46 protein-coding genes and 1 tRNA gene (1 of these 47 only partly in view) are annotated in these 50496 nt (G+C 55.3%); 32 read left to right on the plus strand and 15 right to left on the minus strand.

All coding sequences use genetic code 11. From position 1 onward, the window contains the following. A protein-coding gene (locus ABF979_RS02925) for a hypothetical protein (protein WP_415557638.1) crosses the window boundary here: on the plus strand, positions 1-5 show its 3' end. The gene continues 1282 nt to the left of window position 1, outside the view; only the last 5 of its 1287 coding nucleotides appear in the window; the start codon falls outside the window, past its left edge; the stop codon is at positions 3-5. 319 nt (positions 6-324) lie between these two features. Beyond that, a complete protein-coding gene (locus ABF979_RS02930; RefSeq protein ID WP_064275267.1) occupies positions 325-666 on the plus strand; it encodes a hypothetical protein in 342 nt (113 codons plus the stop codon). 17 nt (positions 667-683) lie between these two features. Here the strand turns inward: ABF979_RS02930 and ABF979_RS02935 are convergent, their stop codons facing one another. Then, positions 684-3056, minus strand: a complete 2373-nt coding sequence (locus ABF979_RS02935) for a mechanosensitive ion channel family protein (RefSeq protein WP_415557639.1) — start codon at positions 3054-3056, stop codon at positions 684-686. Between the two features lie 194 nt (positions 3057-3250). Further along, on the minus strand, positions 3251-3667 hold the full coding sequence (locus ABF979_RS02940) for a winged helix-turn-helix transcriptional regulator (protein ID WP_211508135.1): 417 nt from the start codon (positions 3665-3667) through the stop codon (positions 3251-3253). A gap of 107 nt (positions 3668-3774) precedes the next feature. Between ABF979_RS02940 and ABF979_RS02945 the strand changes: the two genes are divergently transcribed. Both ABF979_RS02945 and ABF979_RS02950 read left to right on the plus strand, forming a co-directional pair. Continuing rightward, complete coding sequence (locus ABF979_RS02945; RefSeq protein WP_415557640.1) at positions 3775-4839, plus strand: SDR family oxidoreductase; 1065 nt, start codon at positions 3775-3777, stop codon at positions 4837-4839. A 123-nt stretch (positions 4840-4962) separates the two neighbouring features. After that, complete coding sequence (locus ABF979_RS02950) at positions 4963-7086, plus strand: protein-disulfide reductase DsbD family protein (protein WP_415557698.1); 2124 nt, start codon at positions 4963-4965, stop codon at positions 7084-7086. Positions 7087-7156: 70 nt separating this feature from the next. Here the strand turns inward: ABF979_RS02950 and ABF979_RS02955 are convergent, their stop codons facing one another. Together ABF979_RS02955 and ABF979_RS02960 are read right to left on the minus strand one after the other, a co-directional pair. Continuing rightward, positions 7157-7642, minus strand: a complete 486-nt coding sequence (locus ABF979_RS02955; protein ID WP_202206981.1) for a cupin domain-containing protein — start codon at positions 7640-7642, stop codon at positions 7157-7159. A gap of 83 nt (positions 7643-7725) precedes the next feature. Beyond that, positions 7726-8634 carry a LysR family transcriptional regulator gene (locus ABF979_RS02960; protein WP_215749824.1) on the minus strand — a complete coding sequence of 303 codons (909 nt, stop codon included), beginning with the start codon at positions 8632-8634 and terminating at the stop codon, positions 7726-7728. 171 nt (positions 8635-8805) lie between these two features. On the opposite strand from ABF979_RS02960, the gene ABF979_RS02965 reads away from it, so the two are divergent. From ABF979_RS02965 to ABF979_RS02985, 5 genes are read left to right on the plus strand one after another with little or no spacing between them, the layout of a single operon-like run. Further along, a complete protein-coding gene (locus ABF979_RS02965) occupies positions 8806-10257 on the plus strand; it encodes a SidA/IucD/PvdA family monooxygenase (protein ID WP_215749826.1) in 1452 nt (483 codons plus the stop codon). A gap of 15 nt (positions 10258-10272) precedes the next feature. Continuing rightward, positions 10273-11172: an allantoinase PuuE gene (gene puuE / locus ABF979_RS02970; protein ID WP_415557641.1), complete on the plus strand. Its 900-nt coding sequence runs from the start codon at positions 10273-10275 to the stop codon at positions 11170-11172. Further along, positions 11169-11693 carry a 2-oxo-4-hydroxy-4-carboxy-5-ureidoimidazoline decarboxylase gene (uraD, locus tag ABF979_RS02975; RefSeq protein WP_415557642.1) on the plus strand — a complete coding sequence of 175 codons (525 nt, stop codon included), beginning with the start codon at positions 11169-11171 and terminating at the stop codon, positions 11691-11693. The genes puuE and uraD overlap by 4 nt, the downstream gene beginning before the upstream one ends. Then, positions 11690-12022 (plus strand): hydroxyisourate hydrolase, encoded by a 333-nt coding sequence (uraH, locus tag ABF979_RS02980; RefSeq protein WP_062503751.1) that lies wholly within the window; start codon positions 11690-11692, stop codon positions 12020-12022. Before uraD ends, uraH begins: the two co-directional genes overlap by 4 nt. Positions 12023-12028: 6 nt before the next feature. Next, on the plus strand, positions 12029-13474 hold the full coding sequence (locus ABF979_RS02985; RefSeq protein ID WP_415557643.1) for a nucleobase:cation symporter-2 family protein: 1446 nt from the start codon (positions 12029-12031) through the stop codon (positions 13472-13474). An 18-nt stretch (positions 13475-13492) separates the two neighbouring features. Here ABF979_RS02985 and guaD read toward each other — a convergent pair whose 3' ends face one another. Then, on the minus strand, positions 13493-14803 hold the full coding sequence (guaD, locus tag ABF979_RS02990; RefSeq protein ID WP_415557644.1) for a guanine deaminase: 1311 nt from the start codon (positions 14801-14803) through the stop codon (positions 13493-13495). A gap of 268 nt (positions 14804-15071) precedes the next feature. Between guaD and ABF979_RS02995 the strand changes: the two genes are divergently transcribed. Both ABF979_RS02995 and ABF979_RS03000 read left to right on the plus strand, forming a co-directional pair. After that, the gene (locus ABF979_RS02995; RefSeq protein WP_415557645.1) at positions 15072-16436 is read left to right on the plus strand and encodes an autotransporter strand-loop-strand O-heptosyltransferase; all 1365 of its coding nucleotides are present in this window, start codon (positions 15072-15074) and stop codon (positions 16434-16436) included. A gap of 111 nt (positions 16437-16547) precedes the next feature. Next, the gene (locus ABF979_RS03000; RefSeq protein WP_415557646.1) at positions 16548-17489 is read left to right on the plus strand and encodes a rhodanese-related sulfurtransferase; all 942 of its coding nucleotides are present in this window, start codon (positions 16548-16550) and stop codon (positions 17487-17489) included. A gap of 343 nt (positions 17490-17832) precedes the next feature. On the opposite strand, the gene uvrA is transcribed toward ABF979_RS03000, so the two are convergent. Then, positions 17833-20865 (minus strand): excinuclease ABC subunit UvrA, encoded by a 3033-nt coding sequence (uvrA, locus tag ABF979_RS03005; protein ID WP_415557647.1) that lies wholly within the window; start codon positions 20863-20865, stop codon positions 17833-17835. A gap of 129 nt (positions 20866-20994) precedes the next feature. Between uvrA and ssb the strand changes: the two genes are divergently transcribed. Continuing rightward, a complete protein-coding gene (ssb, locus tag ABF979_RS03010; RefSeq protein WP_202206991.1) occupies positions 20995-21576 on the plus strand; it encodes a single-stranded DNA-binding protein in 582 nt (193 codons plus the stop codon). Between the two features lie 65 nt (positions 21577-21641). Here ssb and ABF979_RS03015 read toward each other — a convergent pair whose 3' ends face one another. Together ABF979_RS03015 and ABF979_RS03020 are read right to left on the minus strand one after the other, a co-directional pair. Beyond that, complete coding sequence (locus ABF979_RS03015; protein WP_415557648.1) at positions 21642-22109, minus strand: GNAT family N-acetyltransferase; 468 nt, start codon at positions 22107-22109, stop codon at positions 21642-21644. Next, positions 22106-22903: a helix-turn-helix transcriptional regulator gene (locus ABF979_RS03020; protein WP_415557650.1), complete on the minus strand. Its 798-nt coding sequence runs from the start codon at positions 22901-22903 to the stop codon at positions 22106-22108. Before ABF979_RS03020 ends, ABF979_RS03015 begins: the two co-directional genes overlap by 4 nt. Positions 22904-22986: 83 nt before the next feature. Between ABF979_RS03020 and ABF979_RS03025 the strand changes: the two genes are divergently transcribed. The 4 genes from ABF979_RS03025 to ABF979_RS03040 all read left to right on the plus strand — a co-directional run bounded on the left by ABF979_RS03025 (position 22987) and on the right by ABF979_RS03040 (position 27693). Then, positions 22987-23751 carry a class I SAM-dependent methyltransferase gene (locus ABF979_RS03025; protein ID WP_415557652.1) on the plus strand — a complete coding sequence of 255 codons (765 nt, stop codon included), beginning with the start codon at positions 22987-22989 and terminating at the stop codon, positions 23749-23751. A 73-nt stretch (positions 23752-23824) separates the two neighbouring features. Then, on the plus strand, positions 23825-26665 hold the full coding sequence (gene gyrA, locus ABF979_RS03030; protein WP_415557654.1) for a DNA gyrase subunit A: 2841 nt from the start codon (positions 23825-23827) through the stop codon (positions 26663-26665). Next, on the plus strand, positions 26658-27176 hold the full coding sequence (coaD, locus tag ABF979_RS03035) for a pantetheine-phosphate adenylyltransferase (protein WP_046900542.1): 519 nt from the start codon (positions 26658-26660) through the stop codon (positions 27174-27176). The genes gyrA and coaD overlap by 8 nt, the downstream gene beginning before the upstream one ends. Positions 27177-27207: 31 nt before the next feature. Further along, entirely contained in the window at positions 27208-27693 is a 486-nt protein-coding gene (locus ABF979_RS03040; RefSeq protein ID WP_086634607.1) for a peptidylprolyl isomerase, read from the plus strand. 36 nt (positions 27694-27729) lie between these two features. Here the strand turns inward: ABF979_RS03040 and ABF979_RS03045 are convergent, their stop codons facing one another. Next, positions 27730-28110: a DUF6525 family protein gene (locus ABF979_RS03045; RefSeq protein WP_415557656.1), complete on the minus strand. Its 381-nt coding sequence runs from the start codon at positions 28108-28110 to the stop codon at positions 27730-27732. Between the two features lie 133 nt (positions 28111-28243). Here ABF979_RS03045 and ABF979_RS03050 point away from each other — a divergent pair. Next, positions 28244-28319: transfer RNA gene (locus ABF979_RS03050), tRNA-Lys, on the plus strand. 120 nt (positions 28320-28439) lie between these two features. On the opposite strand, the gene ABF979_RS03055 is transcribed toward ABF979_RS03050, so the two are convergent. Beyond that, the gene (locus ABF979_RS03055; protein WP_237389883.1) at positions 28440-29123 is read right to left on the minus strand and encodes a GntR family transcriptional regulator; all 684 of its coding nucleotides are present in this window, start codon (positions 29121-29123) and stop codon (positions 28440-28442) included. Positions 29124-29335: 212 nt separating this feature from the next. Here ABF979_RS03055 and ABF979_RS03060 point away from each other — a divergent pair, with 212 nt between their 5' ends. The 5 genes from ABF979_RS03060 to ABF979_RS03080 all read left to right on the plus strand — a co-directional run bounded on the left by ABF979_RS03060 (position 29336) and on the right by ABF979_RS03080 (position 35843). Then, a complete protein-coding gene (locus ABF979_RS03060) occupies positions 29336-31672 on the plus strand; it encodes a TonB-dependent receptor (RefSeq protein ID WP_415557658.1) in 2337 nt (778 codons plus the stop codon). Between the two features lie 83 nt (positions 31673-31755). Beyond that, entirely contained in the window at positions 31756-33069 is a 1314-nt protein-coding gene (locus tag ABF979_RS03065) for a cation:dicarboxylate symporter family transporter (protein ID WP_415557660.1), read from the plus strand. After that, positions 33066-34109, plus strand: coding sequence for an Ldh family oxidoreductase (locus tag ABF979_RS03070; RefSeq protein WP_415557662.1), 1044 nt, complete (start codon positions 33066-33068; stop codon positions 34107-34109). The genes ABF979_RS03065 and ABF979_RS03070 overlap by 4 nt, the downstream gene beginning before the upstream one ends. Before the next feature lie 198 nt (positions 34110-34307). Beyond that, positions 34308-35621, plus strand: a complete 1314-nt coding sequence (locus ABF979_RS03075; protein ID WP_099211503.1) for an ATP-dependent DNA helicase — start codon at positions 34308-34310, stop codon at positions 35619-35621. Between the two features lie 63 nt (positions 35622-35684). Further along, positions 35685-35843 (plus strand): hypothetical protein, encoded by a 159-nt coding sequence (locus ABF979_RS03080; protein WP_167386119.1) that lies wholly within the window; start codon positions 35685-35687, stop codon positions 35841-35843. 22 nt (positions 35844-35865) lie between these two features. On the opposite strand, the gene ABF979_RS03085 is transcribed toward ABF979_RS03080, so the two are convergent. Continuing rightward, complete coding sequence (locus tag ABF979_RS03085; RefSeq protein ID WP_415557664.1) at positions 35866-38511, minus strand: 2-oxoglutarate dehydrogenase E1 component; 2646 nt, start codon at positions 38509-38511, stop codon at positions 35866-35868. Positions 38512-38595: 84 nt separating this feature from the next. Further along, positions 38596-39570, minus strand: a complete 975-nt coding sequence (locus tag ABF979_RS03090; RefSeq protein ID WP_415557666.1) for an alpha/beta hydrolase — start codon at positions 39568-39570, stop codon at positions 38596-38598. Positions 39571-39774: 204 nt separating this feature from the next. On the opposite strand from ABF979_RS03090, the gene ABF979_RS03095 reads away from it, so the two are divergent. The 5 genes from ABF979_RS03095 to ABF979_RS03115 all read left to right on the plus strand — a co-directional run bounded on the left by ABF979_RS03095 (position 39775) and on the right by ABF979_RS03115 (position 43961). Further along, positions 39775-40092 carry a hypothetical protein gene (locus ABF979_RS03095; protein WP_415557668.1) on the plus strand — a complete coding sequence of 106 codons (318 nt, stop codon included), beginning with the start codon at positions 39775-39777 and terminating at the stop codon, positions 40090-40092. An 80-nt stretch (positions 40093-40172) separates the two neighbouring features. Then, positions 40173-40811: a 2OG-Fe(II) oxygenase gene (locus ABF979_RS03100; RefSeq protein ID WP_415557670.1), complete on the plus strand. Its 639-nt coding sequence runs from the start codon at positions 40173-40175 to the stop codon at positions 40809-40811. Between the two features lie 25 nt (positions 40812-40836). After that, positions 40837-41880 carry an aspartate-semialdehyde dehydrogenase gene (locus tag ABF979_RS03105; RefSeq protein WP_064275290.1) on the plus strand — a complete coding sequence of 348 codons (1044 nt, stop codon included), beginning with the start codon at positions 40837-40839 and terminating at the stop codon, positions 41878-41880. A gap of 79 nt (positions 41881-41959) precedes the next feature. Further along, positions 41960-42847 carry an N-acetylmuramic acid 6-phosphate etherase gene (locus ABF979_RS03110; RefSeq protein WP_415557672.1) on the plus strand — a complete coding sequence of 296 codons (888 nt, stop codon included), beginning with the start codon at positions 41960-41962 and terminating at the stop codon, positions 42845-42847. A gap of 13 nt (positions 42848-42860) precedes the next feature. Continuing rightward, positions 42861-43961, plus strand: coding sequence for an anhydro-N-acetylmuramic acid kinase (locus ABF979_RS03115; protein WP_415557674.1), 1101 nt, complete (start codon positions 42861-42863; stop codon positions 43959-43961). Between the two features lie 24 nt (positions 43962-43985). Here the strand turns inward: ABF979_RS03115 and ABF979_RS03120 are convergent, their stop codons facing one another. Further along, positions 43986-44408 carry a host attachment protein gene (locus tag ABF979_RS03120; RefSeq protein ID WP_415557676.1) on the minus strand — a complete coding sequence of 141 codons (423 nt, stop codon included), beginning with the start codon at positions 44406-44408 and terminating at the stop codon, positions 43986-43988. 466 nt (positions 44409-44874) lie between these two features. Here ABF979_RS03120 and hemH point away from each other — a divergent pair, with 466 nt between their 5' ends. After that, positions 44875-45906 (plus strand): ferrochelatase, encoded by a 1032-nt coding sequence (gene hemH / locus ABF979_RS03125; RefSeq protein ID WP_415557678.1) that lies wholly within the window; start codon positions 44875-44877, stop codon positions 45904-45906. 59 nt (positions 45907-45965) lie between these two features. Here hemH and ABF979_RS03130 read toward each other — a convergent pair whose 3' ends face one another. Further along, complete coding sequence (locus ABF979_RS03130; protein WP_415557680.1) at positions 45966-46337, minus strand: hypothetical protein; 372 nt, start codon at positions 46335-46337, stop codon at positions 45966-45968. 246 nt (positions 46338-46583) lie between these two features. Here ABF979_RS03130 and ABF979_RS03135 point away from each other — a divergent pair, with 246 nt between their 5' ends. The 4 genes from ABF979_RS03135 (at position 46584) to ABF979_RS03150 (ending at position 49873) form a co-directional block, all read left to right on the plus strand. Next, positions 46584-46886 (plus strand): hypothetical protein, encoded by a 303-nt coding sequence (locus ABF979_RS03135; RefSeq protein ID WP_415557682.1) that lies wholly within the window; start codon positions 46584-46586, stop codon positions 46884-46886. Positions 46887-46973: 87 nt separating this feature from the next. Beyond that, positions 46974-48311 carry a glycoside hydrolase family 68 protein gene (locus tag ABF979_RS03140; RefSeq protein WP_415557684.1) on the plus strand — a complete coding sequence of 446 codons (1338 nt, stop codon included), beginning with the start codon at positions 46974-46976 and terminating at the stop codon, positions 48309-48311. A 201-nt stretch (positions 48312-48512) separates the two neighbouring features. Further along, on the plus strand, positions 48513-49265 hold the full coding sequence (locus tag ABF979_RS03145) for a hypothetical protein (RefSeq protein WP_415557686.1): 753 nt from the start codon (positions 48513-48515) through the stop codon (positions 49263-49265). After that, positions 49262-49873, plus strand: a complete 612-nt coding sequence (locus ABF979_RS03150) for a hypothetical protein (RefSeq protein WP_415557688.1) — start codon at positions 49262-49264, stop codon at positions 49871-49873. Before ABF979_RS03145 ends, ABF979_RS03150 begins: the two co-directional genes overlap by 4 nt. Positions 49874-49875: 2 nt before the next feature. On the opposite strand, the gene ABF979_RS03155 is transcribed toward ABF979_RS03150, so the two are convergent. After that, the gene (locus ABF979_RS03155; RefSeq protein ID WP_415557689.1) at positions 49876-50334 is read right to left on the minus strand and encodes an NUDIX hydrolase; all 459 of its coding nucleotides are present in this window, start codon (positions 50332-50334) and stop codon (positions 49876-49878) included. Positions 50335-50496 lie beyond the last annotated feature (162 nt).

Genomic DNA, 50496 nt, shown 5'->3' on the forward strand with positions numbered 1-50496 from the left:
GCTGATCTGAGATGAGTGATGATGGAGACGTCCGTTGATGTCTCTATTCTTGAAAGCCCGGCAGAAATGCCGGGCTTTTTTATTACGGGTATCGGCGTCCTTTGAGAGAGCCGCTGTCTTCTTTGATCCCGTGTATGAGTCAGCCTGGGCAGGCGATCTAGGAGCAATTACGATCCTGTCTAAGGATGGCTCGGAAGGGCACTGAGGGTCATTTTGTAGGTCGCTATGACGTGAGGCTCATTATGTGCGCACGAATACTTGCAAGCATTTTGCTCCCAGATTCGATAATGTGCAGAAACACATGAGAGAAAAGGTGGCTCGAAGATGTTGATTGCTTCGATGTTGTGCTTCACTTTGACGGTTATTGCAGGCGTCTGGCTCGGCCTTTGCGTTCTTCGCAGCAAGCGTCCATTGAAGGCTCTGTTGCCAGTCCATGTCGGGTTTGCCCTGCTAGGCGCGGTTTTCATGATTGTCGCACTGGCGAATGGTGACAGCCGACTTATGCTGAATGTCGCTTTAGCCGTGGCCGTTGCTGCCTTTGGTCTTCTCATGGGTTGGGCAAGGCGGCGGGGCTATGTGATTGCCCCGCTCTACATGTGCCATATTCTGCTGGCAGTGATGTTTTACCTGTCTCTGGTCAGCTTCACGCTTTTCCCGAACTTTTAAAACGCCTTCTGTAGGAGTCAGGCTTTCTCAGGTGCGGGCTGAACGGGCTGCGGTCCTGTGTCGTTGGCGACCTTGAACTGCATGGTGTTGCCTGGCGGTGTGGTGGTGTAAGCCGTCGGCGTATAGAATTTGACGCCTTCTTCCGCGAAGCGGTTGGTCACGATACGGTTGAATTCGCGTTTGACCTTCCACTTCATCATTGGTGTGGTTCGGATGCTACCAATCAGGGTAGCGCCTCCGCTGTCGCTCTGATCCACGCCCAGATCTGTGTAGTCGGACAGGATCATCGGCCCGAAAACCGGATCAGCACGCATTTCCTTGACGGCTTTTTCCATGATGGCAGAGACGCGTGGCAGGTCTTCCGACAGATCAAGCTGCTGCTTGATGACGATCTGGTTGTAGCCGCGCGCCGTGTTGGCAATGGAGGAGACGGACGAGAACGGGATGATGTGCAGATCGCCCGTAATGTCGCGCACCTTTACAGTCCGGATTGACAGGTTTTCCACGGTGCCCGAGACGCCGCCTGTCGTCACCCAGTCACCGACCTGGATTGCGTCTTCAACGAGCATGAAGAAGCCCGTGATGAAGTCCTTCACCAGACTTTGGGAACCGAAAGCGATAGCTGCGCCAAGGATGCCTGCACCGGTCAGAAGTGGCGTTACGTTGATGCCGATCTGCGAGAGTGTCGTTACGGCAACGATGATAATGATGATGGCCAGAAGAACGGTGCGGATAATTGGCATGACCGTGCGCAGGCGGGTTGCTCGGGAACGCTGGCCTGAGGTCTCGAAAGACGAGAGCTGCCGGTTCAGCATGATGTTGACCATTTCCCAGATTGCAGCAGCCACAGTCGCTGCAATCAGCATGGTCAGTGCGGTATCCATCAGACGACGGCCCAGGGCATTCTTGATGAAGAAGCCGAAGGTTGGCAGGCCCCATGCTTCTGTGATGGCAACCAGCGTGAGGAACAGAATGGCCCCCGTCAGCACCATGCGTGCGACAGGGTAGTATCGGTCAGCGCGTTTCTGAAGTTCCGGAAACCGCTCCACAAGCTGTGGATTGACGCGGAAAAACCGGTCCTGAAGCCCATAGGCCAGAACCGCACCCAGACGGGAAGCTACGAGCACACCGATCGTGACGCCTGTCGTTTTGAGAATCCAGGCGTAGCCGCCCTGCAGATGGGCTGCCCAGACAATCCAGAGGGAAATATCCAGGAACATGGCAGGCACCCACCACAGGCGCGTGATGGCGGCAATAACCGTCCACATTCCTGTTTTCTTGCCAACCGTGCTGGGCTGAAGCGCATTGCTGACAATGTGACGGATGCGCCAGATGAAGGCGGCGATCAGCACGTGTTCAACAAGAACGACGGCTCTGATCATGGCATCCGTCCCACGGGGGGCCAGATTGAATTGTGCGCCAAGTTCAGAGAGGCAGATGACAATGGCGGGAGCCGCAACCAGTACGTTCCACCACCGTGTCACCATGAATGCCGTCGGCGTGCTCGCTGGCAGGAGCCGGATGGTCGGTGATCGTGGAGTGAGGCCCGTCTCGACCAAGAGGTAGAGTGTGCGTGCCCCGGCATAAGAGTATGCGAGCGTCAGAATAACGTTCACCGTTCGCTCAGTCAGGGGCAGAACCAGTACCGCCAGACCTGCTAGAAGCAGGAATGCCAGAACAGGCAGGGCTTTGAGCAAAAAGTGACCCAGGGCGTAAGGAATACGGGACAGGAAACGGAGCGTCTCGACCTGACGTCTCTGGTCTTCTGCACGGGTCTGGCTGGAGTTGCTGCTGGCTTCGGCATCTGCTGGAAGAGGTGCCGGATCTGTTTCAGGAAGCGCCTGAATGTTCCGGACTTCCCGCGCCTGCGCCTTGAGCGTCAGGTTCTGGAGCGGTTTGCGAAGCATCAGCGCGATGGTCCGTTCAAGCCCCAGACCACACGCGATAACCAGCGCGGCAATTCCAAATGCATGCAGGATTGGCGCGCGTGTTTCTGCCGATAGCATCTGTGACCTGAACCAGTGGCCGACCAGCCCCAGATCACTGAAGAGGTTCAGGAAGTTGTGAACATATCCCAAAGACTGCGTACGAACGCTCTTCAGACCGTTATCAATCTCTGGCGACACGTCCGGCATGGTCGCGGCCTTGGAGTCAGGGCTTGCCGCAGGCGTGTCTGTCTGTTTGACACCACGCGCCATGAGGGAGAGCGTGTGTGTGAAGCTGTCACGCTGTTTGGGGTCATTCAGAACATTCAGAAGTTGCTGAGCTTCCTGAGCCGACAGGGGAGCCGCCGTGGGGCTGACTGTCGCTGCTGCGGCTTTTGCAGGTGTTGTTTCCGCCCAGCTGAAGGGTGTTGCCAGCAGGGCCGTCAGGAAAACCAGAAAGGCCATGAAAGAATGGCGTTTCTTTTGACGGGGTGTTCGTGACTGGACTGGCCGTGAAGGGGAACACATCGGTCTGAAATGTCCTTGATATGCCTTGAAGCTGGAGCATGTCCGCGCAAGGTGAGGTCTGTTCTGGCCGGGAGGGCCGTTTTCAAGCAGGAGTGCCACAGGATGAGGTTCTCTGTCCAAAAAGTGATGCGTTATTCTGCGGCTTCCAGTGAAGGGACTGAGGCCGCTGCCCCGCTTTCATTTGCCTCCAGCGCTTCCAGTGCATCTGCATGGTCGATCCCCCACAAATAGAGCTGTTCAATGGGCTCGACGAAGACCTTCCCGAGAGATGTCAGGCTGTATTCCACATTGGGTGGCATGATCTGGTGTATCTCACGACAGACGAGTCCCTTTTCTTCGAGCTCTCTTAGTGTCTGGGTCATCATTTTTTTTGAAAGACCAGGAATGCTCCGCTGAAGGCGACCGGGGCGTGAACTGCCTCCTAGAAGGTGGAGCGTATGGAGGATCATGGTCGTCCATTTCCCGCTGAAAAGTCTTAGAACCCGGCGTGGCGCGCAGTCTTCGTCAAAGGGAGCCCGGCGATAGTGGGCCGGGAGGGAAGTTGTCATTTCTTGGGAACCTTTTGGTATCCAGGGCACAATATGGTGCCGTCTGGAACTGTTCACGCCAAGGGCTCAAATGAAGGGCGAACCAATTTTCGGGAAAGGAGACCCTGATGTCCCGTATTGCTCTTGTTGTCGGATCGACTGGAATTGTTGGCCAGACGCTCGCGACGCGTCTCGTTGCCGAAGGCTGGACTGCTCATGGTCTGGCACGCCGGCCCCGGCATGACATGGCCGGTGTTCTGCCGATTGCGGCAGACCTGTTGGATCTAAACAACCTTAAACTGGCCCTGAAGGATCTGACGCCCACACACGTCTTTTTCTGTTCCTGGCTTCGTCAGCCCACGGAAGAAGAAAACTGTCGCGTTAATTCCGCGATGGTCCGCAATGTGTTTGAGGCACTTCCCGCGCCAGAGAGGCTTGAGCACGCTGCGCTTACAACGGGTATGAAGCATTATCTTGGGCCATTTGAATCTTATGCTTCAGGTGAGCCACCCCAGACGCCATTCCGGGAGGACATGCCGCGTCTGCCTTTGGCTAATTTCTATTACGATCAGGAAGATGTGCTGTTTGCCGCCGCGGAAAAATATGGCTTTTCCTGGAGCGTACATCGTCCCCACACCATCATCGGATATGCAGTTGGGAACGCGATGAATATGGGGAGCACTTTGGCTGTTTACGCGACGATCTGCCGTGAAACGGGACGTCCCTTCGTTTTCCCTGGCTCGCCTGTACAGTGGGATAGCCTTACCGACCTGACTGATGCCCGTCAGTTGGCCAGGCAGCTTCTCTGGGCGTCAACATCTGAAAGCGGATGGAATGAAGCCTTCAACGTGGTGAACGGGGATGTGTTTCGCTGGAAATGGCTGTGGCCCCGCCTTGCTGCATGGTTCGGTTTGGAAGCAGCGCCTTATCCCGGCCACGCGACAGATCTTGAGGAAACCCTGTCGCAAGATGGAGACTTGTGGGCGCAGATTGCTGAGAAATATGGTCTGACCGAAAGTCGGATCGATCACCTTGCGTCTGCCTGGCATACGGACGCGGATCTGGGGCGTCCTGTCGAATGTGTGACGGACATGTCCAAGAGCCGTCTGGCAGGGTTTGACGGGTGGCAATATACGCCAGACTCGTTCTTCGATTTGTTTGAGCGCCTGAGGGCGGAGAAACTGATTCCCTGAGACAAAAACCATAAAACAGGATTTATTTAGTCCTGTTTGTGGAAAAGCACTGTTTTCTCAGACATAGAGTGTTATGCAGGCTGTCCTGTTTTGTCCTGAGGGAATGAGACTACCTTGCGTCGTGTGTTAAGTCTGTTGGCCCTGCTTGCAGCGGGGATATGTGGTCTTGGTGTCAATGGGGCGTCTATTGCAGCGGAAAGCCCTGCTGTCGTCTCAGCCAATGATACGACAACTCTGGTTACTGACCGTGATTCCATCGGTCCGGACCAGTCATTGCGTGTTGGGTTGAGGCTGCAACTTAAACCGGGCTGGCACACATACTGGATTAACCCCGGAGATGCCGGGGACACTCCGACGCTGGATGTAACGGCGCAGGGCGGGGCAACTGGCAAGACTTCGGACATCCACTGGCCGATGCCAGTTCGCCTGAGCGAAGGCGGTCTCATGTCCTACGCCTATGTCGGAGATGTGCTGCTTCCAGCCAGTCTGACCTTAAAAGGGACTGGCGGGACCACACTTCATGCACATGCAGAATGGCTTGTTTGTGCCGAAGTCTGCATTCCTGAAAGCGGTGATTTTTCGCTGACACTGCCTGCGTCTTCCGGTCCCGCTCCTGAAGGCGCTCAGGCTGGCCTGTTTCAGGCCGCAGACGCGAAAATGCCGATTCTGTCTCCCTTCAAGGCGCATGTTTCTGCAGAGGGTATCCTGACGCTTGAAGGCAGAGGACTGTCCTCTACAGCAGTTTCGGAAGCCTGGTTTCTGCCGGAAGAAGGCGGCCTGATTGATCAGGTTGCTCCGCAGCCGCTGAACGTTGGCAAAGACGAGCTTTCTCTTCATCTGAAGTTTCTGAAAACTGCTCATCGGGATGCGCCGCTTAAGGGGCTGGTCGTGTTGAAAGATGAGGCTGGTCAGGAAAGCCCTATCCAAATTTCTGCTGAACAGACGGTGGGTCCAACCAAGGTAGAAGATGCCGCAGCGGCGCCCGCACCAGCTTCCGCAGACGCCGTACCAACGGGTGCTGGTTGGCTCCGTGTGATGCTGTTCGCTTTTGTCGGCGGTCTGATCCTCAATCTTATGCCTTGTGTTTTTCCAGTTCTGGCCATGAAAGCCTTGTCATTGGCGAAGATGGGCGGTGTGGGGCGACGTGTGCAGTTGCAGAGTGCACTGTTTTACACGTTGGGCGTTACGGGAGCCTTCGCAGTTCTTGGTCTTCTGATGATCGGACTGCGCCTTGCCGGATCTTCAGCTGGATGGGGCTTCCAGTTCCAATCAGCGGGATTTGTGGTTGGTGTGTGCTGGCTGCTGTTTGGCATGGCTCTGAACTTGCTTGGCGTCTTTGAAATCAGTGCGGGGCGGTTAGGTCAGTTGCATCCACACGGTGCAGGCCATGCTGGCGACATGATGACGGGACTATTGGCTGTCATAGTCGCAACGCCTTGCACGGCTCCGTTTATGGGAGTCGCCATTGCAGGAGCTTTGGGTGGCCCCGCTGTGATGGGGCTGCTGGTCTTTCTTTCCATGGGGCTTGGGCTGGCAGCTCCTTATGTGCTGGTGGCAAGTGTTCCCGGTCTGGCGTCGCGGATGCCAAAGCCAGGAGCATGGATGGGTGTGTTGAAGCAGGCCTTGGCCTTCCCACTTCTGGCAACCTGCGTATGGTTGCTGTGGGTGGCGACGATTGAGCGCGGTGTGAATTTCGTAGTCGTGGCAGGCGGCGGTCTTGTGTTGCTGGGCTTTGCGGCCTGGATCTACAGCATAGGACAGCATCGCGCGATGCGGGAAGGTGGACGGGGTACGGTTCTGTTCTGCCGTGTTGTAGCTGTTCTGTGCATGGTCGTGTGTGGGGCAGGCTTGTCCCGTAGTCTTACCAAACCGGTATCTGCAACAGCGACGTCTCCTGCCACTTCAGCTGACAATCAAATACAGTCGTTTTCAAGTGAGAAGCTGGCAGACCTTCGGGCAAAGGGAGAGCCGGTTTTTGTCGATATGACGGCGTCCTGGTGTATCACCTGCATGGTGAATGAACGGGTGGCGCTCGATGTGGACTCTGTCCGTAAGGCGTTCAGTGTGCGGCATGTCGCTTATCTCAAGGGCGACTGGACCAACAGGGACGCAGGAATTTCCGCTTACCTGAAAGCTCACGGGCGCGATGGCGTCCCTCTCTATGTTTATTATCCGCCGCATGGATCGGAAGTTGTATTGCCGCAGATACTGACGCCAGGTCTGGTTCTGGGAATTATTGGGCACTAAGTGCCCAGCTCGCTCTGATACAAAAACCCAGCTTCACATGTGAAGCTGGTTTTTTTTTGTCGGACTAGTCTTAACGATTTGTATGCTGCGGATCATCCTGTGGGTTCACGTAGGTCATGGTAAATGGGCCTGTTCCCGAAACCTGCACAATGGCGCCTTGTGTCCCAGCTTTGAGTGCGTGCGGAACATTAGGAGGAAGATGAACAAACCCTCCGGCTGTCAGGACTTTTTCATCGTTCGCTGTGATGCTCTCGCCGATGTAATGATGCACACTGCCCGCCAGAACCGTGAGCATTTCATCCATATTGTGCGTATGGGGCGGAATGGTTGACCCTGCGGGCATCATGACGCGCATGGTGAAGGGACCGGGCTTGTCCGAGGCTCCGTACAGGAAGGACATGCGTGTTCCACTCGGGAACATGGGAGGCGCGGCTTTCCAGGCAACATTCTCTCCGCCCTGAACAATACGGATGTCAGTGGCCGTCTGGGCGAGGGCGCCACTTCCCAACAGACAGCAGATGAGGGCGCTGGCAGAAAATATCCTGAGAAAAGACATTGGATTGTCCTTAGATGTTCTGGCTTATGCCTGCCCTTCCTAACGCGGTGTAGAGTTTGTCGTTCAGCATGCTGCTTCCGAAGTTATGTCTCTGTTGGATGCAAGAAGGTTTTCTCCACTTCTGCAATCACCAGTCTTGCTGCTCCGGAAAGCTGCCGAGCCTGATCCACGCATAGAGCCAGGGTCAGCGGGGAAACATCCCTGTTTGAAATGGGGACGAAAGCCAGTTCACCACTGAGAATTTCCTTCATGGCATCAAGCCGACTCAGGATTCCCAGCCCGACACCTTCCAGGACGAGTGACTTTATCATCTGGATATTATCGGAGGATGCTGCAGGCTGGACGCTGACATTGCTGTCAATTTCCAGAATTTCAATCTGTCGCTGTAGTGCGAGAGGTTGTTGGGGCATGACCATTGGGTATTCGGCACAGGTGCTGAAACGAGCATCCTTGTTTTTGGCTATCGGATGGTCGGGAAGGCAGACGAAACCCAAGGGGTAATCGATATGAGTGCGGACGAGCAGGCCGCGGGCCTGTGTCGGATTCAGGAGGAGCGCAAAATCAACATCTCCACTGATGAGCGCCTGCTGAATGGCAGCGTTATCCAGCACATGGGTGCAAATGGTAATGCCAGGATGGCTTTTCCGCAGGTCTTTCAGAATGCGGGGGAGAAATCCTGTGGTCAGGGCATCGGGCAGGGCTATGTCCACCTGTCCCCGTCTCAATCCGCGCATGTCTTCAAGCTGGGTGCGGACTTCCTGCATTTCCCGCGTCCACTGCTTGCCTTTGGTATAAAGGAGTTCGCCTGCGGCTGTCAGACGCAGGCCGCTGGGCAGGCGCTCAAAGAGCGGAGTGCCGAGAGCTTCCTCACCATGCAGGATCTGGCGGTCGATGGCAGATGCCGCAATCCGTAGATGTTCGGAGGCTTTCCGGATCGAGCCATATTGGGCAACGGACAGGAAGTAGCGAAGGAAGCGGGAGAAAACCGGCATGGGATACGCTCTTTTTTCGAGAACGGCAGGGACGTTTTTCTGAGATATACGAGAATGCCCCTCTATGAAACACTTCAGAGAGGCAGGTTAATCCTGTCATTTTGACACAGGAAGAAACTCTGGTCATTTCTTATGAAAGACCACGATCCTGTGCCTGTTCTTTAGGATAAGATGCTCATGACACGTTCCCCTTCCCCGACTGACGGCCTGGCCACCCTTTCGGCGCAGGTTCATGAGGATCTTGCGAAGATCAGGTACGCGACTGGAAACTGGAATATTCCGGTTCAGAAAGACGGTGAAGATGTTCTGGATGTTGCCATTATTGGCGGCGGACAAGGTGGACTGACAGCCTGTTTCGGACTGCGCCGTCAGGGCGTGACGAATACGCAAATTTTTGAGCGCGCTGCAAAGGGTGGAGAGGGCCCGTGGGTCACGTTTGCCCGGATGATCACGTTGCGGACGCCGAAGCATGTGACGGGGCCGGATCTGGGTGTTCCCAATCTGACGCCGCAGTCTTGGTATGAAGCGCGGTATGGCAAGGAAGCCTGGCAATCGCTCGACAAGATCTCACGGCATGACTGGCAGTCCTATCTGGATTGGGTGCGTGATACGCTCGAACTGCCGGTCGTCAACGACCAGGAACTGGTTCATGTGGAATGGAAAGACGGCCTTCTGCGTCTGACATTCCGAAATGCTGCTGGTGTCGAGACAAAGCGCTGGGCGCGCCGGATGGTTCTGGCTACGGGAATTGATGGTGGTGGAGCCTGGTTCGTCCCCCCATTCATTTCGGAGAACCTTCCAAAGTCGGTTTATGCCCACACGCACGAAGATATTGATTTTGCAGCCCTGAAGGGTAAGCGGATTGGTGTTCTGGGCGCGGGCGCATCTGCTTTTGATAATGCTGCCACTGCGCTGGAATCCGGTGTAGGGCGTGTAGATTTGTGTCTGCGTCGTACAAAAATTCCGGCTATCAATCCGTATCGCTGGATGGAAAACGCGGGCTTTCTCGCACATTTTTCAGAACTGCCGGACCTGACCCGCTGGCGCTTCATGCGCTGCATCTACAATCTGAACCAGCCGCCGCCGCAGGATACGTTCTGGCGTTGCCGCAAGCATGAGAACTTTGCGTTCCATCCTGGTACGCCATGGAATTCTGCGCGTATGGATGGCGATGAGATTGTGGTCGAAACGCCCAATGGCGAGATGCGCTTTGACTTCCTGATTATTGGTACGGGTTTCTCGATTGATCTGAAGCACCGTCCGGAAACGCAGGATTTTGCGGACTCCGTCATGCTGTGGAGTGACCATTTCACGGCGCCAGAAGGGGAGGAGAGCATGCTTCTGTCCAGCCATCCGTATCTGGGGCAGCGCTTTCAGTTCCTGCCGAAAGATCCGTCCGATCCAAAGGCACCGATGCTGGCGGCAATCTACAATTTCACGTTTGCGTCCATGCCCAGCATGGGTCTTTCAGGGGCGTCCATCAGTGGCATGCGTTTTGGCGTTGAGAAACTGACGCGCGGTATTGCGCGTGATCTGTTCGTTGAGGATGGCGAGAAGCATCTGGAAAGCCTGCTGTCTTACGACACGGAAGAACTGATCAGCCTTGATCCGCCAACGGTTTGAGGGGGAGCAGCACAGATGAGCACCAACACCTATCCCCGTGATATGATCGGCTATGGCCGGACGCCCCCTGATCCAAAATGGCCGAATGGTGCACGGATCGCGGTCCAGTTTGTCATCAACTATGAAGAAGGCGCGGAAAACTCGGTTCTGCATGGAGATGCGGGGTCGGAGGCTTTTCTGTCTGAAATGGTCGGGACGAAGTCCATCATTGGTGCACGCTGTGCGCAAATGGAAAGCCTTTACGAGTACGGTAGTCGTGCGGGTTTCTGGCGTTTGCATCGTCTGTTTGAAAAGGCTGGCATGACCACAACCGTGTTCGGTGTGGCCAAAGCCTTGGCGCGCAACCTGGATGCCGTAGCCGCCATGAAGGAAAGCGGCTGGGAAATTGCCACGCACGGTCTGCGCTGGATTGATTATCAGGACTTCCCGGAAGACGTGGAGCGCGAGCATATCCGTGAGGCAATTGCGCTTCATACGGAAGTGGTCGGGGAGCGCCCGTTGGGGTGGTATCAGGGCCGCACCAGCCCGAACACGGCCCGTCTGGTCGTGGAAGAAGGCGGCTTTATTTACGATGCTGATTCTTATGCGGATGACTTGCCGTATTACGATCGTACCCGTGGCAAACCGCAGTTGATCGTGCCTTACACGCTTGATGCCAATGACATGAAGTTTGCGGCGCTCAACGGTTTTACCGAGGGCGAGCAGTTCTTCCGGTATCTGCGGGATACGTTCGACATGCTGTATGCGGAAGGGGGGCGTATGATGTCCATCGGGCTTCATTGCCGTCTGGCGGGTAAGCCTGCGCGTGCGCTGGCGCTTCAGCGTTTTCTGGAGCATGCGGCGTCCCATGAGGATGTCTGGGTGGCATCCCGGCTTGATATTGCGCGGCACTGGATGAGTGTGCATCCGGCATGAAGATTTCCGATGTGAATGCCATGACGCCGGATGTTTTCGTCCAGACGTTTGGCGGACTTTACGAACATTCGCCTTGGGTTGCTGAGGGGGCTCTGGCAGCGCGGCCATTCGCTGGCGCAGAGGCCATGCTTGCGACATTTTCTGCTGTTGTGCGGGATGCGGGCGAGGAGGCTCAGTTGGCATTGGTTCGGGCGCATCCTGAGCTTGGGCATCGCGCGGGAATTGATCCGGATCTGACCGCGGAGTCCGCATCCGAGCAGGCTTCTGCCGGGCTGGATCGTCTGACGCCTGCGGAATATGAACGGTTCAAGACGCTGAATGCGGCCTATGGGACAGCTTTTTCCATGCCGTTTGTGATCTGCGTGCGTAAAGTCGCGGCCCCCGGGCAGGTGGCCAAGACGGTCATCATGGATGAAATGGAACGTCGTCTGGGCGGGACGCCCGAGGCGGAGCTGAACGAAGCCCTCTCGCAGATTGATGCGATTGCAGGGCTAAGACTGAAAGATCTGGTGACATCATGAGCTCATTATCCACACATATTCTGGATACGGTCTCGGGCCGCCCGGCGGCTGGGGTGTCTTTCCGACTTTTTCAGGAAGATGCTGTTCTTTTCGAAGGCGTGACGGACCACGATGGGCGTTGCCCCGCTTTGCGGGAAATCCCGCTGGAACGTGGAACCTATCGTCTGGAATTCGAGATTGGTGCGTATTTCCGGGCGGCGGGGCATGTGCTGTCTGATCCGCCTTTTCTGGATGTTGTGCCGATTGTGTTCGGCCTGGGTGAGGGCACGCATGCGCATGTTCCGCTGCTGGCGGCGCCTTATGGATATTCCACATATCGTGGAAGCTGAGACCTGATGGCGTCTGACACTTCTGTGGTTCATCCGGTTGATGAGAAGCTCTCGCTCTGGCGGCTGGGGGCTTATGGCTTCCAGCATATTTTGGCGTTCTATTCAGCGGCGGTGATTGTCCCGATTCTTGTGGCAGGGGCTTTGCACCTCCCACAGGAAACGCTGATTCATCTGATTGATGCAGATCTGTTCACTTGTGGGATTGCGTCCCTGTTGCAGGCTGTTGGTTTTGGACCGGTAGGGGTTCGTTTGCCGCTTCTGCAAGGGGTGACGTTTACGGCGGTAGGTCCGATGATTGCTATCGGGTCGGCGGTAGGGGGCGGAACGCCAGGTCTGCTATCGATCTATGGATCAGTCATTATCGCAGGGATTGTGACCCTGCTTCTGGCGCCGCATTTCGCGAAACTTGTGCGGTTTTTCCCGCCTGTCGTGACAGGCTCCATCATTCTTGTGATTGGTCTGGCACTCTTACCTGTTGCGGCTAACGACATTGTTTCCGGGCACGGACCGGGACTTGTGCAGGATCAAGTGCCTTTGCGAAGCCTGTGTTACGGGCTGGGAACGCTGGCAAGTATTCTGGTTGTGCAGCGCCTGTTTCGGGGGTTTATTGCGACTATCGCCGTGCTGATTGGGCTGTGTGTCGGTACGATGGCTGCCTGGCTTTTGGGTGATGCACATTTTGATGGCGTTGCTTCCGCGCCGCTTGTGTCACTCACACAGCCCTTTTTCTTTGGGACACCCACTTTCCACGTGGTTCCGATCCTGTCGATGGTGATCGTAATGATTATCACCATGGTCGAGACAATCGGCAATGTGTACGCGACGGGGGAAATTGTCGGGAAGACCATCACGCGGGAAGACATTGCGCGCACGTTGCGGGCAGATGGCATTGCAACGCTGCTCGGCGGTGTCTTTAATTCTTTCCCCTATACCTGCTTTGCTGAAAATGTCGGTCTTGTGCGCATGACTGGAGTGAAAAGCCGTTGGGTGGTGGCGTCTGCGGCTGTCATCATGATGATGCTCGGATGTCTGCCAAAGCTCGGGGCGATTGTGGCGGCGGTTCCGTTACCCGTTCTGGGTGGTGCCGCGCTGGCGATGTTTGCCACAGTTGCTGTTGTCGGTGTTCAGACGCTGACGCGAGTGGACTTCAATCGGCAGAGTAATGTCATCATTGTTGGAACAAGCATCGGCCTTGGAATGCTGGCGACGGCGCAGCCTCATATCTCGGATACGTTCCCGATGTGGGCGCAGATTGTCTTTGGAAGCGGTATTACCTTAGGGGCATTGTCCGCCATTTTCCTGCATCTGCTATTCAATGTCCGTCGGACACTGGCAGTTGATCCAGAAGCGGACATCGTCGTGGCCGATCTGCCCGATGAACGGATTCTGATGGGCCTGTCTGTAGACGCTGAAGACCCTATAGTCGAAGGGCCACAGCGTCGGTTCGGCTGAGGGGCTGCAGGCGAGATATCAATTCCGGCTGTGGACCTTCTGACCGGCGACATATGTGGCCTCGATGCTACGATCATCACCCAGCATGGTCAGGGCAAACAGGAGGTCAGACAGGGTCTCTGCCGTCTGGGTACGAATTTTTCCGAGAGGTGTCGCAGTAGGATCGAAGATGCAGAGATCTGCATGCAGGCCGGGTCTGATCGCGCCGATATGATCCTCAAGCCCTAAAGACTGAGCTCCTCCTACAGTCGCTAACCAGAGACCTTGAGCTGGGTGAAGTTTTGTACCCAGGCCTTGAGCGACCTTGTATCCGTCCGAAAGAACCTGAAGCAGGGAGAGGGATGGCCCAGCGCCCACATCGCTGCCGATGCCGATTTTAACACGTCGTTCAGGCTTCAAAGCGTTGAACAGGGGAAACGATCCACTACCCAGGAACTGGTTTGAACCAGGGCAGTGTGCGATGGAGCAGCCTGTATCATGGCAGCGCTGGAAATCTTCTTCCTGTGCGTGCACAGCGTGAGCCAGAATGGCGCGAGGGCGCAGAAGGCCGGACTTGTCATACACGTCCAGATAGGATGAACGGTTAGGAAAGAGTTCCTTGACCCATTCGATCTCAGACCGGTTCTCGAGCAGGTGCGTCTGCATGAAGAGGTCGGAGCGGGTAGCAAGGAGAGATCCAGCCAAATCCAGTTGTTCGGGTGTGCTGGTAGGGGCAAAGCGTGGCGTGACTGCATAAAGCTGCCGTCCGCGACCATGCCAGCGTTCGATAAGGGCGGCAGACTGATCGTAGCCTGTCTGGGCAGTGTCTCGCAGGTTGTCAGGCGCATTTCGGTCCATCAGGACCTTCCCTGCGATCATGCAGGTATTGAGACGTTCTGATTCCTCAAAAAAAGCATCGACGGATTCCGGGTGAACCGTGCAGTACACGGCGGCTGTTGTTGTGCCGACGCGGAGGAGCTCCTTTAGGAAGCTGCGGGCAATTTGGCGTGCATAAGTGATATCGGCGTAGCGGGCCTCAGCAGGGAAAACGTAAGTTTCCAGCCATTCCAGGAGTTGTTCCCCATACGAGGCAATCACCGGAAGCTGAGGATAATGGACGTGGGTATCGATCATTCCTGCTGAAATCAGCCGGTCTGGATAATGATCTACGGCAGTGCCTTCAGGGATCTGATCTTTCAGATCGTCCCATGCTCCGGCGGCGGTAATGATGCCATCTTTGCATAGAATCAGGCCATCCGGCTGATGCGTTACAGCAGCCATGGGATCGACCGTGAACGGGTCTGCGTGGAAAGTCAGGAAGGGGCCGCGGATGGCAGTATGGTCTGTCATGATCTTTCCGGTATCGCACAGCATTTCCGACCAGGGAACGATCTCTGGTGGATAGGTGAAAGTTTCTTTTAATGTCCAAGGGTCGTTAGTCTATTTTAACCTTGGCACTGTTTTGTGGCAGAGTGGGCAGCGTCTCTTTATCAAGAGATGGATGCAGATTTGAAAATGGTTTTCAACTTTCAGTATTGAGCCTGCTTTTGTGGGTGCGGTGGGGACGGTTCTCTGTCTCTGTACGGCCTGCGGGGACGGTTTGGAGACGCTTCTACTTATGTCTGATGTGACCTCTGTTTCTTCCCAGCTTGCAGAAACTGTAACACCTGCCTCAGGCCTTCCGCAGGAGAGTACTTTACCCGCTGATGGAAGTGTTGTGCAGAAGGAGGACGAGAAGAGCCCCTATCTGGCCATTCCGGCTGTTCCAGTTGTCGAAGGGGGGCAGGGTGTCCGCTTTGACTTCAATGATGGTGCCCGCGTCATGGTGCCGGATATCGCTCCGGAGTTGGGGCAGTGGCATGTCAGGCTTTCAGATTATTCGACGGGAAATATTCTTTTCGATGCCCGGCTCAAGGGCGGGATGGTTTCATCCACCAAGAAGTACTTTGTTCCATTCCGGATTGATGTCTGGCTGGAAAAGCCTGACGGAACACGGGAGGATATTCTGCATCATGAACTTTCTCTGAATGGAAAACCTGTTCTGGTGCAGCTTCCTGTTGGAACTCTGGGAGACACGATTGCCTGGCTGCCCGCTGCTATTCGCTTGGCCCAGCAAACGGGAGCGAAAGTGTCCTGCTCGGTTGCAGATGTGATTCTGCCACTGGTGAAAGAAGCCAATCCGGATATTACTCTGGTTAGTCACGATGAAGCTCAGGCAAACAAGACGTTCACGTCCGGATTCTACGCCTCGTATAATATAGGCCTGTTTTTCACGGATACCGAGCTGACACATCAGCCAACAGACTTCCGGCATGTGGGTCTGCACCGCACCGCAGCTTATATTCTAGGTGTTGATCCCTGGAACGATAACCCGCCTGGCATTACAATTCAGGATGGGGATACGCCTCCTATTGAGGGGCCATATGTCGTGATTGCGACGCAGGCGAGTACTCAGTGCAAATACTGGAATAATCCAGCTGGGTGGCAGGAGGTTATTGGCTTTCTGAAGTCTGCTGGGTATCGCGTGATCTGCATTGATCAGAAAACGTTCCATGGAACAGGATATGTCTACAATCACATTCCCCATGGTGCAGAAGACGAGACTGGCAGCCGTCCGTTGTCAGAACGTGCGCGTTGGCTGAAGCATGCCAGTTTCTTCATTGGCCTCTCCAGTGGTCTGGCTTGGCTGGCGCATGCAGCTGGGACACCTGTCGTCATGATTTCCGGCTTCACGCATCCGGACAATGAATTTTTCACGCCCTATCGCATCATCAACTGGCACACCTGCAATTCGTGCTGGAACGACCCGAGGCATCAGTTCGATCACAAGGATTTCTTCTGGTGCCCCCGCCACAAGGGAACGGAGCGGCAGTTTGAATGCACGCGTCTGATTACTGGATCGCAGGTCATTCAGACGGTGCGTCGCGTGATCAAGGATCGTGGACTACCTCTCGCAGAGGCAGCAACCGCGTCAGTCGCCTGAGGCCCAGGTTCAGGAGTTTTCTGGAATTGAAGGCGCGAGCCTGATATTGGCGGGGCATATTGTCACCTGATCGTGGGTTTGCCTGCGGTCGCAGAGCTGGATGGTTGCCCTGTGTCTGATGCTCTTCTGCCGATCCGTATCGTCGCGCTTTACAACTTCACGCCGTTTGAAGACATCGTTGCGTTGCGCGGGCCTTTGCAGGAGGTCTGCGACCGCGAAGGCATCAAAGGTATTCTGCTTCTGGCGCCAGAGGGCATTAACGGAACGATCGCTGGTTCAGACGAAGGCATGGAACGGGTGCTGGAGCATATTCGGGCGATGCCCGGATGTGAGGAACTGGAGATCAAGGAATCTCGTGCGCCGGAAATGCCCTTCCGCCGCATGAAGGTGCGTCTCAAAAAAGAGATCGTCACCATGGGACAGCCTAATATCGATCCTCGCAAGGATGTTGGTCAGTATCTGGCACCAGATGAATGGAATGCTCTGATTTCTGATCCGGATACGATCGTGATTGATACCCGGAATGACTACGAAGTCGCGATCGGGACTTTCAAGGGGGCTGAAGATCCCAAAACACGCTCATTCCGGGAGTTTCCAGAATGGTTTCGGAACCGACGCAAGGAGCTTGAGGCCAAAGGTCGAGTTCCAAAGATTGCCATGTTCTGCACAGGCGGAATTCGCTGTGAGAAGTCCACGTCTTTTGTGAAGGCAGAGGGATTGGACGAAGTTTACCATCTCAAAGGCGGTATTCTGAAATATCTGGAGACTGTTCCAGAGGAAGAAAGCCTTTGGGAAGGGGAATGTTTCGTCTTCGACCAGCGTGTTTCCGTGAAGCATGGTCTGGAAATTGGCAGCTACGATGTCTGTCACGCCTGCCGTCGTCCGGTCAGCGAGAAAGACAAGGCTTCTCCGATGTTCGTACAAGGCGTTTCCTGCCCCCATTGTCATAATGAACGCACTGAGGAGCAGCGGCAGCGATACGCTGCCCGTGAGCTACAGGAGAAGCTGGCGCGCCAGCGCGGGAAAGAGCATCTCGGTACTCAGCAGAAATAACTGTCGCCCAGTTAGCCGGTAATTTTTCTCAGAAGGGAGCAAATGGATTGTTCTGGGAGGATGATCTGGACCGCTGAGCGCTGATAATTGCTCTAATCCGGCTGCCGTCTCGTATGTGGATTGTTGCCGTGGGGTTTGCACCAGCATACCCGATTGGAAAGGGTACGGCTGCGTTTTTTGCAATTACTGTTCTGGTGTCGCCTGTCGAGGGGCTGAATTTCTGGCTCCCGATCACTGTGGTCCGTAAGGCATTGGGGCAACGGCCTTTGACACCTTTTTGTAGCTTGATCTGCGTAACGTCCTTTGTTGTCCTGAAGAGCTAAGCTCTTCAGGACTTGAGGAATCAGGCTTTGGTTTTGTTGCGGGAGCCTGAGGGGCGGCCACGAGATTTCTTGTCCACCGCTATTTTTGCCTTAGGCAGTTTTGTCGTTTTGGCTGGGGCTCGCTCCGCCTTTTGGGGCAAGCTGGCGGCAATCATCGCCTGAGTGATTCTTTTGCCTGTGGGCTCACGGTGCTGCCTGACACCGGGCGCATCCAGAAGGGGGGCCAAGAAGCGGCCAGTGTGGCTTGCTTTGCAGGCAGCAATGTCTTCCGGTGTTCCTGCGGCTACGATCTTGCCGCCACCATCACCGCCTTCTGGTCCGATATCGATCAGCCAGTCTGCTGTCTTGATGACCTCCAGATTATGCTCGATCACCAAAATGGTGTTGCCCTGATCGACCAGCGTATGCAGCACTTCCAGCAGCTTACGGACGTCTTCAGTGTGCAGGCCGGTGGTGGGCTCATCAAGAATGTAGAGCGTGCGACCCGTAGCCCGTTTGGCGAGTTCCTTGGACAGTTTGACGCGCTGGGCTTCACCGCCTGAAAGCGTGGTTGCCTGTTGGCCCAGGGCGACATAGCCAAGACCAACCTGCTGGAGAATGGCGAGGCGGTCCCGAATTCTGGGCGCAGCCTGAAAGAACGGCAACGCCTCGTCCACAGTCATGGCAAGTACATCAGCGATGGAATTGCCACGGAACTTCACTTCCAGCGTTTCACGATTGTACCGCGCGCCTTTGCAGGTGTCACAGGTGACAAAGACGTCAGGCAGGAAGTGCATTTCGATTTTCAGGACGCCATCGCCCTGACAGGCTTCGCAGCGGCCGCCCTTTACATTGAAGGAGAAGCGGCCTGGTTTGTAACCGCGTGCCTTGGATTCCGGGAGTTCGGCAAACCAGTCCCGGATAGGGGCGAACAGGTCCGTGTAGGTGGCGGGGTTGGAACGGGGTGTACGCCCAATTGGAGACTGATCGATTTCGATGATTTTATCGAGGTTCTCTACGCCTTCCAGTCGGTCATAAGGGAGTGGAGACTGGCTCGATTTCATGAGCTGCCGGGACAGTGCTTTGTAAAGGGTATCTACGACCAGGGTAGACTTGCCGCCGCCTGATACACCGGTGACCGCAATAAAGGTTCCCAGTGGGAAATCCACGGTCAGATCCTTGAGATTGTTTCCCTTGGCTCCAACCAATGTGAGTGTTTTGTCCGAGGTGCGTCGATTTTCCGGAACTGGAATAAACTTCCGACCCGAAAGATAGGCACCGGTCAGGCTTTCTTTATTCTTGGCTACTTCCGCAGGTGTCCCGATGGCGATGACGTTTCCGCCCCGCGTGCCAGCACCAGGCCCCATATCGATAAGGTAATCAGCAGCGCGGATGGCATCTTCGTCATGTTCGACGACGATGACGGTATTTCCAAGGCGCTTGAGACGCTCCAGTGTGCCGAGAAGACGCTCGTTGTCGCGCTGATGCAGGCCGATGGAAGGCTCATCCAGCACATACAGAACGCCTGTCAGACCCGAGCCAATCTGGGACGCCAGCCGGATACGCTGGCTTTCACCGCCAGAAAGTGTGGCGGATCCGCGGGAAAGCGTGAGGTAGTCCAAGCCTACGTCATCGAGGAAGTGCAGGCGATCCGTGATTTCGCGAAGAATGCGGCGCGCGATTTCCGCACGTTGTGGGGTGAGGGTAACCTCAACACCGGAAAACCAGTCCAGTGCCTTCCGGATCTGCATATCTGACGCTTCGGCGATGTTCAGGTCATTGACCTTTACGCAGAGGGCTTCAGGTTTCAGGCGTGCGCCATGGCAGGTGTGGCAGGGTTTTTCTGACTGATAGCGCGACAGTTCCTCGCGTACCCACATGCTGTCTGTCTGTGCCATGCGCCGGCGCAGGTTTTTGAGCACGCCTTCAAAGGGCTTCGTAACGGTATGGACCTTGCTGCCATCACGATACGGAATGGCGATGGCCTCTTTGGAGCCGTACAGGATCAAATCCCTGGTTTCGGCTTTCAGGTCTCGCCATGGCGTGTTCATGGTGTCCCCGCAATGGCGGGCAAGGGCTGCAAGAGTCTGGTCATACCAGTCCGTGCTGGCACCACTCCAAGGGGCAATCACACCTTCAGAAAGTGTCAGCGTATCGTCACTGACAATCAGGTTCTCGTCAAAATGGGTTTCCGTACCGATACCATCACAGGTAGGACAGGCGCCCATCGGGGCATTGAAGGAGAACAGACGGGGCTCGATCTCCTCAATCGTAAAACCTGAAACAGGGCAGGCGAAACGTGAGGAGAAAACGATGTGGGCGGGGGCAGCTGTTTTTCCCGCACGCCTGACTTCTTCCGTGTAGGCGAGACCGTCGGAGAGTTCGAGGGCTGTCTCAAAGCTGTCCGCCAACCGGGATTCGAGATCAGGTTTGACGACAATCCGGTCCACCACGACTTCGACATTGTGGCGGGTCTTGCGATTGAGTTCGGGGGCTTCGGCAATTTCGTAAAGCTCACCGTCAATTTTGACGCGCGTGAAGCCCTTGCGAGCCAGGTCTGCCAGTTCGCGTTTGCAATCCCCTTTACGGTCCCGGACGACCGGCGCCAGTAGCATGAGGCGCGTGCCTTCAGGAAGCGCCATGACGCGATCTACCATTTGGCTGACCGTCTGGGCTTCAATAGGAAGGCCGGTTGCGGGTGAATAAGGAACACCCACGCGCGCCCAGAGAAGGCGCATGTAGTCATGGATTTCCGTGATGGTGCCGACGGTGGAGCGGGGGTTCTTTGAGGTCGTTTTTTGTTCGATCGAGATGGCCGGGGAGAGACCCTCAATGGAGTCCACATCCGGCTTGCCCATCAGTTCAAGGAACTGGCGGGCGTAAGCGGAAAGACTTTCCACATATCGGCGCTGACCTTCGGCATAGATCGTATCGAAGGCGAGAGACGACTTTCCGGAGCCGGAGAGGCCCGTGATGATCGTCAGGGAGTCACGGGGAATCGTGACATCGATATTCTTGAGATTGTGGGCGCGGGCACCACGGACACGGATCGAATGATTGTCTGGAAAGCTCACGAAAACCCCGGAATGTGCAGAAAAGCGATTGTTAAAAATCGGAACGCGCCTGAACGGCGCTGGATCAATTATAGATGGGCGTTTAGGATCATATGAAAAGAACAATTCGAGAAAATTGGTTGGTACGGAATGGCAGGCAGCGTCAATAAGGTGATTCTGGTCGGAAATCTGGGCAAGGACCCGGAAGTCCGGAACACGCAGTCAGGCGGGAAGGTTGTCAATCTGACGATCGCCACGTCTGAAACATGGAACGACCGTCAGTCCGGTGAGCGCCGCGAGCGTACGGAATGGCATCGCGTCGTCATTTTCAATGATCGCCTGGGCGATGTGGCTGAGCGTTTTCTGCGCAAGGGGCGCAAGGTTTACCTCGAAGGTGAACTGCGGACCCGTAAGTGGACCGACCAGTCCGGCCAAGAGCGTTACACGACGGAAGTGACGATCGATCGCTTCCGTGGTGAGTTGGTGCTCCTCGACAGTAACCGTAGTGGCGGTGATGAAGGCGGTGGCTTCGACGGTGGTGGTTCGTCCTACGGTGGTGGAAGCAACAACGGCGGCGGCTTTGGTGGTGGAAGCCGGAGTGGTGGCAGTGAAGGTGGCTTTGGCGGCGGCTCTCGTAGTAGCGGTGGTAGCGCAGGTGGCGCGTCGGGCAGTCGTGGCGGTGGCTGGGATGCTCCGCCAGATAACGATCTGGATGATGAAATCCCGTTTTAAGGGATTTTCCGGAGAACCGGGCTGGCAGTGTCAGTCCGGTTTTTTTATGCGCGAAAGGCCGGTTTTTAGAGCGACAGATGAAAGAACTGGTTGAACTTAGAAGCCTGATAGTCAGCGAAAGGTTCGCCGAGTTGAAAGCCGCGGGCTTTGTAGAGCTTTAGTGCGGGTTCGAAAGAGGAATTCTGGCCGGTTTCAAGGCTAAGCTTTTTCAGGCCCAGAGAGCGTGCTCTGTGAATGAGATGATCCAGAAGAGTGCTGGCGATGCCCTGTCTTAAAAAATCCGGATGAGTACGCATGGATTTGAGTTCACCGTCCTGAGCACTCAATCGTTTTAGCGCACCAATGCCAGCAACGTGGCCCCGGTGGTGGACAGTCCAGACCTCGATATCAGATGAGGTGAGAGCAGCCAGATCCAAGGCGAAGACGTGTCCAGCAGGGGTATTTTCGTGCATTCCGGCAAGGTGAAGGGTCAAAAGGTCGCATGTTTCTTGGTCGGCAAAGTCTGCTGGGCGGAGAATGTGGTTCGGGTTCATAAGGTGGAATCCGGAGTGGCCGTGCTTTTGGACAGAATGACGAGTTTATAGCCCGCATGAGCTGTCGGGATGAACGTTGTTTGATCGTAGTGGAGAAGGCCTTGTGTTGGATGTTGAAAGCTCCGGTGCCCTCCTTCTCTGGGGAGGACGCCTTGGTCTTCCCAGAAACGGTTAAATTCCGGACTTTCTCTCTGAAGGGTTGAGACAAGTGTCTGAAAAGGTTCGGTACGGGCAATAGAAACTGTATCGGCTCGAAATTCGGCCAGAAGCCGCTGGGCGCGGGGTAGCCAGTCCGTAAGGAAAATTCGGGCATTGGGGTTCAGAAAAACATAGCGCAGCTGATTGGTCTCTGAGCTGTTCAGCCAGACATCGAAAAGAATTTTGGCTGCGGAATTTGCGCTCAGAACATTCCACAAGGGATCGAGCAAATAAGCGGGGCTGGAGATCTGTTCTGGGAGGCTAAGAAGTGTGGCTGGTGCAGTTGGCGCAGTGTGATCCCGCTGAGGGTCTCGCAGTTCTGCCAAAGTGAAAAGGTAGCGTCTTTCCGTCGTGGACAGTTTCAAAGCCGCGGCAATGCGCGACAGTGTGGCGGATGAGCATGAGACGTCGCGTCCCTGTTCCAGCCACGTGTACCATGTCGTGCTGATCCCGCAGAGTTGAGCTGTTTCCTCGCGGCGCAGTCCTGGGGTGCGTCTGCGTCGTAATGGAATCAGCAATCCTGCTTCTGACGGAGAAAGCCTTTCGCGGTGCGTGCGAAGAAACAGACCAAGAGTTTTACGGCTGGACGTAGGCATGGTGCAATTTATACCATGATAAAATAGGATCTTATACCTGATTGCTTGTTGTCTGATGATGATCTCCAAGGGAGAAAAATCAGATGGTTATGCAGGCAGGACAATTTGCTGCGAAGCATTATGAAGACAGGGCCTCATCTTACGTAAATAGCGTGGTGCATAGTCAGGGCGGTGACCTGGACGTGATGGTTCGGGCTGTTCAGGGGCGCGGGTTTGAACGTGTGCTGGATCTTGGCTGTGGCGGGGGGCACGTCAGCTATGCTGTGGCGCCACATGTCGGGCAGGTTGTCGCCTGCGATGTCACGGCCGGAATGTTGGCTGCTGTAAGCAGGTCCGCTCAAGACCGTGGCCTTGGCCACATTGTTGTTGAACAGGGCACCGCAGAAGCGCTTCCATTTGATGATTGTGTGTTTGACGCTGTTTTATGCAGGTTTAGTGCCCATCATTGGGAAGGCTTTGAGGCTGGTCTGAGAGAAGTGCATCGCGTTCTGAGGCCCGGAGGTCTGGCTATTTTCGGCGATGTTACGGCTCCTGAAGACGCTATGTCCGATAGCTGGCTCCAGACGCTGGAATTGATGCGGGATGTCTCTCATGTGAGGGACTATGCCGTGACAGAATGGGTGTCTGCTCTCGGAAGATCCGGTTTTGTTGTGGATGGCCTGAGACGCAGCCGTTTGCGGATGGAATTTGAGAGTTGGGTATCGCGAACACGAACACCGACGGAGCGTGTGAAGGGCATCCGGTCGTTGCAGCGTGGTGCGCCTGTAGCTGTCCGTGAAAGACTGGGGTTGGAAGAAGACGGCAGTTTCCTGCTGGACGTGACCGTTTTTCAGTTTCACAGGCCATAATGGGGTGGGTGTGGCATGTAGGCCGCGCATGGGCTATGCTGTGCGGACTGTATTTTAGCGTGGTGGACCTGTCTTGACCGAGCTGAACGAGCCGACTGATATTGTACCTTCCGATCGTCTTCCGGTGACGATCGAGGAGGAGATGCGCTCCTCCTATCTGGCCTATGCGATGTCGGTGATCGTCTCGCGTGCCTTGCCGGATGTGCGTGACGGCCTGAAACCCGTCCATCGTCGCATCCTGTATGCGATGCGCGAGAGTGGGTTTACGTCTGATAAGCCTTACCGCAAGTCTGCGCGTGCGGTCGGTGACGTGATGGGTAAATACCATCCGCACGGTGACAGCTCGATTTACGATGCCATGGTTCGTATGGCGCAGCATTGGTCAATGCGCGTCAAGCTGATTGATGGACAGGGTAACTTCGGTTCGGTCGATGGCGATAGCCCGGCTGCCATGCGTTATACCGAAGCTCGTCTGGCCAAGTCTGCGTCGTTCCTGCTGGATGATATTGAGCGGGACACGGTTGATTTTCAGCCGAACTACGACGAGAGCGAGCATGAGCCTAAGGTTCTGCCAGCGACGTTCCCAAATCTTCTGGTGAATGGCGCTTCGGGTATCGCGGTTGGTATGGCCACGAACATCCCGACGCATAATCCTGGCGAAGTCATTGATGCCACGCTGGCGATGATTGCCAATCCGGCGATTGAGCTGGATGAGCTGATGCAGATCATCCCCGGCCCGGATTTCCCGACCGGCGGAATCATCATGGGCCGCAGCGGTATCCGCAAGGCGTTTGAGACAGGGCGTGGGTCTGTTCCGGTCCGGGCTCGTGCTGAGATCGAGGAGATCCGCAAGGATCGTCAGGCGATCGTCATCACCGAGATCCCATATCAGGTGAACAAGGCAACCCTTCAGGAGAAGATTGCCGATCTCGTTCGTGCGAAGGAAATCGAAGGCATCTCTGATATCCGGGACGAAAGTGATCGTTCTGGAATGCGCGTTGTCATTGAGCTGAAGCGCGATGCGACGCCGGAAGTGGTGCTGAACCAGCTCTATCGCTTCACGCAGCTTCAGACGTCCTTCAGTGTCAATATGCTGGCACTCGATGAGGGCAAGCCGCGCACGATGGGGCTGATGGACGTTCTGCAGGCGTTCATTCGTTTCCGCGAAGACGTCATTCTGCGTCGCGCACGCTTCGATCTGAACAAGGTTCGGGATCGTGGGCATCTGCTGGTTGGCCTTGTGCTGGCTGTTGCCAACATCGACGAAGTGATCGCGCTGATCCGTTCTGCTCCTGATGCCTCGACAGCGCGCGAGCTGCTCATGGCGCGCGAGTGGGATGCGAGCGAAGTTGTGCCGTTGCTGGAGCTGATCCAGGACGAAGGCAATGTCATTTATGATGGCAAGGTTCGCCTCACAGAAGCGCAGGCTCGCGGTATTCTCGAACTGCGTTTGCAGCGTCTAACCGGCCTGGAACGTGAGAAGATCCAGGGTGAGCTGAGCGAAGTTGCGGCCAAGATTGCCGACCTGCTCGACATCATTGGCAGCCACACTCGTCGCATGGATGTCATGCGCAATGAATTGCTGGCGGCCCGGGCTGAAATTGCCACCCCACGCATGTCGGAAATCTCCGATGCGCTGGGCGATCAGTCTGACGAAAGCCTGATCGAGCCGGGGCAGATGGTTGTGACCATCACGCGTGACGGCTTCATCAAGCGCACGCCGCTTGAGATGTTCCGCTCGCAAAACCGCGGTGGGCGTGGTCGTACGGCGTCTGGCCGTCGTGGCGATGACGTCATTATTCGTAGCTTCAATGCTCATACCCATCAGTGGGTGCTGTTCTTCTCTTCGGGCGGCAAAGCTTATCGCACCAAGGTCTGGCATCTGCCGGAAGCGTCTCCGACGTCCAAGGGGCGCGCACTGGTCAATCTGCTGCCGGAACTGGGTTCGGATGCCATTACAGCGGTTCTTCCGTTGCCGCAGGACGAGGAGCTGTGGGAAGATCTGCACCTCACCTTTGCGACGGCCAGCGGCAATGTTCGTCGTAACCGCCTGAATGATTTCCGGAATATCCGGGCGTCCGGTCTGATTGCGATGAAGCTGGATGAGGGCGATTCCCTCATTGGTGTGGCGACGTGTCGTGAAGGTCAGGATGTGTTCCTGGCAACGAAGAACGCCCGCTGCATCCGCTTCCAGATCACGGATGACACGCTACGTGTGTTTGCCGGCCGTGGCAGTTCGGGTGTGCGTGGTATTCGTCTGGGGGACGGGGATGCGGTGATTTCACTGTGCATTCTCAACCATGTGGATGCCAGCGTTGAAGAGCGTGCGGCCTATCTGCGGATGGCCAATGCAAAACGTCGCGCCGAGAATGCTGCGTTGGCAGAAGGTGCTGAAGAAGAGGTGGTGTCCGGTGACGAAGACACTGTGGAGATCGTTGGCGATCTGACGCAGGAGCGCTTTGAGGAGCTGGAACAGCAGGAAGAAATTCTTCTGACTGTGACAGATGGCGGGTTTGGCCGTCGTTCCTCTGCCTATGATTATCGTGTGTCGGGCCGCGGTGGTCAGGGCATTACGAACATGACCTTCTCGGCCAATCGTCGTGGCAAGGAAGTGGTTGGGACGCTTCCGACGCTGGATGGCACGGATGTCATGCTCGTGACGGATACGGGTCGTCTGATCCGTCTTCCGGTGTCTCAGGTGCGTGTCATGGCACGTCAGGCCAGTGGTGTGACGCTATTCCGTCTGAACGACAGTGAGACCGTGATCTGTGTCTTCCCGGTTGTGGAAGATGATGGAGAAGAGGGCGACCTGATCGAAGGGGATGTCGTGGCAACGCCGGACGGTACAGCGCCTGTTGATGGCACTGTGACGGACGGTGAGGCTTCTGTGGGTGACGCAGCCCCTGATGCCTGAGTGGCAGACTGATCCGCGTGTCGGGTTTTATCCCGGCACGTTTGATCCGGTGACGTTCGGTCATCTGGATATTATCGACCGTGCGTCCACTCTTTTTGACCGCCTGCTGGTTGGTGTGGCGGTCAATGAGGGGAAGCAGCCGCTTCTGACGCTGGAAGAGCGTCTGGAGATGATGCGGCAAGAGGTCTCGAAATTGCCTCATGCTGACCGGATCAGGGTTCTGGGGTTTGATACCCTGTTGGTCGATGCCGTACGCAAGGCTGGCGCCGGGACGGTTGTGCGCGGCCTTCGCTCTGCGGGGGATTTCGACTTTGAGAGTCAGCTCTCTGGGGCGTTGCGTCGTCTGGCGCCGGAAATTGAGACGGTCTTTCTGCTGTCTTCTGAAGGGCATCGCACGACGGCCAGTCGAATTGTGAAGGAAATTGCCCGTCTTGATGGCGATATTTCCTCCTTTGTCAGCGAAGATGTTGCAAGTCTCGTCTTGTCGAAACTGGGTCGAAGGGCGACATAGGAACCTTCATTGATTTCTGGAAGGTTCCAAGATGTCTGAGACCGCAGTACCCGACGGCAACAAGCTGGTTTTCGAACTCAAGAACGGCAAGGTCGTCATTGAGCTGCGCCCTGATCTGGCGCCGCTGGCTGTGGAGCGTCTGAAGCTTCTGGCGAGCGAAGGTTTTTACGACGGTGTGAAGTTCCACCGGGTGATCGAAGGCTTCATGGCACAGGGCGGCGATCCGACTGGCACAGGCACCAGCGGTAGCAGCTACCCGGACCTGAAGGCCGAGTTCACGGACAAGGCAAAGTTCGAGCGTGGCACACTTGGCATGGCCCGTACGATGGCTCCGCACTCTGCAAACAGCCAGTTCTTCATCATGTTCCAGGACGTGCCGTCCCTGAACGGTCAGTACACGATTGCCGGCAAGGTTGTTGAAGGCATGGAGTATGTCGATCAGATCAAGCGTGGCGCTGGCTCGTCGGGCGTCGTTAAGGATCCGGACACCATCGTTAAGGCTTATGTAGAAGCCTGAAGCTGTTTCGGCTGTTCTGAGTGTCTTACAGGGCGCTCAGGCAGCTTGCTGCTTGTTCTCTGGTGTTCGCAGGACTGTCACTCCTGCGGCATCATGAGGGTAGGGCGAGCCGCATTGAGCGGTGTAGCGCTCTGAAAAGGCCTCGCGTTCGAGGCGTTCACAATAATCCAGATATTTGATCAGGGCTCGTTCGGCACGCGGAGTGCGGCCGTAAATGCGCTTGTAGTGCTTCCACAGGATCAAGGCGTTGACGGACCAGGCATCATAGACGTGTTCGTTCAGGCGTCTGCGAATGGATGCTGGAAGCTGATCGAATGCATCCCACTCGTTCCCCTCAAAGCGTTGCCAGATTTCATGCCGTACAGTGCGATCGTTTAAGGCGCAGTGATTGGTCAGGTTGCTGTTTTTGGAGCACATACGAGGGCTTTTTCAGGCTCTGAATCGGTAGTATTTAATATGTTATAACATAACTAAAAAAAATTCTAGTGCTGTTTTCCGGCTGCTGGAGGTTGACCTCCATAGTGGTTGTGGGGTAGCCATCCGCTCGGATGAACCGGTAGCTCAGTTGGTAGAGCATTCGACTTTTAATCGAATGGTCCTGGGTTCGAGTCCCAGCCGGTTCACCATTTTCCCCAGAGATCGAATGTGTTTGGAAACTTCGCCTAGGGCGAGGCAGAATCCGCATCATTAGCGCGGAAAGCCGTCAAGCTAATATGATCGCCCTATGCCGATATGGGCTGGCTACCTTACGGAACGAAAATCGAAGATTTGTCACGGAGCAGGTTTGCAGAGCGTGGTTTCATCTTTTTTCGAATACTCAGGGCTTTGTCGAGGTGCGTAAGATGCGCATCCATGATTTTTACGGCATCCTTTACCCTATTCTTACGCAGGGCATTCACCAGCCGCCTGTGATTGTCGCAGGATTGCTGCGCGTCCGCCTTGGATTGATACAAGGTAGCGATCAGGACGATTCGGGTTGTTAATTCTTCAAGAATGTTGGCCAGAATAGAATTGCCGAGTGCTGCGGCTAGGTGGACGTGAAAGTGGCCTAGAAGGTAGCTGCGACGACCCAGATCATTCTCATCAATGGCGCGCTGTTGCTCCAGAACGTGTGCTTCAAGCTGTTTGATCGTCTCGGCACTGATATTTTTCTGTGTCATGAGAAGACCGATTTCTACGGATCGGCGTGCTTCAATTGTTTCGCGAGCCTGTTCAACGGTGGGTTCAATGACGAACCACCCCCTCCGAGGGGAAACCGCAACGATGCCCCGACTGCTGAGGCGCATCATTGCCTCCCGGACCAGTGTTCGTGAAACCCCGAAGATCTCTCCCAGATCTTTTTCTCCGAGCCGCTCTCCGGGGGAGATCTGTTCGGAAAGAACGGCCTGAATAATTTTGTTTTCGATGACATTGCTGCTGGCGGGCTGCATCGATTTTTTCCGTTCTTCCATGTCAGCTTTTATGCGCCTCCTTCTTTTGAGGGACAAGCACGGCATAAGATATGGAAAAGGAATATTCCGGATTCGATCATTTTTGATGTGGAACAAAGATGCTTTGTATTCTATCTGGTATACAAGATTCGCCGACATGGTGAATTGCGACACATCCTGACTGCTTCACATCGCTGATCTGGAAATGCCCGATGTCCCCTGTTTCGCCCTGTCGACCCCGTTTTATTCTCTCTCTGCGCGTGACGCTGCTGTCCACGGCTCTTCTGTCTTGTGTTGGAAGCGCTGATGCCGCTGCAGGGGCAGCGAAGCGGAGCGTGCATCCGATCGCTAAGCATGGGGCTGGAGCAGTACGGCATCGTACAGTTGATGCTTCCGCGGCGAGTAATGAGGTCGTTCACGTTAATGCCCGGCGCGGTGTGACTGGCGCAGGTCAGCATGAGGCGCATTCTGAAACGGTACTGTCCCGTCAGGAGCTTCAGAACCGCAACGTCCGCCAGTTAACAGACATCGTTCGTGTTGCGCCAAATCTGACTATTCAGCCGTCTTTTGGAAGCTCTGCACTGAACTTTGCATTGCGCGGTGTCGGGCTGATGGATTTCACCCAAAACAACACCCCGTCCGTCATGCCGTATGTCGATGGTGTGGCCTATCCGGTGAGTATCATGACGTCGGGTATGCTGTTTGACATGGATGACATTTCTGTAGCGCCTGGTGCGTCCGGTTTCACGCATGGACAGTCTACCACCGGTGGTGAGATTAATTTCCACACGGGTGATCCTACCCCTGAGTTTCATGCGGGCCTAACGGAAGACATTGCCAGCTATGGTCGCAACCGGGTTGAGGGGTTTGTCTCCGGGCCAATTTCCAAGTCGGTTTCGTTCCGTTTGGCAGGGCAGTCCATGACGGGGGGCGGCTTCCAGCACAATTCGCTGGGCGAAGGGTACGGCAACTCCAATATCGGAGCGCTTCGCGGCAAGCTTCGCTGGAAAATTGACTCAACATCGACGCTGGACATCGGTGGGCACTGGACGACGGATCAGTCCGAGACGTCTTCAGGGCATAATTTCTATAACAGCTACGGCGTTCCTGTGACGTCGGATATCATGCAGACCGAATGGGGACTTGATCCGCGGTTTGCGAAAATTATCGGTATCAACGGAGCCAATCAGAAGCCAAGGGAAGACAATATCTTCTGGGGAGCGAATGTCCGCTATACGAAGGACTTCAGCTGGGGCCGGTTGTGGACGCTGAGCGCTTTTGAAGCCGTTGACGAGCATGAACTGACCAACCAGACGAACTCGGTCGCGTCCTACGGCAATATGTTCCGTAATAACCAGACGAATGTCTTTTCTCAGGAAGTTAAGCTGGAGTCCCGGAATCCGCGTGCTCGCTTCCACTGGGAAGTCGGCATGTATTACAGCCGTGCACGGATGGCGCAGAATTTCTGGTATGATTCGTCAGATCGGCCGGGCACGACGCCACTGAATGAGACGTCCTATCGTCAAAATCAGCAGAACTTCAATCAGTATGTTCAACTTTCATATCGCATTCTGCCGAAGCTGACCCTGATCGGAGCGATCAGCCATGAGTCGGACGACCGGCAGATGCTGAACGTTGTCAGTGCTGATTACGACCTGAATACGGGTGCCAGAACGCACGTACAAAACTTCGGCAATTCAGGGGCACTGACAAATCAGTTTGCCGGACGTGTCGGGGCACAATACCAGTTCAATCCCAGCGTGATGGGCTATGTCATGTTCTCGCGTGGCTTCAAGCCAGGAGGATTTTCGGCCAACATTACCCAGCAGGCCAGCCAGCTAAAGCCGTTCAAGGCTGAGCAGGTTCTGACGTATGAGGGTGGTTTTAAAACGATGCTGTTCAACCGGCGTCTGCGCTTTAATGCAGCCGGTTTCTATTATGATTATCGGGACCAGCAGCTGCTCGGGACCATCCTTGTGCCACCGTATGGTGTGCTGGGTGGCTACGTGAATGCGCCGCGTTCCAACATTTATGGCGCTGAGTTCGATATGGAAGCACATCCGTTTCATGGGCTCGTGCTGACACAGAATTTTGGATACCAGAACGGCTCTTACTCTCAGTTCCAGAGCCTAAATCGCAGTGCCACAACCGCCCAGTTTGCCTCAACGGGTGTCTGGTCGCCTGTGAATACGAACTATAATGGCTACAATATGGGGCTGGCCAATCTGACTCTTTCGGGAGCGGCTACCTACACCTGGTCCATGTTCCATGATTACAAGATGACTTTTGACGTCGATTATAATTATCGTGGCGCACAGACACAGCCGCAGCATATCGGAGATGGTGGGTTCTACCGTGCTCCAGCCTACTTCCTTGTGAATTCTTTCCTGACGTTTGCGGCGCCGAAACAGCATTGGTCCGTAACGGTTTACGGGCAGAATCTTGCAGATCGCCGTTACTGGCTTTCTGGCGGGACGCAGGCCACTTTCTATGGCGTCATGCCGGGTCTGCCCCGTTTCGTAGGCGCAAAAATGAACGTAACGTACTGAACGAGTAATCAGGACCTGAGCCGGAGTGCAGAACCTCCAGCCGGCGTCAGGTTTTCTGAAGGAACGACGGGAAGAAGGTTTGGATGACGAGCAATACGAGCCTTTCGAAAGATGCGAAACGCAGGTTTCGTCCAGGGATTTTCTCTCAGGTTGTGGTTGCAACTTTGATCGGGGTTCTGGTTGGTCTGTTCGCACCGCATGTTGCAGGGCAATTCCGATGGCTCACCGATCTGTTCCTTCGTCTGATTCTGATGGCGGTCGGCCCGCTGCTGTTCTGTATTGTCGTGACGGGTATTACGGGTGCGGGATCGCTAGGTGCTGTGGGACGACTGGGTTTTCGGTCCCTGATTTATTTCGAGGGTATGACCACGCTCGTCCTGCTGCTGTCGGTTGGGGCAGCCATGCTTATCCGGCCCGGACAAGGGCTGACTTTTACGCCCAGCCCTGAGGATGCCCATATCGTGGCATCCTACGCTGCGAATGCTCACCTTCTGCACGGGCAGGGTTTTACCGGGTTCATCCTGAGTCTTGTCCCACGGTCTCCGGTTGCGGCTTTCGCCGAAGGGAATATTCTCCAGATCCTGTTTTTCGCTATTCTGACAGGATGTTGCCTGAGCCGGATTGGGGACGCTGGTGCACCTGTCACACGCCTGATTGAAAGTCTCTCGACGCTTTTTTCAAGAATGATGCGCCTGATTATCGCTCTGGCGCCGCTAGGAGTGTTTGGGGCTGTTGCGACGACGGTAGCAGAGTACGGACTGGATGCCATCGGTCGGCTTGCGTCGTTCGTTGTGCTCTATTTCGCAGCTATTGCAGTTTTCATCGTTGTGCTTTTGGGTGGCTGCCTTTTGGCGTGCGGTGTTCATCCGTGGCGCTTTGCCCGTTATTTCCGTGAAGAGATCCTTATTGTCACGGCGACGACCAGCTCTGATTCAGTTCTGCCAAGCATCATGACAAAGCTCGAAGCCATGGGCGTTTCCAGGCAGGTGGTCGGCTTGGTCGTTCCTGCCGGATATTCGCTCAATCTGGATGCACTATCGATCTATCTCGGCTTTGCCATTGTGTTTCTGGCCGATGTGACTGGAACGCCTCTGACGCTGACGCAAATGCTCTCTATGTTGGCGACGGCACTGATTACGTCCAAAGGGGCTCATGGGGTTCCGGGGATTGCGATCGTCGTTCTGGCTGCCACGTTGGCTGCGGCTCCTTCCATTCCGCTCTCCAGTCTTGTGCTTCTTTTGGCGGTAGACTGGTTTATCGGAATTGCACGGGCTGTCGGTAATCTGGCTGGAAACTGTGTAGCTCCTGTTGTTATGGCGGCCTGGACTGGGGCGCTGGATCGTGAGCGGGCCCGGCATATTCTGGCTCCTCATGTGAAAATGGAGCTTCCGTCATGAGCAGCATGACAAAGCTTTTGTATTATCCGGAAGCGTTGCTGTCTGAGCGTGTTCACGCGTGTCTGGTGGAAGCCGGAGCGCAGGATGCAGATGCCGAAGCCACGACCCGGGCTTTGCTTCATGCGTCTCGTATCGGGGTCGACAGTCATGGTGTTCGGCTGGTGGGACATTATGTGCGGCTTCTGCGGTCTGGTGGGGTGAATTCCCTGCCCGTTCCTGTCTTCACCAGAACAGGGCCGGCAACTGGGCAATTGAATGCTGATGGCGGCCTGGCTCATTCTGCGGCCTATCGTGCCATGGATGAAGCTGTGTCGTTAGCTCGGGGCGCTGGAATTGGCGCGGTTGGAGTGCATCATTCCTCGCATTTCGGAGCAGCTGGCGCGTATGTCGTTGAGGCTGCGAGGCAGGGAATGATCGGTTTGATCATGAGTAACTCTGACGCAGCCGTATCCCTGTTCGGGGGCGCCAAGCCATTTCACGGAACAAACCCGATTGCGATGGCCGCCCCGACCAGTGGTTCTGATCCGTGGCTTATGGACATTGCGACGTCCTCAATTCCATTCAACCGCGTTAAGCTCTATCGCTCTCTTGGCTTGTCTTTACCATCAGGTGTGGCTGCGAGTGATGACGGACTACCCACACGGGATGCACAGTCAGCTGCGTTTCTTCAGCCACTCGGTGGGGAAGAGTTTGGTTTCAAGGGGGCTGCACTGGCTGGGCTTGTTACCATACTGGCAGGCGTTCTGACGGGGGCGGCACTGGACCCGGTTATGGTTGGAACTGATGAAGAGCAGAGCGACCGGAAGCGACAGAATGTTGGTCACTTTGCAATCGCCATAGATCCAGCAAGGTTTATTGGCCAAGCGGCCTATGATCTTGCGATGCGCTCTTATCTTGATCTTTTAAGAAATGGGCCGTCCGTTAATTCGTACAATCCTGTTATGGCGCCGGGTGACCGGGAGTGGCAGGAAGCTCGAAAGCGTGCCGAGACAGGGATTCCGGTTGACCCCGATACACAGCGAATTCTCGGTTTGATTTGAGGGCATAATTTATTCCCCAAAAATAGCGATCGGCACGTCTTGGTTAGGACGTGCCGTTTTTTTTGAGGTTCGGAGAGGAGGCAGTCTAACCCAAACTACACCTCTTCCCATGTCATCAGTTTGTGCCCGTGCTGCTTTTTTCCTGGTCCATTTGTCCTTTTGGTGGAGAAGGGGGCGAGATTGTGAGAAGGAGACACCATGGTTGCGCTCACTCCTTCTCAGAAAACGGCTCTCGATGAAATCATCAAGGCGCATGCTGAAAAGCGGCCTACGCATTTACTGACGGGGTATGCGGGGAGCGGTAAGACGACCCTGATGCAGGAAGTGGCCAGGCATTTCCTTCGTTTGAATGTTGTGACCGTGATTACGGCGCCGACACACAAGGCCACGGCTGTACTGCGAAGCAAGGTGGACAAGACCGTCGAGTGCCGGACCATCCAGAGCCATTTGAGCCTTCAGCCGTCTTCTCAGGGGGGTAAAACCACTCTTGTACGCGCGAAGCGCCCGCAAACTATTCCGGATGGCGTGGTGATTGTGGATGAGTGTTCCATGATTTCGCGTGAGCTGATGGGGTGGATCCGGGATCTGCTCAAATACTGCTTCGTGCTGTTTGTGGGCGATCCAGCGCAGCTTCCGCCGGTGGGGGAAGACGCTTCTCCGTCTTTTTCTGTCCCGTCGACATCGCATCTTGAGACAGTGGTTCGGCAGGCGGCGGGTAATCCCATTCTGGAAGCTGCTACGATCATCAGGCAGAGTCAGGGTGGCGATGTGGACTGGAGCTGGGTTCAGGATGCCCGGAAAGGCTCCTCCGGGCTATTCGTTCCTAAGGATGTGGAAAGCTGGGTTCGCAAGGCCTTCACATCTGATGCATTTGACGCAGACAATGATAGCTTTCGTTACCTGTGCTGGACGAATGACCGGGTTCATCAAGTGAACCAGATGGTTCGACAATGGCGGTATGGGGAGACGATTGATCGTCCCTTTATGCCCGGGGAACGTGCCGTCGCGCGCGCGCCTTTCAGTCGACAGAACGAAGACAAGAGCCGACAGCAGATTGCGACCAATGAAGAAGTTCTGGTCATGGATATTCAGGCGTCTCGTTTGTCGTACCGTTTTGAAGCCTGTGGATCTCTGGCGGCATGGACAACGGATTTACCAGCTTGGGAGCTGACTGTGCTCACGCTGGCAGGAGAAGAAATTACCGCGCATCTGGTGCAGGATCCGCGGGATCTTCAGGGTGTGGACCGTCGGCTGGTTCAGGAAGCCAAACAGGAGCGCAAACGCTGGCAGCAGCGATTTGCGTTTCAGAGTGCACTGCTTAATTTGCAGGCTATTTATGCCATGACGGTGCATACGTCTCAGGGCAGTACGTTCCGGAATGTTTTTGTGGATCTGGGTGACATCCGACGTCGGGCAGGAGGAAATCCTCTTGAGACCCAACAGCTTTGTTATGTAGCCCTGACCCGCGCGACGGATATGGTCTTTCTCGTCAATACTGGCTCTGCGAACTGAAGACTGACGGTTGATTTACTGAGATTTCCGTTGGTGAGCTCGAACGAAACAAGGAATAGGGCGATGCGAGTAAAAGTTGGTCTGGCTCTGGCACTTCTGGTGGCTTTGGCTGCGTGCGGGCCGGATTATGGTGGACAGGGTTCACGCCAATATCGGGGAGATGGGTTCGGTAATACGGGTTCAGGTCGGAGCAGTTATGGATATCAAGGCGGCCCAACCTGAAAAGCGTTTGCTGGCCTGAGCGTCAGGCCAGCGCGTCCTGCACCAGTTTTTCCTGCTGCGCCGCATGTGCACCAGGAAGACCGGTTGCAGGAGAGGCAGCACTTTCACGGCCCACATAATCAGGGCGCTGTACCTTGTGACCGCACTCTCGAAGAGCGCGCTCGATCCGACGATCAACGAAAATCCAGGCACCATTATTCTGGGGCTCCTCCTGACACCAGACAATCTGTTCGGCATCCGGATAAAGCTCCAGTTGCTGGATCAGGGCGTGATGAGGGAACGGATAGAGCTGCTCTAGTCGGATGACGGCCACGTCCGTGCAGGACTTCCGCGCCCGCTCGGCAGTCAGGTCATAGAAGACCTTACCGGAACACAGGATGATTTTTCTGGGGTTGGTAATGGTTTGCGGGTCTGCCAGGACTGGCTGGAAACGCGTGTGTGGCCCCATCTCAGCAAGCGCAGAAACGGCTTCCTTATGGCGAAGCAGAGACTTGGGCGTGAAGATAATCAGCGGCTTGCGGCAGCGGCGCGCAATCTGGCGGCGCAGAGCATGGAAATAATTGGCCGGGCTTGTGATGTTGCAAACGCGCAGATTGTTCTCTGCGCACAACTGAAGAATGCGCTCTGGCCGGGCGGATGAATGTTCAGGTCCGCCACCTTCATACCCATGAGGGAGAAGGAGCGTCAGGCTGGATGTGCGAAGCCACTTGGTTTCCCCCGAGGCGATGAACTGATCCAGAATGACCTGTGCGCCGTTGGCGAAGTCTCCGAACTGGGCTTCCCAGAGTACCAGTGTGTCCGGGTCGCCGAGGGAATAGCCGTATTCGAAGCCTAGCACCCCGAACTCGGAGAGGGGGGAATTCCAGAGGTGCAGTGGGGCCTGATGGGGGGCGATATGGGCGAGGAGCGTTTCTTCCCGTCCCGTTTCCTGATCAAACAGGACAGCGTGACGCTGGCTGAAGGTGCCGCGTCGGCTATCCTGACCTGACAGGCGCACAGGATGCCCGTCCATTGAGAGGGTGCCAAACGCAAGGGCTTCGGCTGTGGCCCAATCGAGAGGGCCACCGTCCGCGACGGCCTTACCGCGGGCGATAATCTGCCGTGCAAGGCGGGGGTGAACGTTCAGGCCTTCGGGAATAGTGCCGATGGCTTCTCCGATCATGCGCAGACGTTCCATCGGAACACCGGTCATGGGTTGGATGCGTTCGGGTTCATCCTGGAGGCGGGTGGAGTCCTGCGGCCCATCCAGCCAATCAGTTGCGTTTGGCCGGTAATGCTCGGAGGCTGCGAATTGTTCTTCCAGTCTTCTCTGGAAGTGCTGCCACATTTCTTCAACCTGCTCAGACGTCAAAATGCCTTTGCGAATCAGGTGATCTGCGTAGAGGCGACGTGTTGTTGGTCGAGACTGGATGGCATGGACCATGGCAGGCTGGGTGAAGGCGGGTTCGTCGGTTTCATTGTGGCCATGGCGGCGGTAGCAGACGACATCCAGTACGACGTCCGCATGAAAATCGCGGCGCCATTCATGTGCCATCAAGGCTGCCCGCGCGACAGCGTCCGGGTCATCGCCATTGACATGCAGGATAGGGGCCTGAACGGATTTGGCGATATCCGTATTGTAGATGCCGGAATGGGCGTCTGACTGGACTGTCGTGAAGCCGATCTGGTTGTTGATGATAACGTGGACGGTTCCGCCTGTGCGGTAGCCTTCAAGCTTGGAAAGGCCCAGCGTTTCATAAACAACGCCCTGCCCGGCGAACGCAGCATCTCCATGGACAAGAATGCCGAGGTGGCGATCGCGATTTTTGTCTTTCTCGCGATCCTGGTCAGCGCGGACGCGACCGAGCACAACGGGGTCCACGGCTTCCAGGTGAGACGGATTGGGCAGGAGCGAGATACGCAGTGTGTGGCCTGCATGTTCCATCGTGGTGGAGGTGCCGAGATGGTATTTGACGTCTCCAGACCCCTGGATGTCATCTGGTTTGAAGGACGCGCCCGCGAATTCACTGAAGATTGCTGCAAAGGGCTTCCGCAGAATATTGGCCATGACGTTTAGTCGGCCACGATGCGGCATACCCAGGGACACAGATTTTGCACCATCGCGTGCAGCGGCATCGATCAGGGTCCGGAGGGCGACAATAACGCTCTCTCCACCTTCCAGACCAAAGCGGCGCATTCCCATGAAGCGCTTTTGACAAAACCCTTCAAAGCCCTCTGCACGGGTCAGGGCCAGAAGAATGCGTTCCGGCTCCATCGCTGGCGTCGAAGATGACGTCTCAAGCCGGTCGATCCACCATTGTCTCTGCTGCGGGTCCTGAATGTGCATGAATTCGGCGCTTAGGGTGCCAGAGTAGGCACGGCGCAAACGAGCGAGCAGATCACGGTCTGCGTCGGGTGGGCTAAGCTCCGGGATATGTGGAGTTGGGGCGAGACCCAGCGGGTCCAGGCGTGCGAGTGCGTGGCCGCGCAGACGGTAGGCGTTTTTCAAAGTTTCAGCGCTACTATCCGACGTATCAGTTGGTGGACGTTCAGCACCAAGGGTTTCGAACAGGGCGGCGAACGCTGGGTCCACAGACGCAGGGTCGGTCTGCCAGCGGGCATGAAGCTCGGCCAGATAGACAGTGTTTGCGCCATTAATGGCATCGCGGTCGTCGCGGTGATCGCCCATGAAAAATCAGTCTCCAGTCACAGGGGCGCGAACTCTAGCCCATCAGAGCATGTGGGGGAACGCATTTGGATAATGCATTCCGTGTCAGGTTCTAGATGGGGTGAAGAACTGCTTCATGGAAGTCACTCGTTTGTCGAGAGTACGTTTTGCCACAGGAGTTTCTGTCACATCAAAGGCGTGAAAGGCTCCGGGGACGATTTCCAGTTCCACGGATATGCCGCTTCGGATCAGCTGTTGGGCGTAGAGCAGGTCTTCTTCAAGAAACAGATCCAATGAGCCGATTGTCATAATGACAGGGGGCAGTCCTGAGAGATCGCTAGCGCGGGAGGGCGCGGCATAGGGAGAAATATCGTCAGTGCCGGGCAGAGAGGGAGTGAGCAGAATCTCCCAGGCGTAAGTGTTACTGGCGCGTGTCCAGACGAATTCGCCTGCGACGGGAGAGGGGTTCGCCTCGGTGTTAATCGTCCGGTCATCCAGCATTGGATAAATCAGGTTCTGGAAGAGGATGGCTGGCCCGTTGCGGTCTCTGGTCAGCAGGCAGATGGCTGCCGCGAGGTTTCCGCCTGCGCTTTCTCCGGTAACGGCGATCTGATCGCGGCGGATATTCAGGGCGTCAGCGTTGTCATGAATCCAGCAGAGCGTCGCGTAGGCATCTTCAATGCCACCAGGGAAAGGTGTTTCTGGTGTGAGGCGGTAATCCGGGGAGATGACAAGGCAGTTCAGATCCTGGGCGAAGCGGCAGAGTTCGCCGGTGTTCTGTTCGGGACGTCCAGCGCAGTGACCTCCGCCATGGAAGTGCAGCAGAACTGGACGCGGGGTGGAACTCTTTTCTTGAGGTTGGATGGTCAGGAGGCGGATGGTCCGGTCGTCGTCTTGGGGAGCGGGGATGTGTCGTTGTTCAATGATGACCTGAAAATCTTCAGCTTTCTGAAAAGCCTGTGCAGCACGGTTTTCAAGGGCGTTTCGTAGATCCGGAAGTGTTTCTGCCGACAGGTCAGTAGCGGGGAACTGGTTAAGAGTAGGAAGGAGTTCCGGAAGGACAAGCGGCGCTGTGTTCATGAGGACGGTCCTGGAAAGATGAGAAACCTAATCTGTGGTGGCTTCAACGTCTGCCTGAAGAGGAGGTTTGAGGGACCATGTTTTCAGGTGAAGCAAAGTTTGCCATAAAATTGCCGCAACTTTTAAGCGCCGCGTAGCGTCATAGACACAGTGCCTTCTGGCAGTTTCTCGAAATTGCGAAGGACGTGTCGAGGAGTTCAGCTCATGCGTGCTCTGCTTGTCTGTCTTTTTTTAGCTGTTACAGCTTTGATAACGCCTGATGCCTCCGCTCAGGGGCCGGAAAGCGGTATGCTGTCCGTACGGATGAGACTTGCTGAAGATGCAGGGATGTCTGGTGTGGACAGGCGATTGATTGTCTGTCGGATTAATCCGAAGCTGTTGCATACGGTCTGGGTTCCGAACGTGAAGGAACCGCGCCAGCCGCAGCTTTGCACGGGTGGGGCTAACCGGCTTGGGGCAGGATATGTCCGCTATCTGTCAACCAGTCGCGTTTCCAAATCGCAGAAACCACTTCGTGGGTAAGTTTCTTTCGTCGGAGTTGGCGCTGGCATATGTGGAATAGGTCTTGCCGGGCCGTTGGGGCAGGGCTAGCCTCGATCACTATGTCCGACATTTCTCTCGATTATGATGCTTTGGCGCATACGCCGATTGCGGAGAAGCCTTTCCCGCATGTGGTTGTGCCGCATTTCATCAGCAATGATGATCTTCAGTCCATTGTGGCTGATCTGCCGGAGATGCAGTCCGGCGGGTCGTTCCCACCAGAGGCATTGAATCTGACGCCTCGTGTGAGAGGCATGATCGAGGAATTGCAGGGGCCTTTGCTCAAGGACCTGATAGCGGAGAAGTTTGGCCTGGACCTGGCGGATGCACCGACCATGCTGACGGTTCGTGGTCGGACGCGTGAAAAAGACGGGCGCATTCACCGGGATTCCGAAGCCAAGCTGGTGACTGTGCTGTTGTATCTTAATCCGCGAGGCGAAGACTGGTCTTCGCGGGATGGGTGTTTGCGTCTGTTGAATGGCCCGGATGATGTCGAGGACTATGACGTCGAAGTCACGCCGGCTGAGGGAACGCTGCTGGTGTTTCCCAATGGTCCGACGACGTGGCACGGGCATCGGCAGTTTGTCGGGACGCGCTATGCGATCCAGCTCAATTATATGGCAACGGGCCGGAAGGCTCGGTACGAACTGGGGCGGCATCGTCTTTCGGCGCTGGTCAAGCGTCTGCCTTTCGTAGGCTGATTTTTACAAGGGAACGGAAAACATCATGGGTTATCGGGTTGCGGTTGCGGGCGCCACGGGAGCGGTGGGGCGCGAGCTGCTGCGGATTCTGGCAGAGCGTAATTTCCCTGTGGACGAGGTTGTGGCACTGGCGTCACCGCGCTCTGTGGGACGGGAAATTTCCTTTGGCGACAAGGCAGTTCTGAAGGTTCAGAACCTTGAGACGTTTGATTTCAAGGGGTGGGATCTGGCGCTGTTTTCGCCGGGCGGGGAAGTGTCGGCTATTTATGCGCCGAAGGCCGCTGCTGCAGGTTGTGTTGTGATCGACAACACGTCCCATTTCCGTATGGAGCCTGGTATTCCTCTGGTGGTGCCAGAAGTGAATGCGTCTGCGCTGAAAAAGGCGCGCCGTGGCATCATCGCCAACCCGAACTGCTCAACGGCGCAGATGCTTGTAGCGCTGAAGCCGCTTCATGATCTGTTCAAGATCAAGCGGATTGTTGTCTCGACCTATCAGGCCGTGTCCGGTGCAGGCAAAGACGGAATGGACGAACTGTTTGGGCAGACCAAGGGCACCTTCGTAAACGACCCACCGACGGTGGCTCAGTTTACCAAGCAGATCGCGTTTAACGTCATTCCGCACATTGATCGTTTTATGGAAGATGGAGCGACCAAGGAAGAGTGGAAAATGGCGGTTGAAACCCGCAAGATTCTGGATCCGGATATTCAGGTTCTGGCGACCTGTGTCCGTGTTCCGGTTTTTATCGGCCATTCCGAAGCGATCAGCATTGAGTGCGAGAAGCCGATTGACCTGAAGAAAGCTCGTGAGGCTCTGCGCAAGGCTCCGGGCGTCATTCTGCGCGATGTACGCGAAGACGGCGGTTATGTAACGCCGATTGAATGTGTCGGGGAGGATGCAACGTATGTGTCTCGCCTGCGCATTGATCCGACAGTCGAGAATGGTCTGGCACTCTGGTGCGTCTCGGACAATCTTCGCAAGGGTGCAGCACTGAACGCCGTGCAGATTGCGGAAAGCCTGGTTGAGCAGGGTCTTTTGAAGAACGGAGCCCTGTTTCCTGTAAAGGAATAAGGGAGTTTTCTGAAGTTCTGGCGCGTCTGAAGGGAAACTTTCAGACGCGTTTTTTATGTCGAGATGAAAAGGGTCATTCGTGACTGTTCCCCGCACAGAAACGGTTCTTGAAGCCAATCAGACTATTGAACTTCTGCCTTTGGATTCGCTTCTGGGACGGCTGTTGGACTCTCAGAAAGAGGCCTTAGAGCGGGTCGGAGAGGCACTCCCCTCCATTGAAACCGCTGTTGAGGCGAGTGTACCCCGCCTTCAGGGTGGCGGTCGGTTGATTTATGCTGGGGCTGGAACGTCTGGTCGTATTGGGGTTCAGGATGGGGTGGAACTGACACCAACGTTTGGACTGCCCCCTGAGCGGCTGGTTTTGCTACTGGCTGGTGGCGCCGGTGCAGGGACGCAGGCTGTCGAAGGTGCAGAAGACAGGGAAGATCAGGCGCGCGTTGATCTTGGAGCATATGGGCCCACGCCGAATGACGTGGTCATTGGTGTCGCGGCGAGTGGCAACACGCCTTACACCTGTGCTGTTGTTGAAGCCGGGCGTGAGGTTGGGGCTTTGACAATTGGGGTGAGTGGGAACGCGCATTCACGTCTTTTACGCAGTGCTGAAATCGGGATCAGTATTCCGACGGGCGCTGAAGTTCTGGCTGGCTCCACGCGGATGGCAGCAGGGACGGCCCAGAAGGTTGCGCTTAACCTGTTTTCTACCGCTTTGATGACGCGCCTTGGGCATGTCTATCGCGGGCGTATGGTCGACATGCGGATTAGTAATGACAAGTTGCAGTTGCGTGCCGAGCGCATGGTGTTCGAACTTGCTGGGGGAACGGACGAGGAAGTTCGTGACGCGTTGCGGTTGGTTGGCGGCAATGTAAAGCGGGCAGTTCTTGTGAGAAAGGGTGTGTCTGTCGAGAAGATTGAGACGCTTCTTCAGGCGCATAACGGCAATCTGCATACGGTTCTGGCCTCTCTCTGAAGGTAAAAACCTGATGTCTTTCGAGAATATGCAGTGGGCCATTGGTCTCATGAGCGGCACGTCTCTTGATGGGGTAGATGCGGCTCTGGTGCAGACGGATGGGGAGCGGATTGCTAAGTATGGGCCAGCCGTGACGGTTCCCTACGACTCTGCTTTGCGGGCTCGGCTGCGCCATTTGCTGGATCATGCTGCACATCTGGCAGAAGATGATCCGGATATTCTGGCTGCCGAACGGGACGTAACGCTACGGCATGTGGATGCTGTTCGGGAGCTTATGAAGCTGGCTCCAGATATTCGCCCTGATGTCATTGGCTTTCATGGGCAAACAGTCCTGCATCAACCCGAAAAAGGGCGAAGCTGGCAGATTGGTGATGGAGCGCTTCTTCAGGCGGAGTGTGGCGTCCCGGTTGTTTATGATTTCCGTGCACGGGATCTGGAATGTGGTGGTGAGGGTGCGCCATTGGTGCCAGTCCTGCATGCCGCGCTTTTGGAAAGTGAGACGCAGTCTGTTGCTGTTCTGAATATTGGTGGCGTGGCAAATGTCACCTTGCTCGGGCCGAATACAGAGGGGCAGCGTCAGGTCTGGGCGTGCGATACCGGGCCGGGAAATGCTCTTCTGGACGACTGGGCAGAACGACATACCGGCGTTGCGTGTGACGTCGATGGCGCGTTAGCGAAAAAAGGGATGGTAGACAGAGCTATTTTAGAAAGCTTGCTGGCAATGCCGTATTTTCAGCGTGAAATGCCAAAGTCGTTGGACCGTTTGAGCTTTCACGCTTCTGCCATGCAGGCCGTTGAAACGCTTTCTGCTGAAGACGGCGCGGCGACACTGCTGGAGTTTACGGTTGAAGCGATCGCTCGAACACCCATGCCAGTCAAACCCGCTAAGTGGTTTGTCGCTGGAGGGGGACGCCACAATCCAGTTTTGATGGAGCGTTTGCGCTCACGTTTGGGATGTCTCGGGTCCGTCGATGATCTTGGATGGGACGGAGACGCACTTGAGGCTCAGTGCTTTGCGCTTCTGGCCGTTCGTTATGTACGTGACTTTCCTTCGTCGTGGCCACAGACGACTGGGACGGAAAAGCCTTGTGTGGCAGGCCGATCAGCACGCTGAGCGGTCTGCCTGTTCGATCAGATTTCAGACTGATGCAAGTTCTGACCAGCCGGTTTCCGGACGGCCCAGATGCTTCAGAAGTTCATAATCCGGGGTGTTCGTCAGATCTTTTGTTAGGCTCTTGAAAAGCTTCTTGGAGGTTGGTTTGTCCAGGTTCTCACGGATGTCGTGAAGAGACTGAGCCGACGCAACAAGGAAGATCCCTTCGACATTGCTATCCTGTGCAGCCTTGTTGATGTGAGCCGCCAGATCTTTCGCGAAGTGCGTCTTGAGCTGCTCCTTGGGGCTTGTATGAGCAGCCTTGAGCGAACCTACATCCTTGGCTGCGTCTGAGCCCTTATGGATATCGAAGTTTTCAATGGTTCTGAGCTGTGAGCCTTCCAGACGAAGGAAACGAGCCTTTTCACCATCAGCGACGACGTAGATGACGGGGTCTTGGGTTGCCATTGTATCAGATCCTTTCCCGATCAATCAGATTGGTCAGGATCTAAACGTGGGCGGAGCGCTGGGGTTGCCCTTCCAGAAGGGCTCACCTCGATTCTTCAAGGCTTAGGATCATGATAAAAAAGGATATTTTTCAGTGGAGGTTATTTTTTTGACGTTTGGATGAATTTTTCTCTTGAATACCGACGGCGATATGATCACTCTCAGTATTGAGCCCACGGAAAACTTTCCCAGAGGGTTCAAGGAGGCAAATATGGCTCTGATGAATACTTTCATGCCGTATATCGGATCGATCGGTGCTGTAATGGCGGTGATCTTTTACAATGCTTCCCGTCGGGTTGAGCAGCCGAGTCTTTCCTATGCACGTGTAAAGCGCCGACGATAGCGTCCCGAAAGGGACGCGTATCCCTCGGTTAAGGTGTTTTTTCTCTTTCGCCATTTGTAGCCCTGTTTCACACTGAAGGGTACTATGGCCTTTCTTTTCAAAAAACCACGTCATGCCTCTCCTCCTCAGGGACGGACAGGCATCCTGCTTCTCAATCTCGGCACACCTGATGACACCAGCTATTTGGCGGTGCGTCGGTACCTGAGTGAGTTTCTCTCCGATCGGCGCGTTATCGAAAGTTCGCCGCTGATTTGGCAGCCCATCCTGCAGGGCATCATCCTCACCAAACGACCTTTCGCCAGCGGTGCAAACTATGCACGAATCTGGGATCGGGACGAGAATGCCTCTCCATTGCGGGTCTATACCCAGCGTCAGGCTGAAAAGCTTCGCCTTCGTCTGAAAGCAGACGGTGTCCCTGTTGAGTGGGGCATGCGCTATGGCCGCCCCTCTGTTGCACAGGCTGTTGAAAGTCTGATGGACCAGGGATGCGACCGTATCGTCAGTATTCCGCTTTATCCGCAATACTCCTCAGCAACGACCGCCACGGCTAACGATCAGCTTTTCCGGGCATTGATGAAGCTGAGAAAGCAACCAGCTGTTCTAACGGTTCCGTCTTTTCCAGATCATCCTGCGTTTGTGCGGGCCTTGAAAACGTCGGTGTTGAAGACGCTGGAAAGCCTTTCCTTCAAGCCACAACGAATTGTGGCTTCGTTTCATGGATTGCCAAAAGTCTGCATCGAAAAGGGAGACTCGTATCAGGACGAATGTGTTCGTACGATCGTTGCCTTGCGTCAGGCCTTAGGGCTTTCTGAAGAGCAGATGCCGCTGACGTTCCAGTCGCGCTTTGGGCCGCTTGAATGGATTCAGCCTTATACAGCACCTTATGTAAGTGCTCTACCGAAGCAGGGCATCACGAAAATTGCAGTTATCATGCCGGGCTTTATGGCGGACTGTATTGAAACGCTGGATGAAATTGGGAATGAGCTTCGAGAAGAGTTCATGGAAGCGGGCGGCGAAGAATTTGCTCTTGTGCCCTGTCTGAATGATTCAGACGAGTCGATTGACCTTCTGGAGGCATTGTCTCGTACAGCCCTGAGAGGGTTCGGAGTAGGCTGAAACTGTTTGGATACTCATGAAAAAGGCCCGGCTGGTAACAGCCGGGCCTTTTTTTGTTTTTAGTGCTGCGGCGCCTGAGGAGCTGGCGCATTCGTGCCTGGCTCGGGGTGTTCTGCGTCGTACCATTGAGCCTTCTGGTTCACGGATGTTGAATCGTGGTGGCTCTGCCACCAGCCACCGGTATTCGGGGCTGCCGGATGTTCCTTGTCCCAAAGAGCAGCCTTCTCGCGCAGATCCTTGCGATACAGATGGCGGCGATACATGCCAGCGGCGCATCCACCAACAGCGCCAATAACACCATGGTGGTTGGCCAGATGTCCGCCTACGGCACCAGCAGCACCATATTTGATGCAGCCGCCCGGTTCGGCGAGGGCCGGGGTAGCGGTGAGAAGGGCGGCCAGAGCCAGAGCAGAACGCATTGAGCGTGTCATGGAAGTTTCGTCTCTCTTATCGGTCTCTTGGGAGAAAGAGACTTTCTGAATGTCGAAACTAGGTATGTGGGGGGAAGGTTTCAACTCTCTGGCGAGCAGAGATGGTTTTTTAGGGTTGTGTTGCGGCCAGGTCTTTCATATAACTGTGGCATTGAGCCATAAACCGTTTGGCAGATGGCTCAATCATCAATATCAGAAAATGATTTTTAGAAGAGGCTGACTCCAAGAGGGGCAGCCTCTTTTTTTATGAGCCTATTAGGATTTCAGGCTGTGGATATTTCGGGTTTTGATCTTTCGGGTCTGCTTGCTGACATTCCGGCCCGCTATGAACTTTGGGTGGCTCTGCTGATTATTGGCTGCAAGCTGGTAACGGTTTTCTTGCCTCCTCCACAAAATACATCACGGTTCGGCGGAATTTACCGCGTCATTACCCTTCTGGGGCTGAACTTTGGTTGGGCTGCCAATCGTCTCGAGTGGCAGGTCGGCAAGGTTACTTCAGCTTCTGGAAGTGGAGAAAGTGTGAAGAAGGACGTTTCTCCTAAAGAGTAAAATACTCTGGCTCCTGAATTACTAGGAATTTTTTCCTGAGAGCCAGGAATTTTTTCAAATACTTATTCAGTATGGATCAGTAAAATTATGAATGCTATTTCCTCCCAGTCTCTGGTGCAGGCCCATTTTTCGCGTCCTGTTCCCGCCAAATATCCTGTTTCTCGCTGGACGATTGCGGATGCGTTGAAGGTTCGTACAGACGATCCGACGACGACCATGCCGCTGATCGATTACCAGTTTCCACTTATGTCCAATGACGTGATGATCTGGGACAGTGGGGCGCTGCGTGACATGCACATGCGTACCGTCACGTTCAAAGGCTGGTTCGTCCTGTGGTCGCTTGCCGTGGACAAGATCGACAAGACCAACGCCAAGATTTACGACGAGTGGCACTCCCGCAATGACCGCGCTTATATCGGGTACTGGTATAGCCGCGATGGTGTGGAGTGGACCTGGGGCGGCCGACTGTTCCAGACCTCTGCCGATCTGCGCCCGTGGGAATGGTCCGGTTCTCTGGTGATGCGTGAGGGCACCGAGAATAAGGTGGACATGTTCTACACGTCCGTCGGCGCGCCTGATGGCAATTCTGTTCCGGCGGTCAGTTCCGGCACTATCCATGCGGACGACAAGGGTGTCTGGTTCGAGGGCTTCGCCGCGAGCACGGAAATGTTCAAGGCGGATGGTGTTCATTACGCCAATGCGTCTGAAGATCCATATTTTGATTTCCGTGATCCGCAGCCGTTTATCAATCCGGGCGATGGCCAGCTCTATACGCTGTTTGAAGGCAATGTTCCGGGTGCGCGTGGTCAGTTTGTTATTGGCACGAACGAAATGGGCGCTGTTCCGCCAGGATATGCGGTGGATGCTGGCGCACAATATGGTGCAGCAGCGATCGGTCTGGCTCGGTGTGTCTCCGGCTGGCGCAAGGGGGATTACTCCCGGTGGGAACTGATGCCTGCTCTGGTAACGGCTCTTGGCGTGAACGATCAGACCGAACGTCCCCATTTCGTTTTCAAGGACGGTCTGACCTACCTGTTCACGATCAGCCATCACTCCACGTACACGGGCAAGAGCACGGGGCCTGATGGCGTTTATGGCTTTGTGTCCGAGAAGGGTATTTTCGGTCCCTACAAGCCCCTGAATAGCTCAGGGCTTGTACTTGGTAATCCGTCTTCGCAGCCGTATTCGACGTATTCGCACTTTGTGGATGCGGAGGGCTATGTTCAGTCCTTTATCGATACCATTCCGGCTGCCGGTCAGAATGCGGAAAATCCGGAGACTTATCGGATTGGCGGTACACTGGCACCGACGGTTCGTCTGGTTCTGGATGGTGATCGGACATTCCTGACAGAAGTCCATGATTACGCGCAGGTTTTTGCCCAAGCTGCCTGGCCGGCCTCTCTGGCGTATGACGTCAGAACCTGAGTGTCAGAGGCTCAGGTTAAAAAGACCTGAGATTTTTTGATAAGGCGTTGATGAAAGCCACTCCTTTACGGGAGTGGCTTTCATTTTTTTCGGAGCGTTTTGGCATGTGCCTTGGCTTTGCTTCGATCAGAACGAAGAACTCCCTGCAAATACGGCATGCCGCTCTGGTTTCTTCATTCTCTGTTCGTGGAGTGTTGATGAATGATTGAGCGTAGACTGGGCAAGTTGCCTCCGCGTCATGATGTACGAACCTATCGACTTTCGCCCGTTCTGACGGCGCGGGTTCCAGACGTTCCAGAGCATCAGGACTGGTCCCAGGGGGTGCCCTATCAGATGTGGAGTAATGATCGGTTCGGATGCTGCGCTTTTGCAGCTCATGCGGCTTTGACAGCAACCTGGACAAAAGTGGCCCAGGGGCTGGTGTTGCTTTCTAGCGAACAGGTTCTTCAGAACTATGGCGCTGTCACGGGATTTAATCCGGTAACGGGTCAAAATGATAATGGCACGATTTTGCTGGAGCAACTGCAATACTGGAAGAGCAATGGATTTGTTCGGCCGGGGCAGACCCGAGATTATCTGACGGCTTACGGTATTATTGATTCCCATTCAGTGAGCGGCATCAAGCGCGGTATTTCCTATTTGGGCGGCGTTTTGGCAGGGGTACAGGTTCCGCGCGGGTTCATGAGTCTTCCATTAGGTACCGATTGGGATTGGGATGCTGTGCAGGACCACGTTTTTGTCGGAGGACATGCTATCGCGCTGACGGGGTACACACCTGACGGTGTATTTTTCAATACGTGGGGCAGCCGGACCTTCATGCGGTGGAATACGTTCCTGAAGATTTGTGATGAAGCCTATGGGCTCGTTAGCCGGCAGAACTGGCTCACGGTGCAAGGGCTTTCGCCAAAATCCGAAGACGTACAGGCCCTTGTTGCGGAAATGAGCGCAGCATGAAGCCGATATATTTTTTGCCTGTATGGTTGCTGCTTTCAGGCTGTGTCTTTGGTTCTGGTGAACAGACTTCGGTGAGTGCAGCACTGGCCGGTGTTCAAAAGGATCTGGCTAAAGCTGGTGTCGTCAGTGTTTCCGAGGTTCAGGACTGGTCCGCAGAGCAGTCTCATCGCTTTGATGGGAACGTGCGTGCTTTACAATGTTCGCAACACACTTTGGACCCGGTTGTTGCGCTTGTTTCCGGGCCAGTGACAATGCAGTTGAACGGTAGTCTGACGCAGTCTGGGTCATTCTCGGTGTCTGCGCTGACTACTGTGCCTGTCATTGGCATTGCCGCAGATGCCAGCCGTTCAAAGACGCAGCAGTTGAGTTTGCCTGTTCAATTCGTGCCATTGTCTGCTCTTCCTGACGCGGAGATGCAGCGCGAAGTCGAATATGCCGGCGCTCTGCTCGGGCAACCCGGCGATGTTCGCGATAAAGAGGCTGGCAGAATTCTCAATGCGCGGCAGGCCTTGTACACGCATATTCACGGTCTTCAGGCTCCAGAAATTCTAGCGGAATGTCAGTCTAACCAACCCGTGCATCCCTTTGTCGGGCTGAAACCTCTTTGAAGTCAGGGGAGGTGGCGTAAAAGCGCGGTTGTCAGGAGATCGAGCAGACGTTCCGGAAAAATGATTTCGGTCGTCTGTTCCAGCTCACGTCTAGACCACCAGTGATGGCCCGTGAGGACGTTCTTTTCGTTGGGCGTCCAGTCGGAAGAGGAGAGCGTGGTCTCTGGTGCACGAAGGGCAAAAAACCGCTCGTCAGCTAAAACAGTTTCACCATTGGCGAGCGTCAGGACGAATGTTCTCTGACTAATCTCAGAGCTGAGAAAGGGCGCGTTTAATCCTGTTTCTTCGCGCAGTTCGCGTTTTGCCGCCTGAACAAAATTTTCTCCATCCTTCAGGCTTCCGCCGGGCATGGACCAATAACTTCGCCCAGCCAATGCGCCTGAGGAGTGAAAAAACCTGAGGAGAAGGACGCGATCCTGCTGATCCAGAACCAGTAATCGGGCAGCGGGGCGTTGACGCATAGTAAATCTCCCGAAAACTGTTCGGGCCATGATTTTTGTATATGAAATGAGCGCACGGCTAGAGCGTCAAGTAACTACGCTCTGATCAGATTTTTCTGATAATCCGTTTATCGGCTGGTCGGAGTGAGAGGATTCGAACCTCCGGCCCCTGCGTCCCGAACA

This window comes from Gluconobacter sp., assembly GCF_047723935.1.
In the GTDB taxonomy this organism is placed as follows: domain Bacteria; phylum Pseudomonadota; class Alphaproteobacteria; order Acetobacterales; family Acetobacteraceae; genus Gluconobacter.

What these genes read in the sequence shown, in the direction of transcription:
- ABF979_RS02995 (WP_415557645.1), top strand. Translation starts at nt 15,072, where the DNA reads ATGTCTGATGTGACCTCTGTTTCTTCCCAGCTTGCAGAAACTGTAACA.
- ABF979_RS03100 (WP_415557670.1), top strand. Translation starts at nt 40,173, where the DNA reads ATGTCCGACATTTCTCTCGATTATGATGCTTTGGCGCATACGCCGATT.
- coaD (WP_046900542.1), top strand. Translation starts at nt 26,658, where the DNA reads ATGCCTGAGTGGCAGACTGATCCGCGTGTCGGGTTTTATCCCGGCACG.
- ABF979_RS02945 (WP_415557640.1), top strand. Translation starts at nt 3,775, where the DNA reads ATGTCCCGTATTGCTCTTGTTGTCGGATCGACTGGAATTGTTGGCCAG.
- uraD (WP_415557642.1), top strand. Translation starts at nt 11,169, where the DNA reads ATGAAGATTTCCGATGTGAATGCCATGACGCCGGATGTTTTCGTCCAG.
- ABF979_RS03120 (WP_415557676.1), bottom strand. Translation starts at nt 44,408, where the DNA reads ATGGCAACCCAAGACCCCGTCATCTACGTCGTCGCTGATGGTGAAAAG.
- ABF979_RS02985 (WP_415557643.1), top strand. Translation starts at nt 12,029, where the DNA reads ATGGCGTCTGACACTTCTGTGGTTCATCCGGTTGATGAGAAGCTCTCG.
- puuE (WP_415557641.1), top strand. Translation starts at nt 10,273, where the DNA reads ATGAGCACCAACACCTATCCCCGTGATATGATCGGCTATGGCCGGACG.
- ABF979_RS03145 (WP_415557686.1), top strand. Translation starts at nt 48,513, where the DNA reads ATGATTGAGCGTAGACTGGGCAAGTTGCCTCCGCGTCATGATGTACGA.
- ABF979_RS02965 (WP_215749826.1), top strand. Translation starts at nt 8,806, where the DNA reads ATGCTCATGACACGTTCCCCTTCCCCGACTGACGGCCTGGCCACCCTT.
- ABF979_RS03070 (WP_415557662.1), top strand. Translation starts at nt 33,066, where the DNA reads ATGAGCAGCATGACAAAGCTTTTGTATTATCCGGAAGCGTTGCTGTCT.
- ssb (WP_202206991.1), top strand. Translation starts at nt 20,995, where the DNA reads ATGGCAGGCAGCGTCAATAAGGTGATTCTGGTCGGAAATCTGGGCAAG.
- ABF979_RS03040 (WP_086634607.1), top strand. Translation starts at nt 27,208, where the DNA reads ATGTCTGAGACCGCAGTACCCGACGGCAACAAGCTGGTTTTCGAACTC.
- guaD (WP_415557644.1), bottom strand. Translation starts at nt 14,803, where the DNA reads ATGACAGACCATACTGCCATCCGCGGCCCCTTCCTGACTTTCCACGCA.
- ABF979_RS03065 (WP_415557660.1), top strand. Translation starts at nt 31,756, where the DNA reads ATGACGAGCAATACGAGCCTTTCGAAAGATGCGAAACGCAGGTTTCGT.
- ABF979_RS03015 (WP_415557648.1), bottom strand. Translation starts at nt 22,109, where the DNA reads ATGAACCCGAACCACATTCTCCGCCCAGCAGACTTTGCCGACCAAGAA.
- hemH (WP_415557678.1), top strand. Translation starts at nt 44,875, where the DNA reads ATGGCCTTTCTTTTCAAAAAACCACGTCATGCCTCTCCTCCTCAGGGA.
- ABF979_RS03135 (WP_415557682.1), top strand. Translation starts at nt 46,584, where the DNA reads ATGAGCCTATTAGGATTTCAGGCTGTGGATATTTCGGGTTTTGATCTT.
- ABF979_RS02935 (WP_415557639.1), bottom strand. Translation starts at nt 3,056, where the DNA reads ATGGCCTTTCTGGTTTTCCTGACGGCCCTGCTGGCAACACCCTTCAGC.
- ABF979_RS02930 (WP_064275267.1), top strand. Translation starts at nt 325, where the DNA reads ATGTTGATTGCTTCGATGTTGTGCTTCACTTTGACGGTTATTGCAGGC.
- ABF979_RS03095 (WP_415557668.1), top strand. Translation starts at nt 39,775, where the DNA reads ATGCGTGCTCTGCTTGTCTGTCTTTTTTTAGCTGTTACAGCTTTGATA.
- ABF979_RS02940 (WP_211508135.1), bottom strand. Translation starts at nt 3,667, where the DNA reads ATGACAACTTCCCTCCCGGCCCACTATCGCCGGGCTCCCTTTGACGAA.
- ABF979_RS02960 (WP_215749824.1), bottom strand. Translation starts at nt 8,634, where the DNA reads ATGCCGGTTTTCTCCCGCTTCCTTCGCTACTTCCTGTCCGTTGCCCAA.
- ABF979_RS03115 (WP_415557674.1), top strand. Translation starts at nt 42,861, where the DNA reads ATGTCTTTCGAGAATATGCAGTGGGCCATTGGTCTCATGAGCGGCACG.
- ABF979_RS03130 (WP_415557680.1), bottom strand. Translation starts at nt 46,337, where the DNA reads ATGACACGCTCAATGCGTTCTGCTCTGGCTCTGGCCGCCCTTCTCACC.
- ABF979_RS03060 (WP_415557658.1), top strand. Translation starts at nt 29,336, where the DNA reads ATGTCCCCTGTTTCGCCCTGTCGACCCCGTTTTATTCTCTCTCTGCGC.
- ABF979_RS03150 (WP_415557688.1), top strand. Translation starts at nt 49,262, where the DNA reads ATGAAGCCGATATATTTTTTGCCTGTATGGTTGCTGCTTTCAGGCTGT.
- ABF979_RS03105 (WP_064275290.1), top strand. Translation starts at nt 40,837, where the DNA reads ATGGGTTATCGGGTTGCGGTTGCGGGCGCCACGGGAGCGGTGGGGCGC.
- ABF979_RS03045 (WP_415557656.1), bottom strand. Translation starts at nt 28,110, where the DNA reads ATGTGCTCCAAAAACAGCAACCTGACCAATCACTGCGCCTTAAACGAT.
- ABF979_RS03080 (WP_167386119.1), top strand. Translation starts at nt 35,685, where the DNA reads ATGCGAGTAAAAGTTGGTCTGGCTCTGGCACTTCTGGTGGCTTTGGCT.
- ABF979_RS03140 (WP_415557684.1), top strand. Translation starts at nt 46,974, where the DNA reads ATGAATGCTATTTCCTCCCAGTCTCTGGTGCAGGCCCATTTTTCGCGT.
- uraH (WP_062503751.1), top strand. Translation starts at nt 11,690, where the DNA reads ATGAGCTCATTATCCACACATATTCTGGATACGGTCTCGGGCCGCCCG.
- ABF979_RS03020 (WP_415557650.1), bottom strand. Translation starts at nt 22,903, where the DNA reads ATGCCTACGTCCAGCCGTAAAACTCTTGGTCTGTTTCTTCGCACGCAC.
- ABF979_RS03090 (WP_415557666.1), bottom strand. Translation starts at nt 39,570, where the DNA reads ATGAACACAGCGCCGCTTGTCCTTCCGGAACTCCTTCCTACTCTTAAC.
- ABF979_RS03055 (WP_237389883.1), bottom strand. Translation starts at nt 29,123, where the DNA reads ATGCAGCCCGCCAGCAGCAATGTCATCGAAAACAAAATTATTCAGGCC.
- ABF979_RS03155 (WP_415557689.1), bottom strand. Translation starts at nt 50,334, where the DNA reads ATGCGTCAACGCCCCGCTGCCCGATTACTGGTTCTGGATCAGCAGGAT.
- ABF979_RS02955 (WP_202206981.1), bottom strand. Translation starts at nt 7,642, where the DNA reads ATGTCTTTTCTCAGGATATTTTCTGCCAGCGCCCTCATCTGCTGTCTG.
- ABF979_RS03085 (WP_415557664.1), bottom strand. Translation starts at nt 38,511, where the DNA reads ATGGGCGATCACCGCGACGACCGCGATGCCATTAATGGCGCAAACACT.
- ABF979_RS03075 (WP_099211503.1), top strand. Translation starts at nt 34,308, where the DNA reads ATGGTTGCGCTCACTCCTTCTCAGAAAACGGCTCTCGATGAAATCATC.
- ABF979_RS03025 (WP_415557652.1), top strand. Translation starts at nt 22,987, where the DNA reads ATGGTTATGCAGGCAGGACAATTTGCTGCGAAGCATTATGAAGACAGG.